The organism is Curtobacterium sp. MCBA15_005 (assembly GCF_001864855.1).
GTDB classification, from domain to species: domain Bacteria; phylum Actinomycetota; class Actinomycetes; order Actinomycetales; family Microbacteriaceae; genus Curtobacterium; species Curtobacterium flaccumfaciens.
In genome coordinates this window covers 396,516-454,186 of the sequence record NZ_MJGL01000003.1, presented here as the reverse complement: position 1 = coordinate 454,186, position 57,671 = coordinate 396,516, and the positions used below count along the sequence as shown (strand labels likewise).

Annotated in this window: 43 protein-coding genes and 1 tRNA gene; 34 read left to right on the top strand and 10 right to left on the bottom strand. The window is 70.1% G+C overall.

Annotation, left to right across the window (positions count from 1 at the left end; genetic code table 11):
• Positions 1 to 3: 3 nt before the first annotated feature.
• The 4 genes from gltB (at position 4) to BIU89_RS03305 (ending at position 8,908) form a co-directional block, all read left to right on the top strand.
• On the top strand, positions 4 to 4,608 hold the full coding sequence (gene gltB, locus BIU89_RS03320) for a glutamate synthase large subunit (RefSeq protein ID WP_375334829.1): 4,605 nt from the start codon (positions 4 to 6) through the stop codon (positions 4,606 to 4,608).
• Positions 4,601 to 6,058 (top strand): glutamate synthase subunit beta, encoded by a 1,458-nt coding sequence (locus BIU89_RS03315; protein WP_071244752.1) that lies wholly within the window; start codon positions 4,601 to 4,603, stop codon positions 6,056 to 6,058. The genes gltB and BIU89_RS03315 overlap by 8 nt, the downstream gene beginning before the upstream one ends.
• Before the next feature lie 179 nt (positions 6,059 to 6,237).
• A complete protein-coding gene (pyk, locus tag BIU89_RS03310) occupies positions 6,238 to 7,683 on the top strand; it encodes a pyruvate kinase (protein ID WP_017887208.1) in 1,446 nt (481 codons plus the stop codon).
• Between the two features lie 130 nt (positions 7,684 to 7,813).
• The gene (locus BIU89_RS03305) at positions 7,814 to 8,908 is read left to right on the top strand and encodes a VIT1/CCC1 transporter family protein (RefSeq protein ID WP_071244751.1); all 1,095 of its coding nucleotides are present in this window, start codon (positions 7,814 to 7,816) and stop codon (positions 8,906 to 8,908) included.
• 23 nt (positions 8,909 to 8,931) lie between these two features.
• Here BIU89_RS03305 and BIU89_RS03300 read toward each other — a convergent pair whose 3' ends face one another.
• Positions 8,932 to 9,471 carry an HdeD family acid-resistance protein gene (locus BIU89_RS03300; RefSeq protein WP_163343589.1) on the bottom strand — a complete coding sequence of 180 codons (540 nt, stop codon included), beginning with the start codon at positions 9,469 to 9,471 and terminating at the stop codon, positions 8,932 to 8,934.
• A gap of 151 nt (positions 9,472 to 9,622) precedes the next feature.
• On the opposite strand from BIU89_RS03300, the gene exaC reads away from it, so the two are divergent.
• The 6 genes from exaC to BIU89_RS03270 all read left to right on the top strand — a co-directional run bounded on the left by exaC (position 9,623) and on the right by BIU89_RS03270 (position 14,181).
• Complete coding sequence (exaC, locus tag BIU89_RS03295; protein ID WP_071244749.1) at positions 9,623 to 11,164, top strand: acetaldehyde dehydrogenase ExaC; 1,542 nt, start codon at positions 9,623 to 9,625, stop codon at positions 11,162 to 11,164.
• Complete coding sequence (locus BIU89_RS03290; protein WP_071244748.1) at positions 11,164 to 11,562, top strand: DUF779 domain-containing protein; 399 nt, start codon at positions 11,164 to 11,166, stop codon at positions 11,560 to 11,562. Before exaC ends, BIU89_RS03290 begins: the two co-directional genes overlap by 1 nt.
• Before the next feature lie 52 nt (positions 11,563 to 11,614).
• Positions 11,615 to 12,784 carry a helix-turn-helix domain-containing protein gene (locus tag BIU89_RS03285; protein ID WP_083404156.1) on the top strand — a complete coding sequence of 390 codons (1,170 nt, stop codon included), beginning with the start codon at positions 11,615 to 11,617 and terminating at the stop codon, positions 12,782 to 12,784.
• A 55-nt stretch (positions 12,785 to 12,839) separates the two neighbouring features.
• A tRNA-Leu gene (locus BIU89_RS03280) sits at positions 12,840 to 12,924 on the top strand.
• Between the two features lie 71 nt (positions 12,925 to 12,995).
• On the top strand, positions 12,996 to 13,601 hold the full coding sequence (locus tag BIU89_RS03275; protein WP_017887240.1) for an ANTAR domain-containing response regulator: 606 nt from the start codon (positions 12,996 to 12,998) through the stop codon (positions 13,599 to 13,601).
• Positions 13,602 to 13,710: 109 nt separating this feature from the next.
• Complete coding sequence (locus tag BIU89_RS03270; RefSeq protein ID WP_071244746.1) at positions 13,711 to 14,181, top strand: GNAT family N-acetyltransferase; 471 nt, start codon at positions 13,711 to 13,713, stop codon at positions 14,179 to 14,181.
• 16 nt (positions 14,182 to 14,197) lie between these two features.
• Here BIU89_RS03270 and BIU89_RS03265 read toward each other — a convergent pair whose 3' ends face one another.
• On the bottom strand, positions 14,198 to 14,566 hold the full coding sequence (locus BIU89_RS03265; RefSeq protein WP_051596794.1) for a PaaI family thioesterase: 369 nt from the start codon (positions 14,564 to 14,566) through the stop codon (positions 14,198 to 14,200).
• Positions 14,567 to 14,667: 101 nt separating this feature from the next.
• On the opposite strand from BIU89_RS03265, the gene polA reads away from it, so the two are divergent.
• From polA to BIU89_RS03230, 7 genes are all read left to right on the top strand, one after another.
• Entirely contained in the window at positions 14,668 to 17,337 is a 2,670-nt protein-coding gene (polA, locus tag BIU89_RS03260) for a DNA polymerase I (RefSeq protein ID WP_071244745.1), read from the top strand.
• 50 nt (positions 17,338 to 17,387) lie between these two features.
• Entirely contained in the window at positions 17,388 to 19,067 is a 1,680-nt protein-coding gene (locus BIU89_RS03255; RefSeq protein WP_071244744.1) for a DUF885 domain-containing protein, read from the top strand.
• 158 nt (positions 19,068 to 19,225) lie between these two features.
• Entirely contained in the window at positions 19,226 to 20,701 is a 1,476-nt protein-coding gene (gene rpsA, locus BIU89_RS03250) for a 30S ribosomal protein S1 (protein ID WP_027465699.1), read from the top strand.
• 92 nt (positions 20,702 to 20,793) lie between these two features.
• A complete protein-coding gene (gene coaE / locus BIU89_RS03245) occupies positions 20,794 to 21,396 on the top strand; it encodes a dephospho-CoA kinase (RefSeq protein WP_071244743.1) in 603 nt (200 codons plus the stop codon).
• Positions 21,393 to 22,436 (top strand): BPSS1187 family protein, encoded by a 1,044-nt coding sequence (locus BIU89_RS03240; RefSeq protein ID WP_071244742.1) that lies wholly within the window; start codon positions 21,393 to 21,395, stop codon positions 22,434 to 22,436. Before coaE ends, BIU89_RS03240 begins: the two co-directional genes overlap by 4 nt.
• 22 nt (positions 22,437 to 22,458) lie before the next feature.
• Entirely contained in the window at positions 22,459 to 23,955 is a 1,497-nt protein-coding gene (locus BIU89_RS03235; RefSeq protein WP_071244741.1) for a class I adenylate-forming enzyme family protein, read from the top strand.
• A 47-nt stretch (positions 23,956 to 24,002) separates the two neighbouring features.
• A complete protein-coding gene (locus BIU89_RS03230) occupies positions 24,003 to 25,247 on the top strand; it encodes an acyltransferase (RefSeq protein ID WP_175474961.1) in 1,245 nt (414 codons plus the stop codon).
• 222 nt (positions 25,248 to 25,469) lie between these two features.
• Here the strand turns inward: BIU89_RS03230 and BIU89_RS03225 are convergent, their stop codons facing one another.
• On the bottom strand, positions 25,470 to 26,798 hold the full coding sequence (locus BIU89_RS03225) for an MFS transporter (RefSeq protein WP_071244739.1): 1,329 nt from the start codon (positions 26,796 to 26,798) through the stop codon (positions 25,470 to 25,472).
• Between the two features lie 170 nt (positions 26,799 to 26,968).
• Here BIU89_RS03225 and uvrB point away from each other — a divergent pair, with 170 nt between their 5' ends.
• The 11 genes from uvrB (at position 26,969) to BIU89_RS03170 (ending at position 41,211) form a co-directional block, all read left to right on the top strand.
• A complete protein-coding gene (uvrB, locus tag BIU89_RS03220; protein ID WP_027465695.1) occupies positions 26,969 to 29,041 on the top strand; it encodes an excinuclease ABC subunit UvrB in 2,073 nt (690 codons plus the stop codon).
• The gene (locus tag BIU89_RS03215) at positions 29,031 to 29,948 is read left to right on the top strand and encodes an SDR family NAD(P)-dependent oxidoreductase (protein WP_071244738.1); all 918 of its coding nucleotides are present in this window, start codon (positions 29,031 to 29,033) and stop codon (positions 29,946 to 29,948) included. The genes uvrB and BIU89_RS03215 overlap by 11 nt, the downstream gene beginning before the upstream one ends.
• A gap of 48 nt (positions 29,949 to 29,996) precedes the next feature.
• Positions 29,997 to 33,068 carry an excinuclease ABC subunit UvrA gene (uvrA, locus tag BIU89_RS03210; protein ID WP_071244737.1) on the top strand — a complete coding sequence of 1,024 codons (3,072 nt, stop codon included), beginning with the start codon at positions 29,997 to 29,999 and terminating at the stop codon, positions 33,066 to 33,068.
• Complete coding sequence (gene uvrC, locus BIU89_RS03205; RefSeq protein WP_071244736.1) at positions 33,069 to 35,099, top strand: excinuclease ABC subunit UvrC; 2,031 nt, start codon at positions 33,069 to 33,071, stop codon at positions 35,097 to 35,099. It begins immediately after the preceding gene.
• Positions 35,100 to 35,202: 103 nt separating this feature from the next.
• Positions 35,203 to 36,102 carry an RNase adapter RapZ gene (gene rapZ / locus BIU89_RS03200; RefSeq protein WP_027465691.1) on the top strand — a complete coding sequence of 300 codons (900 nt, stop codon included), beginning with the start codon at positions 35,203 to 35,205 and terminating at the stop codon, positions 36,100 to 36,102.
• Between the two features lie 75 nt (positions 36,103 to 36,177).
• The gene (gene whiA, locus BIU89_RS03195; RefSeq protein ID WP_071244735.1) at positions 36,178 to 37,158 is read left to right on the top strand and encodes a DNA-binding protein WhiA; all 981 of its coding nucleotides are present in this window, start codon (positions 36,178 to 36,180) and stop codon (positions 37,156 to 37,158) included.
• 269 nt (positions 37,159 to 37,427) lie between these two features.
• Positions 37,428 to 38,432 carry a type I glyceraldehyde-3-phosphate dehydrogenase gene (gene gap, locus BIU89_RS03190; RefSeq protein ID WP_027465689.1) on the top strand — a complete coding sequence of 335 codons (1,005 nt, stop codon included), beginning with the start codon at positions 37,428 to 37,430 and terminating at the stop codon, positions 38,430 to 38,432.
• Between the two features lie 3 nt (positions 38,433 to 38,435).
• Complete coding sequence (locus BIU89_RS03185; protein ID WP_071244734.1) at positions 38,436 to 39,653, top strand: phosphoglycerate kinase; 1,218 nt, start codon at positions 38,436 to 38,438, stop codon at positions 39,651 to 39,653.
• 43 nt (positions 39,654 to 39,696) lie between these two features.
• Positions 39,697 to 40,476 carry a triose-phosphate isomerase gene (gene tpiA / locus BIU89_RS03180; RefSeq protein ID WP_071244733.1) on the top strand — a complete coding sequence of 260 codons (780 nt, stop codon included), beginning with the start codon at positions 39,697 to 39,699 and terminating at the stop codon, positions 40,474 to 40,476.
• Between the two features lie 111 nt (positions 40,477 to 40,587).
• Positions 40,588 to 40,839, top strand: coding sequence for a preprotein translocase subunit SecG (gene secG, locus BIU89_RS03175; RefSeq protein WP_017887256.1), 252 nt, complete (start codon positions 40,588 to 40,590; stop codon positions 40,837 to 40,839).
• Positions 40,840 to 40,842: 3 nt separating this feature from the next.
• Positions 40,843 to 41,211, top strand: a complete 369-nt coding sequence (locus BIU89_RS03170) for an RNA polymerase-binding protein RbpA (protein ID WP_027465686.1) — start codon at positions 40,843 to 40,845, stop codon at positions 41,209 to 41,211.
• Between the two features lie 665 nt (positions 41,212 to 41,876).
• Here BIU89_RS03170 and pgl read toward each other — a convergent pair.
• The 6 genes from pgl to tkt all read right to left on the bottom strand — a co-directional run bounded on the left by pgl (position 41,877) and on the right by tkt (position 50,192).
• Positions 41,877 to 42,647, bottom strand: coding sequence for a 6-phosphogluconolactonase (gene pgl, locus BIU89_RS03165; protein WP_027465685.1), 771 nt, complete (start codon positions 42,645 to 42,647; stop codon positions 41,877 to 41,879).
• A 100-nt stretch (positions 42,648 to 42,747) separates the two neighbouring features.
• Positions 42,748 to 43,692 carry a glucose-6-phosphate dehydrogenase assembly protein OpcA gene (locus BIU89_RS03160; protein ID WP_071244913.1) on the bottom strand — a complete coding sequence of 315 codons (945 nt, stop codon included), beginning with the start codon at positions 43,690 to 43,692 and terminating at the stop codon, positions 42,748 to 42,750.
• Positions 43,689 to 45,227: a glucose-6-phosphate dehydrogenase gene (gene zwf, locus BIU89_RS03155; RefSeq protein ID WP_027465683.1), complete on the bottom strand. Its 1,539-nt coding sequence runs from the start codon at positions 45,225 to 45,227 to the stop codon at positions 43,689 to 43,691. Before zwf ends, BIU89_RS03160 begins: the two co-directional genes overlap by 4 nt.
• A 22-nt stretch (positions 45,228 to 45,249) precedes the next feature.
• Entirely contained in the window at positions 45,250 to 46,848 is a 1,599-nt protein-coding gene (locus BIU89_RS03150; protein WP_071244732.1) for a glucose-6-phosphate isomerase, read from the bottom strand.
• Entirely contained in the window at positions 46,848 to 47,960 is a 1,113-nt protein-coding gene (gene tal, locus BIU89_RS03145) for a transaldolase (protein WP_027465681.1), read from the bottom strand. The genes BIU89_RS03150 and tal overlap by 1 nt, the downstream gene beginning before the upstream one ends.
• Positions 47,961 to 48,098: 138 nt before the next feature.
• Entirely contained in the window at positions 48,099 to 50,192 is a 2,094-nt protein-coding gene (gene tkt / locus BIU89_RS03140) for a transketolase (RefSeq protein ID WP_071244731.1), read from the bottom strand.
• A 424-nt stretch (positions 50,193 to 50,616) separates the two neighbouring features.
• On the opposite strand from tkt, the gene BIU89_RS03135 reads away from it, so the two are divergent.
• Complete coding sequence (locus BIU89_RS03135) at positions 50,617 to 51,543, top strand: heme o synthase (protein WP_027465679.1); 927 nt, start codon at positions 50,617 to 50,619, stop codon at positions 51,541 to 51,543.
• Positions 51,544 to 51,929: 386 nt separating this feature from the next.
• On the opposite strand, the gene BIU89_RS03130 is transcribed toward BIU89_RS03135, so the two are convergent.
• Positions 51,930 to 52,904, bottom strand: coding sequence for a COX15/CtaA family protein (locus tag BIU89_RS03130; RefSeq protein WP_051596734.1), 975 nt, complete (start codon positions 52,902 to 52,904; stop codon positions 51,930 to 51,932).
• Between the two features lie 251 nt (positions 52,905 to 53,155).
• Here BIU89_RS03130 and sufB point away from each other — a divergent pair, with 251 nt between their 5' ends.
• From sufB to BIU89_RS03105, 5 genes are read left to right on the top strand one after another with little or no spacing between them, the layout of a single operon-like run.
• Positions 53,156 to 54,574, top strand: a complete 1,419-nt coding sequence (gene sufB / locus BIU89_RS03125; protein ID WP_027465678.1) for a Fe-S cluster assembly protein SufB — start codon at positions 53,156 to 53,158, stop codon at positions 54,572 to 54,574.
• The gene (gene sufD, locus BIU89_RS03120) at positions 54,575 to 55,870 is read left to right on the top strand and encodes a Fe-S cluster assembly protein SufD (RefSeq protein WP_254791469.1); all 1,296 of its coding nucleotides are present in this window, start codon (positions 54,575 to 54,577) and stop codon (positions 55,868 to 55,870) included. It abuts the gene before it with no gap.
• Positions 55,870 to 56,196, top strand: coding sequence for a non-heme iron oxygenase ferredoxin subunit (locus BIU89_RS03115; protein ID WP_017887268.1), 327 nt, complete (start codon positions 55,870 to 55,872; stop codon positions 56,194 to 56,196). Before sufD ends, BIU89_RS03115 begins: the two co-directional genes overlap by 1 nt.
• 57 nt (positions 56,197 to 56,253) lie before the next feature.
• Positions 56,254 to 57,027, top strand: a complete 774-nt coding sequence (sufC, locus tag BIU89_RS03110; protein WP_071244730.1) for a Fe-S cluster assembly ATPase SufC — start codon at positions 56,254 to 56,256, stop codon at positions 57,025 to 57,027.
• Positions 57,027 to 57,356 carry a metal-sulfur cluster assembly factor gene (locus tag BIU89_RS03105; protein ID WP_017887270.1) on the top strand — a complete coding sequence of 110 codons (330 nt, stop codon included), beginning with the start codon at positions 57,027 to 57,029 and terminating at the stop codon, positions 57,354 to 57,356. The genes sufC and BIU89_RS03105 overlap by 1 nt, the downstream gene beginning before the upstream one ends.
• Positions 57,357 to 57,671: the final 315 nt, after the last annotated feature.

Below are 57,671 nucleotides of genomic sequence, written 5' to 3'. Positions count from 1 at the left end.
CCCATGGCGCTCCAGCCAACCCAGCCCTCGGCACCGACGAGCCTCGTGCCGCCGCACCGCCGCTTCTCCGCGATCCCGGACGCCACGGGCATGTACGACCCGGCGAACGAGAAGGACGCCTGCGGACTCGCGATGGTCGCGACCCTGCGCGGCACACCCGGTCACGACATCGTCGACGCCGCACTCGGTGCGCTCCGGAACCTCGAGCACCGCGGTGCCGTGGGCTCCGACGCGGGCACCGGTGACGGCGCGGGCATCCTGTGCCAGGTGCCCGACGAGTTCCTCCGGGCCGTCGTGCCCTTCGAGCTGCCGGCCGCGGGGGAGTACGCCGTCGGTACCGCCTACCTGCCCCTGGACGACGACGCGCGCCACGCGGTGAAGGGTGCCGTCGAGCGGCTCGCCCGCGAAGAGGGCCTGAAGGTCCTCGGGTGGCGCGAGGTCCCGGTGCGTCCGGAGGTCCTCGGCACGCTCGCCCGTGCCGCGATGCCGGCGTTCGAGCAGCTGTTCGTCGCCTCCATCCGGCACGACGTGCACGGTGCCTCGTGGAGCGGCATCGCGCTGGACCGCCAGGCCTTCCGGCTCCGCAAGCGCGCCGAGCACGACAACGACCTGTACTTCATGTCGCTGTCGAGCCGCACCATGGTCTACAAGGGCATGGTCACGACGCTGCAGCTCGAGCCGTTCTACCCGGACCTCAGCGACGAGCGCTTCGCGTCGAAGCTCGCGATCGTGCACTCGCGCTACTCCACAAACACGTTCCCGTCGTGGCCGCTCGCGCAGCCGTTCCGGACGATCGCCCACAACGGTGAGATCAACACCGTGCGCGGCAACCGCAACTGGATGCGCGCCCGCCAGTCGCAGCTCGAGAGCGAACTGCTCGGCGACATGGCCCCGCTCCTGCCCATCGTGAGCCCGGGGGCGAGCGACTCGGCCTCGTTCGACGAGGTCCTCGAGTTGCTGACCCTGACCGGCCGGACCCTGCCGCACGCCGTGTCGATGATGGTTCCAGAGGCGTGGGAGAACCAGGTCGGGATGGACCCGGACCTCCGCGCGTTCTACGAGTACCACTCGATGCTCATGGAGCCGTGGGACGGCCCCGCCGCGATCACCTTCACCGACGGCTCGCTCGTCGGCGCCACCCTCGACCGCAACGGCCTGCGCCCCGGACGCTTCCTGGTCACGGACGACGGCCTCATCGTGATGGGCTCCGAGACCGGGGTCATCGACGTGCCGGCCGCCAAGGTCGTGCGCAAGGGGCGCCTGCGTCCGGGCCGGATGTTCCTGGTGGACACCGAGGCCGGCCGCATCATCGAGGACGACGAGGTCAAGCGCGAACTCGCCGCCTCGGGTCCCTGGGGTGACTGGCTCGAAGCCGGCCGCATCAACCTCAACGACCTGCCGGAGCGCGAGCACATCGTGCACACCCCGGCCTCGGTCACCCGTCGGCAGCGCGCGTTCGGGTACACCGAGGAAGAGGTCCGAATCCTGCTACGCCCGATGGCGGCAGCGGGGGCCGAACCCCTCGGCGCGATGGGCTCGGACACCCCGATCGCCGTGCTGTCGGAGCGTCCGCGACTGCTCTTCGACTACTTCACGCAGCAGTTCGCGCAGGTGACCAACCCGCCGCTCGACTCGATCCGTGAGCAGGTCATCACCTCGATGGGGATGGGGCTCGGTCCGGAGCGCAACCTGCTCTCCGCCGGTCCCGAGCACGCGAAGCAGATCACGCTCGACTTCCCGGTGATCGACAACGACCAGCTCGCCAAGGTCCAGCACTTCGAGACCGAGTCGGGTCGCCACCTGACCGTCACGATCAAGGGCCTGTACCGCGTCGACGCCGGCAAGAAGGCGATGCAGAAGCGCATCGCCGCCGTGTGCGACGAGGTCGACGCCGCGATCGAGTCCGGCAAGCAGTTCATCGTGCTGTCCGACCGCGACGGCAACTCCGAGCAGGCACCGGTGCCGAGCCTCCTGCTCCTCGCCGCGGTCCACCACCACCTGATCCGCACCGAGCAGCGCATGAAGGTCGGGCTCATCGTCGAGGCCGGCGACGTGCGCGAGGTCCACCACGTGGCGACCCTCATCGGGTACGGCGCCTCGGCGATCAACCCGTACCTGGCGATGGAGACCTGCGAGAACCTGGTCCGCGCCGGCATGATCCCCGGGATCACCCCGGAGCAGGCCGTCAAGAACGTCATCAAGGCGCTCGGCAAGGGCGTGTTGAAGATCATGTCGAAGATGGGCATCTCCACGGTGTCCAGCTACGCCGGTGCGCAGGCGTTCGAGGCCGTCGGGCTCAGCCAGGAGTTCGTCGACAAGTACTTCACGGGCACCTCGTCGATCCTGGGCGGCGTCGACATCGACGTCATCGCCAAGGAGAACGCCGAGCGGCACGCCCAGGCGTACCCGCAGGACGGTGCCGTGCTCTCCCACGAGCGGCTGCAGATCGGTGGCGAGTACCAGTGGCGCCGTCAGGGCCCGCCGCACCTGTTCAACCCGGACACGGTGTTCCGCCTGCAGCACGCCACGCGTGCCCGCCGGTACGACATCTTCCGCGAGTACTCGAGCGCCGTGGACGACCAGTCCGAGCAGCTCATGACGCTCCGCGGGCTGTTCCGGTTCAAGCAGGGCGCTCGGAAGCCCATCGCGCTCGACGAGGTCGAGTCGATCGAGTCGATCGTCAAGCGGTTCAACACCGGTGCGATGTCCTACGGGTCCATCTCGAAGGAGGCCCACGAGACGCTCGCCATCGCGATGAACCGACTCGGTGGCCGGTCGAACACGGGCGAGGGCGGCGAGGACGTCGACCGGCTCCTCGACCCCGAGCGCCGCAGCGCGATCAAGCAGGTCGCCTCCGGCCGGTTCGGCGTGACGAGCATGTACCTCACGCACGCCACCGACATCCAGCTCAAGATGGCGCAGGGCGCGAAGCCCGGCGAGGGCGGTCAGCTGCCCCCGGCGAAGGTCTACCCGTGGGTGGCCCGCACCCGGCACGCCACCGCGGGCGTCGGCCTCATCTCGCCGCCGCCGCACCACGACATCTACTCGATCGAGGACCTCAAGCAGCTGATCTTCGACGTCAAGCGCGCCAACCCGGCCGCCCGCGTCCACGTGAAGCTCGTGAGCCAGTCCGGCATCGGTGCGGTCGCGGCCGGTGTGACGAAGGCCCTGGCCGACGTCGTGCTCGTGTCCGGCCACGACGGCGGTACCGGCGCGAGCCCGCTGAACTCGCTCAAGCACGCCGGCACCCCGTGGGAGATCGGCCTGGCCGAGACCCAGCAGACGCTCATGCTGAACGGCATGCGCGACCGCGTCGTCGTGCAGGTGGACGGGCAGATGAAGACCGGGCGCGACGTCGTCGTGGCCGCGTTGCTCGGTGCCGAGGAGTACGGCTTCGCGACCGCGCCGCTCGTGGTCGAGGGCTGCATCCTGATGCGCGTCTGCCACCTGGACACCTGCCCGGTCGGCGTCGCCACGCAGAACCCCGAGCTCCGCAAGCGGTTCTCCGGCAAGCCCGAGTTCGTCGTGAACTTCTTCGAGTTCATCGCGCAGGAGGTCCGCGAGCTCCTCGCCGAGCTCGGCTTCCGCAGCCTCGACGAGGCCATCGGGCAGACCGACGCGCTCGACGTCGACCGTGCGGTCGAGCACTGGAAGGCCTCAGGGCTCGACCTCGCGCCCGTGCTCAAGGGACCGCACTTCGACGACGCCGAACCGCGCCGCCACCACCGCGAGCAGGACCACGAGCTGGACCAGCACTTCGACGTGCAGCTCATCCAGCAGACCGCGGACGTGCTCGACCACGGCGGTTCGATCGCGCTCGACCTGCCCATCCGCAACACCGAGCGCGCCGTCGGCACCATGCTCGGCCACCAGGTGACCCTGCGACACGGCGAGCACGGTCTGCCGAACGGTTCGATCGACGTGACGCTGCGCGGTTCCGCCGGGCAGTCGCTCGGCGCGTTCCTGCCGGCGGGCATCACGCTGCGACTCATCGGCGACAGCAACGACTACGTCGGCAAGGGGCTCTCCGGCGGCCAGATCGTCGTCCGCCCCGACGCCGGTTCGGGGTTCGACCCCGCCGAGAACGTCATCGCCGGCAACGTCATCGGGTACGGCGCCACCCAGGGCAGCATGTTCATCCGCGGCATCGTGGGCGAGCGGTTCCTGGTGCGGAACTCCGGTGCCACGGCCGTCGTCGAGGGCGTGGGCGACCACGCGCTCGAGTACATGACGGGCGGGCTCGCGCTCATCCTCGGTGAGACCGGCCGGAACCTCGGTGCCGGCATGTCCGGTGGGACGGCGTACGTCCGTGGGCTCCGCGAGGAGCACGTCAACACCGACGCCCTGGCGTCCGGCGAACTCCGGCTCGAGGCGCTCGACAGCGCCGACGTCGAGATCGTCACCGACCTGCTCACCCGGCACGCCGACGAGACGGGGTCGACGCTCGCGTCCGACCTGCTGGCGTCCGGAGACCTGAGCGACTTCGTCAAGGTGCTGCCGCGCGACTACGCGGCGGTGCTCGAGACGCGCAGACAGGCCGTCGACGAGGGGCTCGACCCCGACGGTGACATCGTTTGGAATCGGATCATGGAGGTGACCGGTGGCTGACCCCAAGGGATTCCTGAAGGTCCAGGAACGCGAACTCCCGCCCCGGCGACCCGTGCCCGTGCGGCTCATGGACTGGAAAGAGGTCTACGAGCAGCAGGAGTCCGGTGTCCTGAAGCGCCAGGCCGGCCGCTGCATGGACTGCGGCGTGCCGTTCTGCCACCAGGGCTGCCCGCTCGGCAACCTGATCCCGGAGTGGAACGACCTGAGCTGGCGCGGTGAGGGCCGGCAGGCGATCGAGCGCCTGCACGAGACGAACAACTTCCCGGAATTCACGGGTCGGCTCTGCCCGGCCCCGTGCGAGTCGTCGTGCGTGCTCGGCATCAACCAGCCCCCGGTGACGATCAAGCAGGTCGAGGTCTCGATCATCGACCAGGCGTTCCAGAACGGCTGGGTCACGCCGCACCCGCCGGAGCGCCTGACGGGCAAGACCGTCGCCGTCGTGGGCTCCGGCCCCGCCGGGCTCGCGGCCGCGCAGCAGCTCACGCGTGCCGGCCACACGGTCGCCGTCTACGAGCGGGACGACCGCATCGGCGGCCTGCTCCGCTACGGCATCCCGGACTTCAAGATGGAGAAGCGCCAGATCGACGCGCGCCTCGCCCAGATGCAGGCCGAGGGCACCCGGTTCCGTGCCGGGGTCGAGATCGGCAGGGACATCACCTGGGACGACCTGAAGTCGCGCTACGACGCGGTCGTCGTCGCCACCGGTGCCACGGTGCCGCGCGACCTGCCGATCCCGGGGCGCGACCTCGAGGGCGTGCACTTCGCCATGGACTACCTGGTCCAGCAGAACAAGGCGAACGCGGGCACGACGGTCGACAACCAGATCACGGCCGAGGGCAAGCACGTCGTCGTCATCGGCGGCGGCGACACCGGCGCGGACTGCATCGGTACCGCCCACCGCCAGGGCGCGTTGAGCGTGACGAACCTGGCGATCGGCAAGCAGCCGCCGCTCGAGCGTCCGTCCGACCAGCCGTGGCCGATGTTCCCGACCGTGTTCGAGATCACGAGCGCCCACGAAGAGGGCGGCGAGCGGCACTTCCTCGCCTCCACCGTCGAGTTCCTGTCGAACGACGCCGGCGAGGTCCGCGCACTGCGGGTCGCCGAGACCGAGTACCTCGACGGCCGACGGGTCCCGAAGGCGGGCAGCGAGCGGGAGATCCCGGCCGACCTCGTCCTCATCGCGATGGGCTTCACCGGCCCCGAGTCGGACACGATCGAGCCGCAGCTCGGTCTGCCGACCACGGTCTCCGGGGCGCTCGACCGCCGTGCCGACTACGCGACCAACGAGGCCGGCGTGTTCGTCGCCGGCGACGCGGGTCGCGGGCAGTCGCTCATCGTGTGGGCGATCGCCGAGGGCCGTGCCGCGGCCGCACAGGTCGACGAGTACCTCGAGGGCTCCACGATCCTGCCGGCACCGGTCAAGGCGACCGACCGGGCGATCTCCGTCTGATGTCGGACGCGCACCAGATGTCGGGCCGCCGCCAGCCGGCGGACCGTCTCCACCAGATGCTCACGCTCCCGTGAGCATGAGGCCACCAGCACTCGGTAGGGTGCTGGTGGCCTCGCTTCGTTCCGCGCGGCCCCACAGCGCGGAAACCCAAGCTCCATCCACCACCACGAAGGAATCCATTGAGACGCGCAAAGATCGTTTCGACGCTCGGACCGGCAACGTCGGACTACGAGACCGTCAAGGAGATCATCGAAGCGGGCGTCGACGTCGCCCGCCTCAACCTCAGCCACGGTGACTACAGCGTCCACGAGGCCAACTACGTCAACGTCCGTCGTGCCGCCGAAGAACTCGGCAAGCCCGTCGCGATCCTCGTCGACCTGCAGGGTCCGAAGATCCGTCTGGCTCGGTTCGCCGACGGCCCGCACGACCTGGCGGTCGGTGACATCTTCACCATCACGACCGAGGACGTCCCCGGCTCGAAGGAGATCTGCGGCACGACGTTCAAGGGCCTGCCGCAGGACGTCAAGCCCGGTGACCCGCTGCTCATCGACGACGGCCGTGTCCGCCTCCGTGTCCTCGACACCGACGGCGTGCGGGTCCGCACCGAGGTCGTCGTCCCGGGCACGGTGTCCAACAACAAGGGCATCAACCTGCCCGGTGTCGCCGTCAACGTCCCCGCGCTGAGCGAGAAGGACGAGGCCGACCTGCGCTGGGCCATCCGCCAGGGCGCCGACCTCATCGCGCTGTCGTTCGTGCGCAACGCGAGCGACGTGGTGCGTGCCCACGAGATCATGGACGAAGAGGGCAAGCGCCTTCCGGTCATCGCCAAGGTCGAGAAGCCCCAGGCCGTCGACGCCCTCGAGGAGATCATCGACGCCTTCGACAGCATCATGGTCGCCCGCGGTGACCTCGGCGTCGAGCTCCCGCTCGAGGCCGTCCCGATCGTGCAGAAGCGCGCCGTCGAGCTGTCCCGCCGCATGGCGAAGCCGGTCATCGTGGCGACGCAGATGCTCGAGTCGATGATCTCGTCGCCGATCCCCACCCGCGCCGAGACGTCCGACGTCGCCAACGCCGTCCTCGACGGTGCCGACGCGGTCATGCTGTCCGGTGAGACGAGCGTCGGTGAGTACCCGGTGCAGACCGTGCGCACCATGGCGCGCATCGTCGAGTCCACCGAGGACCACGGGCTCGAGCGCATCGCCCCGCTCGGCACCAAGCCGCGCACCCTCGGCGGAGCGATCACTCTCGCCGCCGTCGAGATCGCCGAGTTCACCGAGGCGTCGTACCTCTGCGTCTTCACCGAGTCCGGCGACTCGGCCCGCCGCATGTCGCGCCTGCGCCACGGTCTGCCGATCATCGCCTTCACCCCGAACGAGGCCACGCGACGCCGGATGGCCCTCACGTGGGGTGTCCGTTCGTTCCTGGTGGAGCGGAAGACCCACACCGACGAGCTCTTCTCGCAGGTGGACGACGTCCTCCTCGAGAACGGCCTGGCCGCCCCCGGCGACCGCGTCATCGTGACGGCCGGGTCCCCTCCCGGCATCGAGGGCTCGACGAACGACCTGCGCGTGCACCGGGTGGGCGACGCCCACGCCGAGGCCGCGCCGGCGTACGTCCGGGACTGATCCCGAGGATCCGTCCCCACCAGGGCGCGGACTGGAGGCCCGGTGCGAGCAGCGCCGACCGCTTCCGGTCCGCGCCCTGCCGCGTCTCCACGGCCCTGGTGGTGACCGGACGTCGGCCGCAGGCGGCAGGATGGTCGCTGTGAGCCTCCGATCCGACACCCCGGCGCCGCGCGCCGACGTCCGCCGCTGGCGTCGCTACCTGGCCGACGAACGTGCCGAGGCGGCCGTGTACCGCAACCTCGCCGCCCGCCGTTCCGGCGAGGAGCGCGAGATCCTCGCCGCGCTGGCCGAGGCCGAGGGACGCCACGCCGACCACTGGCTCGACCTGCTCGGCGACGACGTCGGACGGCCGCAGCGGGGGAGCCTGCGCACCCGGGTGCTCGCGGTGCTGGCCAAGCGGTTCGGGTCGGTCTTCGTCCTCGCGCTCATGCAGCGTGCCGAGGACCGCTCGCCGTACGCCGACGACTCGGACGCGACCGCGCGGATGGCCGCCGACGAGCGGATCCACGGCGAGGTCGTGCGCGGGCTCGCGAACCGCGGCCGGATGCGGCTGTCCGGCACGTTCCGGGCGGCGGTGTTCGGCGCGAACGACGGCCTGGTGTCCAACCTGGCGCTCATCATCGGCATCAGCGCCTCCGGTGCCGACCGGCACTTCGTGCTGCTGAGCGGCATCGCCGGCCTGCTGGCCGGCGCCTTGTCGATGGGGGCGGGGGAGTACGTCTCCGTCCGGTCGCAGCGCGAGCTGCTCGAGGCGTCGGCGCCGCACCCCGAGGCCGGCAGGGCGGTGTCGGACCTCGACGTCGACGCGAACGAGCTCGCCCTGGTCTACCGGGCGCGCGGGATGTCCGAGGCCGAGGCGACCGAGCACGCCGCACAGGTGCTGTCCGGCATCGGAGAGCGGCGGCCGGCGACCGGTTCGACCGCGGTCGCGGACGACCACGAGGCGGTCGGCACCGGGCTGAGCGCCGCGGTGTCGAGCTTCTGCTTCTTCGCGTCGGGCGCGATCATCCCGGTGCTGCCGTTCCTGTTCGGCATGCAGGGGTGGCCGGCGATCGCGGTGGCCGGCGGGCTGGTGGGCATCGCCCTGCTCGGCACCGGTGCCGTCGTCGGCGTGCTGAGCGGAGCGTCTCCCGGCAAGCGCGCCTTCCGGCAGCTCGCCATCGGGTTCGGTGCGGCGATCGTCACCTACGCACTCGGGCTGCTCTTCGGCACCGGGTCGGCCTAGCGGCGGACGGCGGCCCGCGGCGGCTACCGGCGGACGGCGGCCCGCGGCGGCAGGAGCAGCAGGGCCGCGGCCCCGACGACGATGAGCGCGATGCCCGCGAAGACCATGAAGACGGTGAGCGCGAGTCCGGGCGCGACGAGCACGACGACGCCCCCGATGATCGACAGCACGCCGCTGACGACGGTCGGGACGCGAGATGAACCCGGGTGGCCGACGAAGCCGCCGACGATCGCGGCGACCCCCTCGATCAGGAACCCGACCCCGGCGAGCACGGCGTAGACGACGAGCGGGATCGCCGGGTCGAGCAGCGTCACGAGCCCCGCGACCGCGACCAGGCCGCCGACGATGCCGGACGTCCACCGCCACACCGGGCGGGTGCCGTGGCCCCGCACCGCGGCGAAGACGCGCAGTGCCCCGGCCACGACGAGGTACACGCCGAACAGCAGCGCCACGAGCACGAGCGACGGGCGGGGCCAGACGATGGCCACGATGCCCAGTGCGATGGCCACGACGGCGGTGACGACGACGAACACCCGGAACGTCCTGACGGCACGAGAATCCACGAGCGCTCCTCCCTGATCGCCAGCGCTGGTGTCCAGCACGCTACCCGTCGGAGCCCGGGACCGTGCAACGACCTGCAACCCCCGCGGTCGTACCGTGCGGAGCAGGCGCGCGACCCGCGCGCCCCGACAGCGTCGTCGAAAGGGCACCACCATGACCATCGCACCCTCGCCCACCAGCTACGCCGCACCCGGCGAGCCCGGCTCCCTGGTCGAGTACCGATCCCGGTACGACCACTTCATCGGCGGCGAGTACGTGCCGTCCGCCAGCGGACAGTACTTCGAGAACCCGACGCCCGTCACCGGCAAGGTGTTCACCGAGGTCGCCCGCGGCGACTCCACGGACGTCGACCGCGCCGTCGCCGCCGGATGGAAGGCGTTCCCGGCCTGGGGCCGGACGAGCGCGGCCGAGCGCGCCGTCATCCTCAACAAGATCGCGGACCGCATGGAGGAGCACCTCGAGATGCTCGCCGTCGCCGAGACCTGGGAGAACGGCAAGCCGATCCGCGAGACCCTCGGTGCGGACATCCCGCTCGCCATCGACCACTTCCGGTACTTCGCCGGGGCGATCCGTGCGCAGGAGGGCTCCGCCGGCGAGATCGACCACGACACCGTGGCCTACCACTTCCACGAGCCGCTCGGCGTCGTCGGGCAGATCATCCCGTGGAACTTCCCGATCCTGATGGCGGTGTGGAAGCTCGCACCGGCCCTCGCCGCCGGCAACTGCGTCGTGCTGAAGCCCGCCGAGCAGACCCCGGCGTCCATCCACGTGCTCGTCGAGCTCATCCGCGACCTGCTGCCCGCCGGGGTGCTCAACGTCGTCAACGGCTTCGGCATCGAGGTCGGCGCACCGCTCGCGCAGCACCCGGACATCCGGAAGATCGCCTTCACCGGGGAGACCACCACCGGCCGGCTGATCATGCAGTACGCCTCGCAGAGCCTCATCCCGGTGACGCTCGAGCTCGGCGGCAAGAGCCCGAACGTGTTCTTCCCCGACGTGGCGGCCGAGAAGGACTCCTTCTACGACAAGGCACTCGAGGGCTTCACGTTCTTCAACCTGAACCAGGGCGAGGTCTGCACGTGTCCGTCCCGGGCACTCGTGGCGAAGGAGATCTACGACGGGTTCGTCGCCGACGGCCTGGAACGGGTCCGTGCCGTCAAGCAGGGACACCCGCTCGACCTGTCGACGATGATCGGCGCCCAGGCGTCGAACGACCAGCTCGAGAAGATCCTGAGCTACATCGACATCGGCAAGCAGGAGGGTGCGACGCTCCTGACCGGTGGTGAACGCGCGGACCTGGGCGGCGAGCTCTCGGGCGGCTACTACGTCACCCCGACCGTGTTCGAGGGCGACAACTCGATGCGGATCTTCCAGGAGGAGATCTTCGGGCCCGTGCTCGCCCTGACGTCCTTCAACGGCTACGACGACGCGATCGCCACGGCCAACGACACCCTGTACGGGCTCGGTGCCGGGGTGTGGAGCCGTGACGTCACGACCCTGTACCGCGCCGGACGGGACATCCAGGCCGGGCGGGTCTGGTCGAACACCTACCACCAGTACCCGGCGGGTGCGGCCTTCGGCGGCTACAAGCAGTCCGGCATCGGGCGCGAGAACCACAAGATGATGCTCGACCACTACCAGCAGACGAAGAACCTGCTCGTCTCCTACGCCGACGGACCGATGGGCTTCTTCTGATGCCCGACACCGCACGCGTCGCGGTGACGCCGGCGGCGGGGGAGCTCCTCGGCACCCTCACCGCCCGGCACGGCCCGCTGATGTTCCACCAGTCCGGCGGCTGCTGCGACGGCTCGAGCCCGATGTGCTACCCCGTCGGCATGTTCCGGACCGGCCCGGGGGACGTCCTGCTCGGCGCGTTGCGTGTCGACGGGCTGGACCCGGTCGAGGTCTACATGTCGGTGTCGCAGTTCGAGTACTGGAAGTACACGCACCTGACGATCGACGTCGTCGACGGTCGCGGCGGCGGGTTCTCGGTCGAGGTCCCGGAGGGCAAACGGTTCCTCACCCGGTCGCGGATCTTCGACGAGGCCGAGCTCGCCGATCTCGGCCTGGTCCCGCGGGTGGCCCGGACGTAGGCTGACCGCACGCGTCGCGACGGAGCGGCGGGTGGGGTCGATCGGAGGACGCATGCGCGCACCCGGTCGGCTCCGCCCGCTCGTCGCCGAGTCGTGGCAGCGGTCCGCCCGGGTCGACCCCGACGCCACCCCGGTCCTCGCCCTCGACGATGACGAACTCGACGCCGTACGGCAGGACGGCCCCCTCGCCACCCTGCTGCCGGTGGTCCGTCGGCTGCTGCTCGACGACTCCCGCTCGGCCGGGTGCGTCGTCGCCGTCGCGGACGCCGCGGGTCGTCTCGTCTGGGTCGACGGCGCACGCTCCACGCGTCGCGCCGCCGAGGACATGGGCTTCGTCCCCGGAGCCGACTGGTCGGAGGACCGCGTCGGCACGAGCGCGCCCGGCACGGCACTGCGCCTGGACCGTCCGGTGCAGATCCGGTCCGACGAGCACTACGCGAACGCCGTCAAGCCGTTCTCGTGCACGGCCGTCCCGGTGCACGACGCGAGCGGCGCCACGGTCGGGGTGCTCGACCTGACGGGCGACGACCGAGCCGTCGAGCGGCACACGCTGTCGCTGCTCGCCGCCACGGTCGCCGCCGCCGAGGCCCAGCTCGCCCTGGCCGCGGTCCGCCCACGCGCGCGGACGCCGCGCGTGCCGTCCGCCGAGCTGACCGTGCTCGGGACCGACACCGCCGTGCTCCGGATCGCCGACCGCCGGGTCGAGCTGTCCGCCCGGCACTCCGAACTGCTCGTCGTGCTCGCCGCGCACCCCGACGGCCTCGCGGCGACCGACCTCGCCGCCGCGGTCTACGGTGACCCGCGCTCGGTCGTCACCCTGCGCGCCGAGGTCGTCCGGCTCCGACGGGTCCTCGCGCAGCACGCGCCGGACGTGACCGTGACGTCGCGGCCGTACCGGGTGACCGGGGTCCGGACCGACGTCGACGGCGTGCTGTCCGCGCTCGAACGCGGGGCGCGCCTCCAGGCCGTCGACCGGTACGCCGGACCGGTCCTGCCGGGCTCCGCCGCACCCGGCGTCGACGCGGTCCGTGACCTGGTGCGGCTGCGGTTCCGCGAGTCGGTCGTCGCCGACGGTGGCGTCGACGCCCTGCTCGCGTGGGCGCGCACCCCGGACGGTGCGACCGACCCGCTCGTGCTCCGCGCGCTGCTCGCGGTGCTGCCGCGGCGGTCGCCGCGACGGGCCGGTCTCGTGGCGGCGATCGAGGCGCTCGAGGGCTCCTGAGACGGTCGACGACGGGCCGGGAGGCGCGGGTCGGGCTGGTAGTGTTGGCCTCCTCGCGAGTGTGGTGGAATCGGCAGACACGGGGCACTCAAAATGCTCTGCCTCACGGCGTGCGGGTTCAAGTCCCGCCACTCGTACCAAGCACTCATCCGTCTGATCGATCTGCGTGGTCTGGGATACGGCACTTCCGTCGTCTAGTAGGCTTTCGTCCGTGAGTGACACAGAAGCAACAGCACCAGCACCCCGTCGCGTCGTCGTCGCCGAGGACGAGTCGCTCATCCGCCTCGACATCGTGGAGATCCTCCGCGACAACGGGTTCGACGTGGTCGGTGAAGCCGGTGACGGTGAGACCGCCGTCCAGCTCGCGACCGACCTCCGTCCCGACCTCGTCGTGATGGACGTCAAGATGCCCCAGCTCGACGGCATCTCCGCAGCCGAGAAGCTGTCCAAGAACCACATCGCGCCCGTCGTCCTGCTGACCGCGTTCAGCCAGAAGGACCTCGTCGAGCGTGCCACCGAGGCCGGCGCGCTGGCCTACGTGGTCAAGCCCTTCACCCCGAACGACCTGCTCCCCGCGATCGAGATCGCTCTCTCGCGGTACCAGCAGATCATCACGCTCGAAGCCGAGGTCGCCGACCTCGTCGAGCGCTTCGAGACCCGCAAGCTCGTCGACCGCGCCAAGGGCCTGCTGAACGAGAAGATGGGCCTCACCGAGCCCGAGGCGTTCCGCTGGATCCAGAAGGCTTCGATGGACCGCCGCCTGACCATGCACGACGTCGCGAAGGCGATCATCGAGCAGCTCAGCGCCAAGAAGTAGTCCAGCGCTCCACCGTCGCTCACGGAACGCCGCCGGCCCCCCTGGGGTCGGCGGCGTTCCTGCGTCCGGGGGCGGGGCGTGTGCCGCGACCACCTGGCAGGCTGGAGCCATGGACGACGTGGTGATCCGGGCCTCCCGGCCTGACGACATGCCGGCAGTGGCCGACCTGCGGTGGCGGTGGAGCGTCGACGAGGACGGCCGCACGCCGGTGCAGACGCCGGACGAGTACCGCCGTGCGATGACGGGGTTCGCGGTCGACCACCGGGAGTCGCACCGGTGCGTCGTCGCCGAGCGGGACGGTGTGGTGCTCGGCATGGCGTGGTTGGCGGTCAACCCGCGACCGCCGGCGCCGCACGTCGACGGCGACCGGTTCGCGGCTGAGCTGCAGACGGTCTACGTGCACCCGCAGCTGCGCGGTTCCGGCGTCGCCGGACGGCTCGTCACGGCCCTGCTGGAGCTCGCCGACGAACTCGGCGTGGAGCGGACGTCGGTGCACTCGAGCGTGGACGGCGAGCGGCTCTACCGGAGGCTCGGGTTCGGCGACGCCCGCCTGTTGCTGCAGCGTCCGCCCGAGGACTGAGCCGTCGGTCCGTCGGTCAGCGACGCTCGCGGATCATGTTCGTGATCCGGACGGTGGAGCACCGGCGACCCTGGTCGTCGGTCAGGACGATCTCGTGGGTGGTGAGCGTGCCGCCCAGGTGGATGGCGGTGCACGTGCCCGTGACGATGCCGCTCGTGGCGCTCCGGGAGTGCGAGGCGCTGAGCTCGATGCCGACGGCGTAGCGGCCGGGCCCGGCGTGCACGTTCGCGGCCATCGAACCGAGGCTCTCCGCGAGGACGACGTAGGCACCGCCGTGCAGCAGGCCGACCGGCTGGCGGTTGCCCTCGACGGGGATCGAACCGACCGCCCGCTCGGCCGAGAGCTCGGTGATGACCATGCCCATCTTCTCGGCCAGCTCGCCCATGCCGCGTTCGTCGATGCGGGGATCGATCGTGGTCGATGTGGTGTCGTCGGTCACGGTCTGCGTCGACCTTCCGTGTCAGCGGGCGTCGGTAGGCTGTCCGGGTGTCGGACTCCGCAAAGCCTACCCTCATGGTCATCGACGGCCACTCGCTCGCCTTCCGGGCCTTCTACGCGCTGCCGGTCGACAGCTTCGTGAACCGCGAGGGGCAGCACACCAACGCGATCCACGGCTTCATCTCGATGCTGCTGATGCTCCTGCAGCGCGAGAAGCCCACCCACCTGGCGGTGGCGTTCGACATCTCCCGGTTCTCGTTCCGCACGCGTGAGTACGCCGAGTACAAGGGCACCCGCTCCGAGACCCCGGCCGAGTTCAAGGGACAGATCCCGCTCCTGCAGCAGGCGCTCGAGGCGATGGGCATCACCACCGTCACGAAAGAGGACTACGAGGCCGACGACATCCTCGCGACCCTCTCCAAGCAGGGTGCCGACCAGGGCTTCACGGTCTACGTGGTCTCCGGTGACCGCGACTCGATCCAGCTCGTCAACGACGACGTCACGCTGCTCTACCCATCGGTCCGCGGTGTCTCCGAACTCACCCGCTACGACCGCGACAAGGTCTACGAGCGGTACGGCATCGAGCCCCACCAGTACCCGGACATCGCGGCCCTGGTCGGCGAGACCAGCGACAACCTGATCGGCATCGACAAGGTCGGCGAGAAGACCGCGGTCAAGTGGGTGACGCAGTACGGGTCGCTCGACGGCGTCCTCGAGCACGCCGACGAGATCAAGGGCGTCGTCGGCAACAACCTGCGCGAGCAGCGGGACCGGGCTATCCGGAACCGCCGGCTCAACCGCCTGGTCACCGACGTCGAGCTGCCCGTCGGTCCCGCCGACGTCGCGCTCCGCCCGGTCGACGAGACCGCGGTGCGCGAGCTCTTCGCCAAGCTGCAGTTCCGCACGCTGCTCGACCGCGTCTTCAAGGTCGCCGGGTCGGGTAACCCCGCCGAGCCGGCGGCCGAGGGCACCGTCACCGACGGCGCGCCGACCCCGCCGCCCGTCAAGACCCTGATCGACGAAGAACTCGGCTACTGGCTCGAGCGCCGCAACGCGACCGAGGCGGAGAACGGCTACGGCGTCGCGGTCGAGGTCATCGACGGACGCCTCAGCGCCATCGGCATCGCGACCCACGACGACGCCGTGCTGGTGCCGGGCGGCAGCGGCGCGAAGGACTACGAGCAGCTCTCGGCCTGGTTCGCCTCCGACGCCCCGAAGCACTTCCACGACGCCAAGGCCGCCATCAAGGCGCTCGGCACCGCCGGTTTCGTCGTGAACGGCATCGCCGGCGACGCCCGGATCATGGGGTGGCTCGCGCAGCCCGGCAAGCAGGGGCAGCCGCTGTCCGACCTCGTCTACCAGGAGCTCGGCGAAGAGCTGCCGACGGCCGACCCGAACCAGCTGGTCCCCGAGACCGACCCGGTCAACGTCGGGGTGCACGCGTGGTTCGTGCTCCGCGTCACCACGGCCCTGCGCGCCCGGATCGACGCGTCCTCGCTGCAGGTCCTCGACGACATCGAGCTGCCGCTCGTGTCGGTGCTGGCCGGCATGGAGACCATCGGTGTCGGCATCGACCGCCCGGTGCTCACCGGCCTGTCGAAGGAACTCGGGGAGCGCGCCGCCGAACTCGCGCAGCAGGCCTTCGCCGAGATCGGGCACGAGGTCAACCTCGGGTCGCCGAAGCAGCTGCAGGAAGTCCTGTTCACCGAGCTCGCGATGCCGAAGACCCGCAAGACCAAGACCGGGTTCTCGACCGACGCCGCGAGCCTGGCCGACCTGCAGGAACAGCACCCGCACCCGTTCCTCGGGCTCCTGCTGCAGCACCGCGACGCCACGAAGCTCCGGCAGATCGTCGACACGCTCGACGGCGCCGTGGTCGACGGGCGCATCCACACCCGCTACGAGCAGACCGGTACGAGCACCGGCCGGGTCTCGTCGACCGACCCGAACCTGCAGAACATCCCGGTGAAGACGGCCGTGGGTCGCCGGATCCGCTCGGCGTTCGCGGTCGCCGAGCCGTACACGACGCTCGTGACCGCCGACTACTCGCAGATCGAGATGCGGATCATGGCGCACCTCTCCGGCGACCCGGGGCTCATCCAGGCCTTCAACGAGGGCGAGGACCTGCACCGCTTCGTCGGCGCCCGGGTGTTCGGCGTCGACCCGTCCGAGGTCTCCAACGAGATGCGCACCAAGGTCAAGGCGATGTCCTACGGCCTGGCCTACGGGTTGAGTGCCTTCGGTCTGTCGAAGCAGCTGCGCATCGAGCAGTCCGAGGCCCGCACCCTGATGACCGAGTACTTCGCCCGCTTCGGTGCGGTGCGCGACTACCTGCGCAACGTCGTCGAGCAGGCGCGCGAGGACGGCTACACCGAGACGATCTTCGGTCGCCGTCGCCCGTTCCCCGACCTGAAGAGCCCGAACCGGGTCCTGCGTGAGAACGCCGAACGCGCCGCGCTGAACGCCCCGATCCAGGGTTCGGCCGCCGACATCATCAAGATCGCGATGCTCGGGGTCGCCGACGACCTGCGCGAGGGCGAGCTGCAGTCCCACCTGCTGCTCCAGGTGCACGACGAGCTCATCCTCGAGGTCGCGCCCGGTGAGCAGGAGCGTGTGGAGGAGATCCTCCGCACCCGGATGGGCAGCGCTGCCGAGCTGAGCGTCCCGCTCGACGTCTCGGTCGGCGTGGGGCCGAACTGGGAGAGCGCCGCCCACTGACCCGGGCGACCCGGGGGTCCTGTCGACCCACGGGTCGGTAGGGTCGGGGCATGAGCGAAGAGCGTCCTGTCCGCCAGCCGTCCGCCGTCGACCGCGTCGCCGAGGACTGGGTCACCACCCTCGTCGACCTCGACCCGACGACCGCCACGTACATCGGCGTCCCGGGGCGCACGGGGGAGTACGGCGACACCTCGCCCGCCGGTGCCGCCGCGATGGCCGAGGCCGCGCGCGGTGCGAAGCGTGCGCTCGACGCCGCTCCCGCCGTCGACTCCGTGGACCAGGTGACGAAGGCCGACCTCGGCGCCGAGCTGGACCTGGTGCAGGAGTCGTACGAGCGCAAGCTGCACCTCCGCGACCTCAACGTCATCGCGAGCCCGGCGCAGTCGGTCCGCGAGATCATCGACCTGATGCCGACCGCGACCGAGGGCGACTGGCAGGACATCGCGAGCCGGCTGCACGCGCTGCCGGACGCCCTCGAGGGCATCCGCGAGACCCTGCTCGAGGGCACCCGCGAAGACGTCACCCCGGCCAAGCGCCAGGTCGCCCTGGTCGCCGAGCAGGCAGCCCGGAACGGCGCCGAGGACGGCTTCTTCGCGCGCCTCGCCGAAGGCGCCGCGTTCGACGACGGTTCGCCGGTGCCGGACACGCTCCGCGCCGAGCTCACCCGCGGAGCCCAGGTCGCCTCGGCCGCGTACCGCTCGCTCGGGCAGTTCCTGGAGCACGAGCTGCTGCCGCTCGCCACCCCGGTGGACGCCGTCGGTCGCGAAGCCTACGAGCTGCACTCGCGCCGGTTCCTCGGTGCGGTCGTCGACCTCGACGAGACGTACGAGTGGGGCCTCGAGGAACTGGCGCGCATGCGGGACGAGCAGGAGCGCATCGCCGACCGCATCGAGTCCGGCGCGAGCGTCGCCCGGGCGATCGAGGTGCTCGACACCGACCCGTCCCGGATCCTGCACGGAACCGACGCGCTGCAGCGGTGGATGCAGGAGACGAGCGACGCGTCGATCGCCGCGATGGCCGGGACCTACTTCGACATCCCGGACCCGATCCGTCGCCTGGAGTGCCGGATCGCCCCCACGCAGGAGGGCGGCATCTACTACAGCGGCCCCTCCGACGACTTCTCCCGTGCCGGACGCATGTGGTGGTCGGTGCCCGAGGGCGTCACCGAGTTCGGCACCTGGCGCGAGAAGACGACGGTCTACCACGAGGGCGTCCCCGGACACCACCTGCAGATCAGCCAGGGCGTCTACAACCGCGGCGAGCTGAACACCTGGCGCCGGCAGCTGTCCGGGTCCTCCGGGCACGTCGAGGGCTGGGCGCTGTACGCCGAGCGGCTGATGGAGCAGCTCGGGTTCCTCGACGACGACGGCGACCGGCTCGGCATGCTCGACGGGCAGCGGATGCGTGCGGCCCGCGTCGTCCTCGACATCGGCGTGCACCTGCAGAAGACGAACCCCGACGGCGGCGGCTGGACCTGGGAGTACGCGCTCGACTTCATGGGGCAGAACGTCAACATGGACCCGGCGTTCGTCCGGTTCGAGGTCGCCCGGTACTTCGGGTGGCCGGGTCAGGCACCCTCGTACAAGGTCGGCCAGCGCGTCTGGGAGTCCATCCGCGACGAGGTCGCCGCGCGCGAGGGAGCCGACTTCGACCTGAAGGCGTTCCACCACCGGGCGCTCTCGCTCGGCAGCATCGGCCTCGACACCCTCCGGACCGCGCTGGTCGGGTGACGCGCCGTCGACACGCCCGGTTGTGGGGCCTCCGCCGGTGCGGTTAGACTTGTGCGGCGCAATCCGCGCCACTCAATCAATCGCCACGGCGGTGCACCACGGGGGCCGAGTCCCCGCACGCCATGGCCCGACTCATGTCCGTTCGGAGCAATCTCTACATGACAACCACTACGACCAAGGCTCCTAAGCAGGTCGCCATCAACGACATCGGTTCGGCTGATGACTTCCTGGCCGAGGTCGAGAAGACCCTGAAGTTCTTCAACGACGGTGATCTCATCTCCGGCACCGTCGTGAAGATCGACCGCGACGAGGTCCTCCTCGACGTCGGTTACAAGACCGAGGGCGTCATCCCCTCGCGCGAGCTCTCGATCAAGCACGACGTCGACCCCAACGAGGTCGTCGAGGTCGGCGACGAGGTCGAGGCCCTGGTTCTCCAGAAGGAGGACAAGGAAGGCCGCCTCATCCTGTCGAAGAAGCGTGCGCAGTACGAGCGTGCGTGGGGCGACGTCGAGAAGATCAAGGAGTCCGACGGCGTCGTGACCGGGACGGTCATCGAGGTCGTCAAGGGCGGTCTCATCGTCGACATCGGCCTCCGTGGCTTCCTCCCCGCCTCGCTCATCGAGCTCCGTCGTGTCCGCGACCTCACGCCGTACCTCGGCCAGGAGATCGAGGCCAAGATCCTCGAGCTCGACAAGAACCGCAACAACGTGGTCCTGTCGCGCCGTGCGCTCCTCGAGCAGACGCAGTCCGAGTCCCGGACGACGTTCCTCAACAACCTCCACAAGGGCCAGGTCCGCAAGGGCATCGTGTCCTCGATCGTCAACTTCGGTGCGTTCGTGGACCTCGGCGGCGTCGACGGTCTCGTCCACGTCTCCGAGCTCAGCTGGAAGCACATCGAGCACGCCAGCGAGGTCGTCGAGGTCGGTCAGGAAGTCACCGTCGAGATCCTCGAGGTCGACCTGGACCGCGAGCGCGTGTCGCTCTCGCTCAAGGCGACGCAGGAGGACCCGTGGCAGGTCTTCGCCCGCACCCACGCGATCGGTCAGATCGCACCGGGCAAGGTCACGAAGCTCGTCCCGTTCGGTGCCTTCGTCCGCGTTGCCGACGGCATCGAGGGTCTCGTGCACATCTCGGAGCTCTCGAACAAGCACGTCGAGCTCGCCGAGCAGGTCGTGTCGGTCAACGACGAGGTCTTCGTCAAGATCATCGACATCGACCTCGACCGTCGCCGCATCTCGCTCAGCCTCAAGCAGGCGAACGAGGGCGTGGACCCGGAGAGCGACGAGTTCGACCCGGCGCTCTACGGCATGCCGACCGAGTACGACGACAAGGGTGACTACAAGTACCCCGAGGGCTTCGACCCGGAGACCAACGAGTGGCTCGAGGGCTACGACACGCAGCGCACCGAGTGGGAGGGCCAGTACGCGGCCGCCCAGGCGCGTTGGGAAGCCCACAAGGCGCAGGTCGCGAAGACCATCGCCGACGAGGCGCAGGGTGGCTTCGACCTCCCGGCCACGGCTTCCTCGTCGTCGTCGACCTCGTCGTTCGCCGGCGAGACGGGTGGCGCAAGCCCCCTGGCCGACGACGCGTCGCTCGCTGCACTCCGCGAGAAGCTCAGCTCGACCAACAACTGATCGAGCGGTTCGTCCCGACCGGAAGCCCGGCACCCCTGACAGGGTGCCGGGCTTCCGGCGTTTCCGGGCATCGGGGTCGTTACCCTGTTGCCGTGCACATCATCGGACTCACGGGCGGCATCGCCGCGGGCAAGTCGACCGTCTCCCGGCGCTGGACCGAGCAGGGGGCCGTCGTGGTCGACGCCGACCGACTCGCGCGGGACGCCGTGGCACCCGGCAGCCCGGGCCTGGCGCAGGTCGCCGAGCGGTTCGGGCCGTCGGTGATCGCCGCCGACGGTTCCCTCGACCGGCCGGCGCTCGGGTCGATCGTGTTCGCGGACCCCGCGGCGCGGAAGGACCTCGAAGCCATCACGCACCCCGAGGTCTGGCGGCTCGCGCAGCAGGCGTTCGACGCCGCCGAGGCCGCCGACCCCGACGCCGTGGTGGTCTACGACGTGCCGTTGCTCGCCGAGGCCCGAGGCTCGCGCCCGCTCCGGTTCGACGCGGTCGTGGTGGTCGACGCCCCCGCGGCGCAGCGCATCGAACGGCTCGTCGAGCACCGCGGGATGGCCCGTGACGAGGCCGAGCGTCGCGTCGCCGCCCAGGCGAGCGATGCCGACCGTCTCGCCCTCGCCGACCACGTCGTCGACGCCACCGGGACGCTCGAGCAGACGATCCGCTCCGCTGACGAGGTGTGGGCGCGGATCACGGCATGAGTCACCGTCTGCTGCTGGTCCTCGCCGCGATCGTCCTCGTGGCGATCGGGGCCGGTTCGCTCGTCGCCGCGAACGTCCTCGGTGCCCAGCGTGTGGCGGACAACGGCCGGGTCGCTGTGCACGAGCGGCCGTCGGGTGACGAACACGGGCCTGACGGCGAGTTCCACCGGTTCCGGCTCGGCACGGTGAACGGTGAGCGGCTCACCCCGAACCGCGACGACTTCGCCGCGCGCACGTCGGCCGACGGTCCGCTCCTGTTGTTCCTGCCCGCGACCCGGGCCCGTCCGGCCGAGTACCAGCGGTTCCTCGGGGCCGCGTTGGCCGACGGCTACCACGTGCTCGGCCTCGACTACTGGAACCTCGGTCGCACGCTGTCCGGCACGTGCGAGGCGGACGCGCGCTGCTACGGCATGGTCCAGCGGAACCGCTTCGACGGCACCCGGCCGTCGGAGTTCAGCGCGGTCAGTCCGGCTGGGTCCATCGTCTCGCGCTTCCGCGACGCCGTCGCCTACCTCGACGACCACGACCCCGACGGTGGCTGGGGGCGGTTCGTCCAGGGCGACGACCGCATCGTCTGGAACGACGTCGTCGTGGCCGGACACTCGCAGGGCGGCGGAGAGGCGGCGTACATCGCGCACATCCGCAGTGTCCACGGCGCGCTGATGTTCTCCTCGCCCGTCGAGTCCCGTGGGCCGTCGCACGCAGCGTGGATGGACCGCCCCGGCCGGACACCGGTCGACCGGATGTACGCCATCGACGACGTCCGTGACACGTTCGGCCCCCGCATCACCGGCTCGTGGGACGTCCTCGGGCTGAGTGGCGTGTCCGGGCCGTTCGAGACGGACACCACCCCGCCCCTCGCCGGCGCGGACCCGCACGCGATCCTCACCGACCTCGGCGGCGACGGCAAGGCGCACTCCCTGATCATCAAGGACTCGACACCGCTCACCCGGGATGGCGTTCCCCGGATGCTCCCGCTCTGGCAGTGGATGCTGCACCGGTTCTCCACAGATCCCGCTGTTCCCTCCGACCGCTCATAGGGTCGCGCAATAGCCTTCCTGCGTGCAGCCCGTTCGCGATGAACCCGACCTGCGCTCGCTCATCCGGGCCCGTGCGGCCGACGGGGGCGAGCGCCACTTCCTCGAGGACGCTCGCTCCGAGCGCGTCCTGACGTACCGTGCGCTGGACGACGCGGTCACCGCCTGGTCGCGGACCTTCGACGCGATCGGCATCGCCCCGTCGGGTGCCGTCCTGGTCGACGTGGGCGACCCGCTCGCGTTCGCGGTCGTGCACCTGAGCGCCGTCGCCGCAGGTCTTCGGGCGATCCCCGTCGACGCCGGCCAGCCGGCCACCGAGCCCAGCCGTCTCGCCGACCTGATCGGCGGCGCGTCCATCGTCGTGTCCGACCGCGCGGTGGACGCGACCGTCCCCGGGGCACCGGCCAGCGGGATCGACCCCGCCACGTTCCTCCCGACCGCCGTCCGTGACGGCGACCCGCCCGAGGACAGCCCGCACGCGCCGGGTCAGGGGTCCGTCGTGCTGTTCACCTCCGGGTCGACCGGCACACCGAAGGGCGTCGAGCTGCCCGAATCGCAGCTGCTGTTCGTCGCCCGGGCCGTCGCGCGGCACAACCGGCTCGTGCCGGACGACCGCGGCTTCAACTCGCTGCCGCTGTTCCACGTCAACGCCGAGGTGGTCGGGCTGCTCGCGACGCTCGTCGCCGGCGCGACCCTGGTGCTCGACCGGCGCTTCCGTCGCACCGGTTTCTGGGACCTGCTCGCCGAACGACGGATCACCTGGCTGAACGCCGTCCCGGCCGTCCTGGCCGTCCTGGCGAAGACCGGGCCGCTCGAGTTCCCGTCGGGCCTGCGGTTCGTGCGCAGTGCGTCGGCGCCGCTGCCCGATCCCGTGCGCGCCGCCCTCGGCGACGTGCCGCTCGTCGTGAGCTGGGGCATGACCGAGGGCGCCTCGCAGATCACGGCGACCCCGCTGGACGAACCGGCCCGGCCGGGGACCGTCGGGGTGCCGGTCGGGTCCGAGGTGCAGGTCCGCGGCGAGGACGGCTCGCTCCTGGCCACCGACGAGATCGGCGCCCTGTGGGTGCGTGGTCCGGGGATCGTCCGCGGGTACCTCGGGGGCCGTGCGTCCGAGCGGTTCGACGCCGACGGCTGGCTCCACACCGGTGACGTCGGCTCCCGGAGCGCGGACGGCTGGGTGTCCCTGGCCGGGCGTTCCGACGACGTCATCAACCGCGGTGGCGAGAAGGTCTACCCGTCCGAGGTCGAGGACGTCCTGCTCGGCGATCCACGTGTGCTCGAGGCGGTCGTCGTCGGCCGCCCCGACGACGTGCTCGGTGCGGTCCCCATCGCCTACGTGATCCCGCAGCCCGACGAACCCGTCGACCACGCAGCCCTCGTGGCTGATCTCGTGGCCCGGGCGGAGGCGCACCTGACGCGGTTCCGCCGACCGGTCGAGGTCATCGTCGTGCCCGACCTGCCGCGTGCACCCACCGGCAAGGTGCAGCGTGCGAAGGTCCGGACCATGGCCCGACCCTCGTGAACCGACCAGCACGCGTGTCCCCGGCGTCGACCGCCGCTGAGCCGGGGGTGCAGACGCCGACGCGCACGGCGGAGGGCAAGCCCCGGCACCTGTACGAGGTCGACGTGCTCCGCATCCTCACGTTCGCGTGCGTGATCGGGGTGCACACCACGAGCCACACCGCCGCCGCCGACGACGTCGGGCTGAACGCGCTGCTCGCCCTGCTGCACTTCACCCGGCTGGTCTTCTTCTCGCTGACCGCGTTCGTGCTCGTGTACAGCTACACCTTGCGCCCGCGGCCGATGGCGCAGTTCTGGCCGAAGCGGTTCCTGCTCGTGGGCGTGCCGTACCTGGCGTGGTCGTTCGTCTACGTCGCGGCGGCGTGGCTGCTGAGCCCGACCCGCCGTGGCGACGTCCCGGACCTGGTGCGCACCGCGGCCGAGGGCATCGTCACCGGCACCTCGTGGTACCACCTGTACTTCCTGCTCGTGACGATGCAGGTGTACCTGCTCCTGCCGGTGATCGTCTGGCTGGTGCGCCGGACCCGCGGGCACCACGTCACCGTGCTGATCGTGGCGTTCCTGGTCCAGCTGGTGGTGTTCGCCGGGTACAAGTACTTCCCGGCGAGCGACGCGTGGATGCAGGGGTACCAGAAGCAGTTCTTCTTCTCGTACGTCTTCTTCATCGTCTCCGGGGCGATCGCCGCCGACCACGCGGACGCGTTCCTGCGGTTCATCCGGGTCCACCGGCGTTCGGTGCTGTGGGCCTTCGCCGGCGTCGGTGGGCTCACCCTCGGCGTGTGGGCGCTGCAGGTCGGCCTCGGGCAGTCCCTCTACGCCGCGGGGACACCGCTGCAGCCGATCCAGGTGGTCTGGAGCACCGCGGTGTTCGTCGGGTTCCTGGCGATCGGCGCCGCCTGGGCGGACCGCCGGCGACCCGGCAGCCGCACCGCCCGGTTCGTCGACTACGCGTCCGATCGCTCGTTCGGCATCTTCCTGAGCCACCCGTTCGTCATCTGGATCCTGCTCTACGGCGACAGCTGGCTCGAGGCCGTCGTGCCACGGCCGTGGCTCACCCTCGTCGCCTACGTGCTCGTGCTGGTGCTGTCCGTCGCGGTGACCGAGCTGTTCCGGCGGACGCCGCTCAGCGTGCCGCTGACCGGCCGGCCGTCGTTGTCCTCGTGGGCGTCGCGAGCGGCGCGGGCGCGTCGTTCCGCAGGAGCGACGGTGCCCCGGCGGTCGCCGGAACCGGTTGAGCCGGACGACGCCCTCGTCGGCGAGACCGACGACGTCGGGCGGCGCGCCGCGCGCTGAGCGCCCGTGCGCAGAGCGCACCGCGCACCGCGCAGCTCTCGTGCGAGGTTCCGTCCGTGGTGCGATGGTGACGCCGTCCCACGGAATCCGGAACCTCGCACCAGCCGTGCGGGGCGGTGGACGCGGGGCGGGCGGCCTGGAGGCACGTGGCGGGCCCGACCCGCGCCTCCCGGCCGTCGCGTGCGGACCACCAGGGCCGGCGCACGTTCCGCGCGTCGCCCGTCAGGCCGGGCGCTGCTCGGCCTTCGGGGTGCCGATCTCGAGCACACCGTCGGTGGACGTCAGCCGCTGCGGCTTCATGAACCAGGCGACGACGGCCGCGGCTCCGAGCAGGACGCAGGAGAGCGCGAAGGGCACCTGCCAGCCCGAGGCGTCGATGAGCAGGCCGAACACGATGGGCGAGACCACACCGGCGATGCCGAACCCGGTGTTCATGAAGCCCGAGGCCGTGCCGGACCACTGCGGCGCGACGTCCATCGGGATCGCCCAGAGGTTGGCGTTGCAGAGTTCGAGGAAGAAGAACGACAGGGCCAGCGAGATCGTCGCGACGAGCAGGCCCTGCCCGATCACGAGCGGGATGAGGCAGAGGAGCGAGCCGCCGAGCCCGATCACCAGGATGGTCCGGCGGGCGTTCCGGGTGTTCCCGCCGCGGTGGATGATGCGGTCGCTGAGCATCCCACCGACCGTGTCCCCGACGACACCGGCCAGCAGGATGAGGGTGGTGAACAGCGCGAAGTCGCCGATCTCCAGGCCGTAGGTGGAGCTGAGGAACGTCGGGAGCCACGTGAGGAACACCCACAGCGTCCAGCCGTACCCGAAGTCGACGAAGGTGACCGGCAGGATCTGCTTCGCCATCTGCCGCCACGGCACCGGGGGACGGGTCGCGCGGGTCTCGACCGGCGGGAGCTCGGCGAGCTCGACCTGCGTGATGCCCTTCGCGGACTCGGGCTTGTCGCGGAACCAGACGAACCAGACGACGGCCCACGCCAGGGACAGCACCGCGGTGGCGAAGAACGCCCAGCGCCAGCTGCCCGTCGCGCCGATCACCCAGGCGACGATGAGCGGCGCCAGGGCGTTGCCGAGCCGTGCCGCCGAGTGGACCACGCCCTGGGCGAAGCCGTTCCGGTCGCGGGGGATCCACCGGCTCATCGCCTGCGTGGCGGTCGGGAAGGCGGCGGCCTCGCTCAGCCCGAGCAGGGCCCGTGCGGCGAAGAGGGTCCAGAAGCCGACCGCGAACCCGGTCCAGAGCGTCGCGACGCCCCAGATCACCGTGATGACGAAGAGCGCCCTGCGCGGGCCGAACTTCTCGCTGATCGTGCCGCCGAACACCTGCAGCAGGGCGTACGGCAACGAGAACGCGGAGACGATGAGGCCGGCGGTCGCCTCGTTGAACCCGAACTCCTCGGTGATGTGCGGCAGCGCGGTCGAGATGTTCGTCCGGTCGATGTACGAGATCGCGTACATGCAGCAGAGCAGGACGAGCACACGCCCGCGGATGCGTCCGCGGAACGGGGTGCCCTTGATCGGTGCGGCCGGGGTCGCCGTGGTCATGAGGCCTCTTCGGGGGAGCGGGAAGGAGTCGGGTGACTGAACGGATCGGACGGTATGCCCGGCCACCATCAGTCGCCTTGGAGCCTGCTTGCAGCGGACAATACGCCGAGGGCGAGCAGGGGGCCTCGGTGTCAGGGGTGCCGACTACCGTTGTCCCCATGGGTGTTGCGATCGAACCGACCCGAGCGGTGCGTCCGTTCGAGGTCATCAGCGAGTACTCGCCGAGTGGCGACCAGCCCGCGGCCATCGCGGAACTCGCCGGGCGGATCAACGCCGGTGAGACCGACGTCGTGCTGCTGGGTGCGACCGGTACCGGCAAGTCGGCGACGACCGCGTGGCTCATCGAGCAGGTGCAGCGGCCGACGCTGGTGCTCGCGCACAACAAGACCCTCGCGGCGCAGCTCGCCAACGAGTTCCGCAGCCTGATGCCGAACAACGCGGTCGAGTACTTCGTCTCGTACTACGACTACTACCAGCCCGAGGCGTACGTCCCGCAGACGGACACCTTCATCGAGAAGGACTCCTCGGTCAACGCCGAGGTCGAACGGCTCCGGCACTCCACGACGAACTCGCTGCTCAGCCGGCGCGACACCGTGGTGGTGTCCACCGTCTCCTGCATCTACGGTCTCGGCACCCCCGAGCAGTACATGAACGCATCGGTCGCGCTCCACGTCGGCCAGACGATCTCGCGCGACCAGCTCGTCCGCAAGTTCGTCGCCATGCAGTACCAGCGCAACGACGTCGACTTCGCCCGGGGCACGTTCCGCGTGCGCGGCGACACCATCGAGATCATCCCGATGTACGAAGAGCACGCGATCCGCATCGAGATGTTCGGCGACGAGATCGAAGCGCTCTCCTCGCTGCACCCCCTCACCGGCAACGTCATCGACGACCTGCCCGCCGTGTCGATCTTCCCGGCCTCGCACTACGTCGCGGACACCGACGTGATGCACCGGGCGATCGCCTCCATCAAGGAAGAACTCGCGGAACGGCTCGCCGAACTCGAGGGCCAGGGCAAGCTGCTCGAGGCCCAGCGCCTCCGGATGCGCACCACGTTCGACATCGAGATGATGGAGCAGATCGGGTTCTGCTCGGGCATCGAGAACTACTCGCGGCACATGGACGGGCGTGGTCCGGGCGAAGCACCGCACTGCCTGATCGACTACTTCCCCGACGACTTCCTCATCGTCATCGACGAGTCGCACGTCACCGTGCCGCAGATCGGCGCGATGTACGAGGGCGACGCCTCGCGCAAGCGCACCCTCGTCGAGCACGGGTTCCGCCTGCCGAGTGCGATGGACAACCGCCCCCTGAAGTGGGAGGAGTTCCTCGAGCGCGTCGGGCAGAAGGTCTACCTGTCGGCCACCCCCGGTCGCTACGAGCTCGGTGTCACCGACAGCGTGGTCGAGCAGATCATCCGCCCGACCGGTCTGATCGACCCCGAGATCGTGGTCAAGCCGAGCGACGGCCAGATCGACGACCTGCTCGAGGAGATCAAGCAGCGGGTCGAGAAGGACGAGCGCGTCCTCGTCACCACGCTGACCAAGCGCATGGCCGAGGAACTCACCGACTTCCTCGGGAACGCGGGCGTGCGCGTCCGGTACCTCCACTCCGACGTCGACACCCTCAAGCGCGTCGAGCTGCTGACCGAGCTGCGGCAGGGTGTCTACGACGTGCTCGTCGGCATCAACCTGCTGCGCGAGGGCCTCGACCTGCCCGAGGTGTCGCTCGTGGCGATCCTCGACGCCGACAAGGAAGGCTTCCTCCGCTCGTCGACGTCGCTCATCCAGACGATCGGTCGCGCTGCCCGCAACGTGTCGGGCCAGGTGCTCATGTACGCCGACAAGATGACCGACTCGATGAAGACCGCGATCGAGGAGACTGATCGCCGTCGTGAGAAGCAGGTCGCCTACAACCTGGAGCGGGGCATCGACCCCCAGCCGCTCCGCAAGAAGATCGCCGACATCACCGAGGTCCTGCAGCGCGAGAACGACGACACGAAGGCGCTCCTGCAGGGTCGCCCCGGCTCCGACGGTCGTCGGTCGCCCACGCCGAACCTCAAGCGCGGCGGCATCGCGGGCGAGGGCGCGACGCAGCTCGGCGCCACCATCGCCGACCTGAACGACCAGATGCTGCAGGCTGCGGCCGAGCTGAAGTTCGAGCTCGCGGCGCGACTGCGCGACGAGGTGCAGGACCTGAAGAAGGCCCTGCGCCAGATGGAGTCGGCCGGGCATGTCAGCTGACGGCGCCCGCACGGTCGTCGTGACCGGTGCGAGTGCCGGGCTCGGGTACCACGCCGCCGAGCAGCTCGCCGCGGCGGGGCACCGTGTGGTGCTGGCCACGCGCGACCGCCACCGGGCGGAGGCCGCCGAGCGCAGCATCCGGCGGCACGTCGACGGGGCCTCGCTCGCCCACGTCCACCTCGACCTCGCCGACCTCGACTCGGTCGACGCGGCCGCCCACGAACTCGCCGCGCTGGAACCCGACGGCGTCGACGCGGTCGTGAACAACGCCGGGGTCGTCGGGGCGTCCACGCAGGGGAGCACGGCGCAGGGCACCGAACTGCAGATCGGCACGAACCACCTCGGACACTTCGCGTGGACCGCCCTGGTCCTGCCCCTGCTCGAACGACGAGCCGGCCGGGTCGTGCACCTCGGGTCGATCGCCCACCGGTTCGCGCAGCTCGACGCGACCGATCCACTCGGGGTCGGTCGGTACTCGAGCCACCGCCAGTACGCCAGGAGCAAGCTCGCGGTGATGCTGTTCGGCTTCGAGCTCGCCGAACGACTGGCGGACTCGGGGTCGTCCGTGTCGAGCGTCGTCGCGCACCCGGGCCTGTCGCTCGACCGACTGTCCCCGGCCCGCCCGGACGTCAGCCCGACACGACCCGAACCCGAGTGGATCCGTCCGGCGCAGCGCCTCGTCGCCCAGGGCAAGGACGTCGGCGCCCAGCCGCTCGTGCACGCTGCCGTCGGTGCGGACGTGCGCTCGGGGGAGTACTGGGGCCCGGCGGGCTGGATGCAGCTCCGTGGCCCGGCCACGGTGGTCGCGGCCGAACCACGGGCGCACGACCGGACGGTCGCAGCGCAGCTCTGGGCGGCGAGCGAGCGTGCATCCGGTGTCGCGTTCGCTCTCGACGCACTCGTCTGACCCTCCATCCCGGCCGAATGTCGGTGCCGCTTCGTAGAATCGACGACGATGACCATCACCTCTGACCCCGGTACCTCGACGTCGGGCCGGAACGCCTTCGGCGAGCCCGCTGACCTCCACCTCCCCGGCGGGACCGCACCGCACAGCACCTCCACGCTCAGCGTGCGCGGCGCGCGCGTGCACAACCTGCGTGACGTCGACCTCGAGATCCCCCGCGACTCGCTCGTCGTGTTCACCGGCCTGTCCGGCTCGGGCAAGTCCTCGCTGGCGTTCGACACGATCTTCGCCGAGGGGCAGCGCCGGTACGTCGAGTCGCTGTCCGCCTACGCGCGCCAGTTCCTCGGCCAGGTCGACCGTCCCGACGTCGACTTCATCGAGGGGCTCTCGCCGGCGGTGTCGATCGACCAGAAGTCGACGAACCGCAACCCGCGGTCGACGGTCGGCACGATCACCGAGGTCTACGACTACATGCGTCTGCTCTGGGCGCGCATCGGGGTCCCGCACTGCCCGACGTGTGGCGAGGTGATCAGCAAGCAGACCGTGCAGCAGATCGCCGACCAGCTCATGCAGTTCGAGACCGGCACCCGCTTCCAGGTCCTCGCACCCGTGATCTCGAAGAAGAAGGGCGAGTTCGTCGACCTCTTCCAGGAGCTCGCGGCGTCCGGCTACGCCCGCGCGATCGTGGACGGGGAGCGCATCCAGCTCAGCGACCCGCCCAAACTGAAGAAGCAGGTCAAGCACGACATCTCGGTCATCGTCGACCGCCTGGTGGCGAGCGACGACATCCTCGGTCGTCTCACCGACTCGCTCGAGACCGCCCTGCGCCTGACCGACGGCACCGTCGGCATCGACCTGGTGGACCACGAGGGGCCCGGAGCGGTCCGGACCTACTCCGAGAACCTCTCCTGCCCGAACAACCACCCGCTCGCGCTCACCGAGATCGAGCCGCGCACGTTCTCGTTCAACGCGCCGTTCGGTGCCTGCCCCGAGTGCTCCGGCCTCGGCACGCGCATGTCGGTCGACCCCGACCTGGTGCTCGGCGACCCCGAGGCCTCGTTGCGTGACGGCGTCCTGCTGCCCTGGACCGGGACGAGCGGGCTGTACTCCTACTTCGAGAAGCTCCTCGGCGGCCTCGGCAAGGAGCTCGGCTTCTCGCTCGACACCCCCTGGAACCAGCTCGACCCCGCGGTGCAGGCGTCGATCCTGACCGGCAAGGACTTCCAGGTGTCCGTCTCCTGGCGCAACCGCTTCGGCCGCGAGATGCGGTACACGAGCGGCTTCGAGGGCGTCATGCCCTACATCGAGCGCAAGTTCGCCGAGGCCGAGTCGGACTCGCAGCGGCAGCGCTTCCAGGGCTACCTGCGCGAGGTCCCGTGCCCGGTGTGCGAGGGAACCCGTCTCAAGCCCGAGGTGCTCGCGGTGACGGTCAACGACCGCAGCATCGCGGACGTCACCGACATGTCGCTCGACAACGCGTACTCGTTCATGGACGAGCTGACGCTGACCGACCGTGAAGCGCACATCGCCGCCGCGGTCCTCCGCGAGATCCGCGCACGCCTCGAGTTCCTGCTCGAGGTCGGCCTGAACTACCTCACGCTCGCACGTGGTGCCGGTGGTCTGTCCGGCGGCGAGGCGCAGCGCATCCGACTCGCGACGCAGATCGGTTCCGGGCTGACCGGTGTGCTCTACGTGCTCGACGAGCCCAGCATCGGCCTGCACCAGCGCGACAACCGTCGACTCATCGACACCCTGGTCAAGCTCAAGGACCTCGGCAACACGCTCATCGTCGTCGAGCACGACGAGGACACGATCCGCACGGCCGACTGGGTCGTCGACATCGGCCCCGGCGCCGGCGTGAACGGCGGCAACGTCGTGCACTCCGGCTCGTACGAGGGCATCATCGAGAACCGTGAGTCGATCACCGGTGACTACCTCGCCGGTCGACGCGCGATCGAGGTGCCGGCCGAGCGCCGCAAGGTCAACCTGAAGCGCGCCATCACCGTGCAGGGCGCCCGCGCGAACAACCTCAAGTCGATCGACGCGGACTTCCCCCTCGGTGTGTTCACCGCGGTCACGGGCGTGAGCGGTTCCGGCAAGTCGACGCTGGTGAACGACATCCTGTACAAGGTGCTCGCCAACCAGCTCAACGGCGCACGGCACATCGCGGGCAAGCACACCCGGGTGAAGGGCCTCGACCAGCTCGACAAGGTCGTGCACGTCGACCAGGCACCGATCGGCCGTACGCCACGGTCGAACCCCGCGACCTACACGGGCGTGTTCGACCGCATCCGTCAGTTGTTCGCCGAGACGCAAGAGGCCAAGACCCGTGGCTACCAGCCCGGCCGCTTCAGCTTCAACGTCAAGGGCGGCCGCTGCGAGAACTGCGCGGGCGACGGCACGATCAAGATCGAGATGAACTTCCTGCCCGACGTCTACGTCGCGTGCGAGGTCTGCGGTGGTGCGCGCTACAACCGGGAGACGCTCCAGGTGCACTACAAGGGCAAGAACATCTCCGAGGTCCTCGACATGCCGATCAGCGAAGCGGCCGAGTTCTTCGAGCCGATCTCGGCGATCCACCGGTACATGGCGACCCTCGTCGACGTGGGCCTCGGCTACGTGCGCCTGGGCCAGAGCGCGACCACGCTCTCCGGCGGCGAGGCGCAGCGCGTCAAGCTCGCCACCGAGCTGCAGCGTCGCTCGAACGGCCGCACGGTCTACGTGCTCGACGAGCCGACCACCGGTCTGCACTTCGAGGACGTCCGCAAGCTGCTCCTCGTGCTGCAGAGCCTGGTCGACAAGGGCAACACCGTCATCACGATCGAGCACAACCTCGACGTCATCAAGTCCGCCGACTGGCTGATCGACATGGGTCCCGAGGGCGGCTCCGGCGGCGGGACGGTCCTGGCGACGGGCACCCCGGAACACGTGGCGACCGTGCCGGAGAGCCACACCGGTGTCTTCCTGCGCGAGATCTTCGACGCGCAGGACGCCCGGGTCGGCAAGCAGCAGGCGGTCGGCGCACGCCAGGCCACCCAGAAGCAGCAGGGCGGCAGCCAGCAAGGCGACAAGCAGCAGGGCACGACCAAGAAGGCGAGCAAGCAGAAGGCGGGTGCTCGCTAGGTGGCGGACACCGTCCCGTGGCGTCCGAAGGCGGGGGAGATCCCGACCGACCCGGGCGTCTACCGCTGGCGTGACGAAGCCGGTCGGGTGCTCTACGTCGGCAAGGCGAAGAACCTCCGCGCCCGGCTGAGCAACTACTTCGCGCCGCTGCCGACCCTGCACGAGCGCACGCGGCGCATGGTCCTGACGGCGCGCAGTGTCGAGTGGACGACGGTCGGCTCCGAGATCGAAGCGCTCCAGCTGGAGTACACCTGGATCAAGGAGTTCGACCCGCCGTTCAACGTCAAGTTCCGCGACGACAAGTCGTACCCGTACATGGCGGTCACCCTGGGTGACGAGGCGCCGCGGGTGATGGTGACGCGCAACCGCAAGATCAAGGGCGCGAAGTACTTCGGTCCGTACCCGAAGATCTGGGCGGTGCACGACACCATCGACCTGATGATCAAGGTCTTCCCGATCCGGACGTGCTCGGACTCGTCGTACAAGAAGGCGATGCAGACGGGCCGCCCGTGCTTCCCGGGGCAGATCGGCAAGTGCGGGGGCCCCTGCTCGCAGAAGGTCACGATCGAGGAGCACCGTGCCCTCGTCGAGGAGTTCGTGCGCTTCATGAACTCGTACGACCGTCGGGTCATCACCGAGCTCCGGCAGCGCATGGGGGCCTCGGCCGACGCGATGCAGTACGAGCAGGCCGCGAAGTACCGCGACCAGGTCGAGGCGCTCGAAGCCGTGCTCGAGAAGTCCGCCGTGGTGCTCCGCGACTCGGTCGACCTCGACCTGTTCGGCATCGCGGAGGACGAGCTCGCCGCGGCCGTGCAGCTGTTCTCCGTCCGTGGGGGCCGCATCCGCGGTGTCCGCGGCTGGGTGGTCGACAAGGAGCTCGACATCGCCACGGGCGACCTCGTCGAGCAGATCGTGCAGGGCGTCTACGTCACCGACGAGCCCCCGCGCGAGGTCGTCGTCCCCGAACTGCCGGAGGACGCGGACGCGCTCCAGGAGTGGCTCAGCAAGCGTCGGAACGGGCGCGGCACGAAGCTCAGCACCGCACAGCGCGGCGATCGCGCCGGTCTCGCGCGGACGGCCGCGCAGAACGCCGGGCAGGCGCTCATGCTCTACAAGACCAAGCGTTCGGCCGACTACACCACCCGGGCCGCGGCACTGGCCGACATCCAGGATGCCCTCGGCATGACCGAGGCGCCGCTCCGCATGGAGTGCTACGACATCTCGCACCTGCAGGGCACGAACGTCGTCGCGTCGATGGTGGTGTTCGAGGACGGTCTGCCGCGCAAGGACCAGTACCGCCGGTACTCGATCGCCGAGACCACCGACGACACCGACAGCATGTACCAGGTGCTCGCGCGGCGACTGGCGCGGCTGGACGAGGACGCCGAGCTGCCGGACGTCCCGGACGTCACGACCGACGAGGTCGTCGAGGGGTCGAAGCCGACGAAACGGTTCGCGTACCGCCCGCAGCTGCTCATCGTCGACGGCGGCCAGCCCCAGGTGCAGGCCGCGAAGCGCGCGATGGACGAAGCCGGCGTGCACGACATCGCCCTGGTCGGCATCGCCAAGCGGCTCGAGGAGCTCTGGCTGCCCGACGACGACTTCCCGGTCATCCTGCCCCGCAACTCCGAGGCGCTCTTCCTCATCCAGCGCATCCGCGACGAGGCGCACCGGTTCGCGATCACCCACCAGCGCAGCAAGCGGAAGCGGGACGTCCGGTCGCGGTTGTCCGAGATCCCCGGTCTCGGCCCGAGCCGCGTCAACGCCCTGCTGAAGCACTTCGGTTCGGTCGCCCGGCTGCGCGAGGCCACGGCCGAGGACATCGGCGAGGTGAACGGGATCGGCCCGGCGACCGCTGCCGCCGTGGTCTCGAAGCTGGCCCAGACGCCGACGAGCGCACCGGCCACGAGCGCGTCGAGTGCCCCCGAACCGGACGCCGACGCGATCGCCGACACCGGAACCGTCACCGATCCCGGAGGCCCGGTGCGGGTCCCCGAGGTGACCGACGACGGTCCGCAGCGACCGTCGTGACGAACCCCGCGCCTCCCGGCCGTCACCGGGCGGTAGCCTGGTCCGGCAGCCGAGACCTCCCCGGGCGACGCGCCCGGGCCGCCACGACGGAGCCCACTCCCAGATGACCGACAGCGCCACCGCGACCACCCACGCGTCGCAGCACGACATCCTCATCGTCACCGGCATGTCCGGTGCCGGGCGGTCCACCGTCGGCAAGGCCCTCGAAGACCTGGGCTGGTACGTCGTCGACAACCTGCCCACGCAGATGCTGGCCCCGCTGACCGAGCTGGCCGACCGCGCGGGGGAGAAGATCCCGAAGATCGCCACGGTGGTCGACGTCCGAGGCGGGCGGTTCTTCACCGACCCCGAGCACGCGGTCGAGCAGGTCCGCTCGAGCACGTCCGCGCGGGTCCGGGTGCTGTTCCTCGAGGCCACCGACGCCGTGCTGGTCCGGCGCTTCGAGCAGGTCCGTCGACCCCACCCGCTCCAGGGCGAGGACACCCTGCTCGACGGCATCGCCCGCGAACGGGCGCGTCTCGCCGGCCTCCGCGAGGCGTCCGACGTGGTGATCGACACCTCCGACCTCAACATCCACCAGCTCGCGAACACCGTGATCGAGCACTTCGCCGACGAGCACTTCGTGGGTGTCCAGGTCACGCTGATGAGCTTCGGGTTCAAGTACGGACTGCCCGCCGACGCCGACATGGTGGCCGACGTGCGGTTCCTCCCGAACCCCTACTGGGTGCCGGAACTGCGGCCCCACACCGGGCTCGACCAGCCGGTCTCGGACTACGTCCTGGCCCAGGCCGGAGCCCGTCCGTTCGTCGATCGCTACGCCTCCGTCCTCGAGCCGGTGTTCGAGGGGTACCAGCGCGAGAACAAAAGACACGCTACGATCGCCATCGGCTGTACCGGCGGGAAGCACCGCTCGGTCGCCATCGTCGCCGAGTTGGCGAACCTCCTCCGCGGGATGCCAGGCGTCGCCGTGCGTGTGAAGAACCGAGATCTCGGCCGGGAGTGACCGTCCCTCCGGCCGCTCCCACGCCCGTGCCGCCGGATCTGCGGGAACCACTGAACGAACGTTAGGAATGATGCTGTGCCGTTGACTGCCGAGGTCAAGGACGAACTGGCCAGGGTCGCCGTGAACCGCAACACGGTCCGCGCCGCCGAACTGGCCACGATCCTCCGGTTCGCAGGTGGTCTGCACGTCATCTCGGGCCGCATCGCGGTCGAGGTCGAGCTCGACACCCGGATCATCGTGCACCGGGTCCGCAAGGACCTCGCCGAGCTCTACGGCGTGCGCAGCGAGGCGTCGGTGGGGTCGTCCGCGTCCGCCCGCCGTGGCACCCGCTACCTGGTGCGCGTGCTCGAGGCGGGGGAGACCCTCGCCCGCCAGACCGGCCTGATGGACGCCCGTCGCCGCCCCGTGCGCGGGCTGCCGAACCGCCTCACCACGGGCAACCGCGACGACCTCGCCGCCATCTGGCGCGGCGCCTTCCTGGCCTCCGGCACCCTGACCGACCCGGGTCGGGCCGCAGCGCTCGAGGTCACCTGCCCCGGCAACGAGGCCGCGATGGCCCTCGTCGGTGCCGCGTCGCGTCTCGGGGTCGCCGCCAAGGGCCGCGAGGTCCGCGGGGTGCACCGCGTCGTCATCCGCGACGGCGAGGCCATCGGTCAGATGCTGACCGTCATGGGTGCCGCGCGCACCACCGCCGACTGGGAGGAGATGCGCCAGCGTCGCGAGGTCCGCGCGACCGCGAACCGCCTGGTCAACTTCGACGACGCGAACCTCCGCCGTTCCGCGCAGGCCGCCGTGGCCGCCTGCGCCCGGGTCGAGCGTGCGCTCGAGATCCTCGGCGACGAGGTCCCCGACCACCTGCAGTACGCCGGCACCCTGCGCCTGCAGCACCGTGACGCCTCGCTCGACGAGCTCGGCCAGCACGCGGACCCGCCCATGACCAAGGACGCCATCGCAGGTCGCATCCGTCGCCTGCTGGCGATGGCCGACAAGCGGGCCTCCGACCTCGGCATCCCGGGCACCGAAGCGAGCGTTCCCGAGGAGCTCGAAGGGGCCTGAGAGCGGTCTGTCGACCCTGCGGACGGGAGGCGCGGTGCCAGCTGGCACCGCGCCTCCCGTCCGTTTCCCGGCCCGTTCTCGGACCCGTTCCCGGCCTGGTCGGCGACCGTCCGGACGGACCGTCATCCCGCTCGGGCACGCAGTGTCCGACTGCTAGGGTCGTTACGGCGACGTTACGGGGCGTATCGTCCACCACACGCGGGCCCGCCAGGGTGCGCGACTCCCGAAAGCAGCGCCCCCTGGGCGCTCCACACTCACCAGGAGATCCATTGACCGTCAAGATCGGTATCAACGGCTTCGGCCGCATCGGCCGTAACTTCTTCCGGGCCGCCCTCGCGAAGGGCTCCGACCTCGAGATCGTGGCGGTGAACGACCTCACCGACAACGCGTCGCTCGCCAACCTGCTGAAGTTCGACTCCATCACGGGCAAGCTCCCCGCGACCGTCGAGCTCGACGGCGACAACATCGTCGTCGACGGCAAGGCCATCAAGGTCCTCGCCGAGCGCGATCCCGCCAACCTCCCCTGGGGAGAGCTGGGCGTCGACATCGTCATCGAGTCGACCGGTTTCTTCACCAAGGCCGCCGATGCGCAGAAGCACATCGACGCCGGTGCCAAGAAGGTCATCATCTCCGCTCCGGCCTCGGGTGACGACGTCACCATCGTGCTCGGCGTGAACGAGGGTCAGTACGACCCCGCGAACCACCACATCATCTCGAACGCGTCCTGCACCACGAACAGCCTCGCGCCGCTCGCCAAGGTGTTCCACGACAAGTTCGGCATCGAGCGTGGCCTCATGACGACGGTGCACGCCTACACCGCCGACCAGAACCTGCAGGACGGCCCGCACAAGGACCCCCGTCGTGCCCGTGCCGCCGCGCTGAACATCGTGCCGACCTCGACCGGTGCTGCGAAGGCCATCGGCCTCGTGCTCCCCGAGCTCGCCGGCAAGCTGGACGGCTTCGCGCTGCGCGTCCCCGTCCCCACCGGGTCGATCACCGACCTCACCCTCGAGACCAAGTCCGAGGTCACCGTCGACGAGATCAACGCCGCCTATAAGGAGGCCGCAGAGGGCCCCCTCAAGGGCATCCTGCTCTACAGCGAGGACCCGCTGGTGTCGACCGACATCACCACGGACCCGCACTCCTCGATCTACGACTCCGGCCTGACCAAGGTCATCGGCGGCCTCGTGAAGATCACCTCGTGGTACGACAACGAGTGGGGCTACTCGAACCGCCTCGTCGACCTCACCGAGTACGTCGGCGAGCGTCTGTAACACATGGCCCTCCGCACCCTCGAGGACCTCGGCGACCTCGCCGGCAAGCGCGTCGTCGTCCGTTGTGACCTGAACGTCCCGCTCAAGGACGGCACCATCACGGACGACGGCCGCGTCCGCGCGTCGCTGACCACGCTGAACACCCTCGTCAACGCCGGCGCACGCGTCATCGTGATCTCGCACCTGGGCCGCCCCGACGGGGAGCCCAAGCCCGAGTTCTCGCTCGCACCGGTGGCCCAGCGGCTCTCCGAGCTGCTCGGCAAAGAGGTCACGTTCGTCGGCGAGACCGTCGGCGACGAAGCGACCGCCGCGGCCGAGGCCCTCGAGGACGGCGACGTCCTGCTGCTCGAGAACCTCCGCTTCAACCCGGAGGAGACCTCGAAGGACGCCGCCACGCGCGGTGCCTTCGCGGACCGCATCGCCGCCCTCGGTGACGCCTTCGTCTCCGACGGCTTCGGTGTCGTGCACCGCAAGCAGGCCTCGGTCTACGAGCTCGCGTCCGCACTGCCCAGTGCAGCCGGTTCGCTGATCGAGACCGAGCTCCGCGTGCTCGAGCGACTGACCAAGGACCCGGAGCGCCCCTACACGGTGGTGCTCGGCGGCTCGAAGGTCAGTGACAAGCTCGGTGTCATCGACCACATCCTGCCGAAGGTCGACACCCTCTGCATCGGTGGCGGCATGCTCTTCACGTTCCTCGCGGCCCAGGGCCACGGCGTCGCGAAGTCGCTGCTCGAGGCCGACCAGCTCGACGTCGTCCGCGAGTACCTCTCGCGGGCGAAGGAGCTCGGTGTCACCATCGACCTGCCGACCGACGTCGTGGTGGCCTCCGGCTTCGCGGCCGACGCCGACCACGAGACGGTGGCGGCCGACGCCATCGAGTCCTCGTCGTTCGGCACGGACGGCATCGGCCTCGACATCGGCCCGGAGACCGCAGCGCGGTTCGCCTCGGCCGTCTCGGGTTCGAAGACCGTCTTCTGGAACGGCCCGATGGGCGTGTTCGAGTTCCCGGCCTTCGCCGCCGGCACGAAGACCGTCGCGCAGGCGCTGACCGAGGTCGACGGCCTCGGTGTCGTCGGTGGTGGCGACTCCGCTGCCGCCGTGCGGTCGCTCGGCTTCTCGGACGACCAGTTCGGCCACATCTCGACCGGTGGCGGTGCGAGCCTCGAGTTCCTCGAGGGCAAGTCGCTGCCCGGTCTCGAAGCACTGGGGTGGACCGCATGACCCGGACGCCACTGATCGCCCGTCGCGCGTTGGGAGACGCAGCATGAACCGCGTCCCCCTGATCGCGGGCAACTGGAAGATGAACCTCGATCATCTCCAGGCCATCGCCACCGTGCAGAAGCTCGCGTGGACGCTCAAGGACGCCCGGCACGACTTCGACGACGTCGAGGTCGCGGTGTTCCCGCCGTTCACCGACCTGCGGAGCGTGCAGACGCTCATCTCGGCCGACAAGCTGCCGATCCACTTCGGTGCGCAGGACCTGTCGCAGTTCGACTCCGGCGCCTACACCGGTGACGTCTCCGGCGCGTTCCTCGCGGCACTCGACGCCCAGTACGTCATCGTCGGCCACTCCGAGCGGCGCACGCTGCACGGTGAGACCGACGAGGTCGTCGCAGCGAAGACCGCAGCGGCCGTCAAGCACGGTCTCGTCCCCGTCGTGTGCGTCGGCGAGACCGGCGAGCAGCGCGAGGAGCGCGGCGCCGGCGTCGTGCCGGTCGAGCAGCTCCGCGTCGTGCTCGACGCGGTGAAGCCCGCCGACATCGTCGTGGCCTACGAGCCCGTCTGGGCCATCGGCTCCGGCCAGGCGGCCACGGCCGAGCAGGCGCAGGACGAGTGTGCGGCCATCCGTCGTGGCATCGCCGCAGCCTGGGGCGACCAGGCTGCTGCCGACACCCGGGTGCTCTACGGCGGCTCGGTCAAGTCGGGCAACATCGCGGGCTTCCTCCGCGAACCCGACATCGACGGCGCGCTCGTCGGTGGCGCTTCGCTCGACGTGCAGGAGTTCGCGGCCATCGCGCGGTTCCGTCAGCACGTCGGGCTGTAGTCCACAGGCGACCTCGTCGCGGGCAGTCGTCCGCACCACTCCCGTCCAGGTACCGGCCGTGCTCCGCGCGGCCGGTACACTGGTACGGCTGACTGACACGAAAGGTACGTCGTGGCGATACTCTCCGTCGTGCTGCAGGTCCTGCTCGCAATCACGAGCCTCCTGCTCACGCTCCTCATCCTGCTGCACAAGGGCCGCGGTGGTGGCCTCTCCGACATGTTCGGCGGTGGGGTCACGAGCAACCTCGGTGCGTCCGGCGTGGCCGAGCGCAACCTCAACCGCATCACGGTGATCCTCGGTCTGGTCTGGATCGTCTCCATCATCGTGCTCGGTCTCATCAACAAGTTCACGGCGGGGGTCTGATCCATGGCAAGCGGAGGCAGTGCAATCCGAGGGTCTCGCGTCGGTGCGGGCCCGATGGGCGAACAGGACCGCGGGGTCCAGGCCGAGCGCGTGGCGATCTCGTACTGGGACGCCCTGGGCAACGAGGTCGTGCGGTACTTCGCCGCGAACCTGCCCGACGAGGAGATCCCTGAGACGGTGGACTCGCCGTCGAGCGGTTTGCCGGCTGGGCGCGACAAGGAGAACCCTCCCGTGGTCTCCAAGACGGAGCCCTACAAGACCCACCTCGCGTACGTGAAGGAACGCCGCACCGAGGAAGAGGCAGCGCAGCTCCTCGAGGACGCGCTCCAGCAGCTCCGGGAGCGTCGCGGCACCGCGGCGAAGAAGGCCTAGCGCACTCACGCTGACGAAGGCCCCTGCACCCATGGTGCCGGGGCCTTCATGCGTCCGGGGGAATGCCGGCAGCGCTCGGCTCGAGGTTGCCTGATTCGCCGAGTGGTCACGACACGCCGCGTGTGGTGTGCCGTGGTGGCGCGTTCTGTCGCCTGGGGCGTCCGCCGCCGACGGTTCGTGACCACTCGGCGTGGCGCTGGCGGGGTGTCGCGACCGCTCGGCGCAGGAGTGCCGCGACCCTTGAGCGCCGGGGTGCCACGCGGAGTGCCGGTTCGCCGAGTGGTCACGACACGCCGTGCGTGGTGCCCGTGGTGGCACATTCTGTGGCCTGGGGCGCCCGCAGCCGACAGTTCGCGACCACTCGGAGTGGTGCCGTCGGGGTGTCGCGACCGCTCGGCGTCGCGCCGGCGGGGTGTCGCGGCCGTTCGGCGCCGGGGTGCCGCGCGGAGTGCCGGTTCGCCGAGTGGTCACGACACGCTGCGTGCGGTGCGCCGAGTGGTCACCAACTGTCGCCTGGGGCGCCCGCAGCCGACAGTTCGTGACCACTCGGCGTCGCGCCGGCGGGGTGTCGCGACCGATCGGCGCCGGCAGTGGGCGCGACCACAGACGGACGGGAGGCCCGGTGCCAGCTGGCACCGGGCCTCCCGTCCGTCAGGAACTCACGTCTAGTACGTCGACGCGATCAGGTTCTCGGGGACGTCGCGCGCGGCGTCCTGGTCCACGAAGAAGACCGTGCGCTTGCGACCCTGCACGCCACCGACGGGGACGTCTTCGATCGACGCACCCGCGAGGGCCAGCCCGAGGACCGAGGCCTTCTCGGCACCGGAGAGGATCACCCAGACGCGCTGCGAGGCGTTGATCACCGGGAAGGTGACGGTCAGACGCTGCGGCGGCGGCTTGGGGGAGTCGTCGACCGACACGACGGCACGGTCGGTGACGGTGAGCTGCGGGAACTCCGGGAAGAGCGAGGCGGTGTGTCCGTCGGGACCGACGCCGAGCAGCGTGATGTCGAAGCGCGGAGCGACGGCACCCTCGGGCGCGGCGTCCTGCAGCTCGCGCTCGTACTGGGTCGCAGCGGCCTCGATGTCGAGCCCGCCGTCCGACGCCGGCATGGGGTGGATGTTCGACGCGGGGATGTCGACGTGGTCGAAGAAGTCGGTCTGCGTGCCGATCGTGTTGCGGTCGGCGTCGTCCGCCGGAACCCAGCGCTCGTCGACCCACCAGACGTGCACCTTCGACCAGTCGACGCTCTCGCGCGCCGGCGACTGGCCGATCGCGGCGAGGACCAGGGAGGACACCGAGCCACCGCTGATCGCGATGTCGGCACGCTCCTGCTCGTCGAGCACGTCGATGATCTTGGTGATGAAGCGTGCGGCGACCGAAGCGCCGAGGGCCTGCTTGTCCGGGTGCACGAGCACCCGCCGTTCGTTGGTCACGTGACTCCCGTGTTCGTGGCGGCCGACCGGTCGTCCGACCGCCTTCGGTCCGGTCGGGCCGCCTGCACCAGACAGGCGGCCCGACCGTGTGGGGTGTTGATCAGCGGGCGATGGTCTCGCGCAGCTGGGGCACCCCGTGCTTGACGACGTCTCCGAAGAGGACGTCCGGGTCGAGTCTACGGAGTTCCTCGGCCAGGCAGTCGCGCAGGTTGCGGCGTGGCAGCGACAGGTCGTGCGTCGGCTGCCCGGGCATCGAGAGCGTGGCGACGTCCACCAGGGAGCGCTCGAGCTCGATGGTGCCGGACTCGCGCACGAGCTTCACGCCGTGGATGCCGCTCGACCCGGTCGCGCGCGGCGACGTGACGACGGACACGGGCACCCGCAGCTGCAGCTGGAGCCAGGCGGCGAGGAGGATCGTCGACGGGCTGTCGGACGCTCCGGAGACCTCGACCGCGGTGATCGGCTCGTACGGCGGCTGGTCGAGCGCCGCGGCGAGCTGGTTCCGCCACAGGGTCAGACGGGTCCACGCGAAGTCGGTGTCGCCCGGCACGTAGGACGCGCCGAGCGCCTCGATCGCGCCGTTCGGGTCCTTCTGCGCGGCCGCGTCGGTGATCCGTCGCTGCGCGATGCGGCCGAGGGCCGACGCCGCGGGCTGCTCGGGAGCGGTCTGCGGCCACCAGGCGACGACGGGTGCGTCCGGCAGCAGGAGGCCGGTGACCAGGCTCTCCTCGTCGGTCGCGGTCTCGCCGTACGCACGGAGGACGATGACCTCGCTCGCGCCCGCGTCGCTACCGACGCGGATCTGCGCGTCGAGGCGGCCAGGGGACTTCGTGTCACCGCTGTTCTTCGAGACGATGATCACGCGCATCGGGTGCTCGCGGGACGCCTCGTTCGCCGCCTCGATCGCCTCTTCCTCGTGACCGAGGGCCGTCGAGATGATGAGGGTCAGCACGCGGCCGAGTGCGACGGCGCCGCCCTCTTCGCGGATGCGGACGAGCTTCTTCTGGATCTTCGACACCGTGGTGTCGGGCATGTCGATCTTCACGGACGCCTCCAGGTCCGACCGTCGCGGGCGAGCAGGGCGTCGGCGGATGCCGGGCCCCACGTGCCGGGACGGTACTGCTCGGGCTGGCCCTGCGTGGCCCAGAACTCCTCGATGGGGTCGAGGATCTTCCAGGACAGCTCGACCTCCTGGTGCCGCGGGAACAGCGGCGGGTCACCGAGGAGCACGTCGAGGATGAGTCGCTCGTACGCCTCGGGGGATGCTTCGGTGAACGCGTGGCCGTAGCCGAAGTCCATCGTCACGTCGCGCACCTGGGTGCCGACGCCGGGGACCTTCGAGCCGAAGCGGAGCGTGACGCCCTCGTCCGGCTGGACACGGATCACGAGCGCGTTCTGACCGAGCGGGGACTGCGTGTTGCCGTAGACGTCCTCGGGGACGCGCTTGAACACGATCGCGATCTCGGTCACACGACGACCGAGACGCTTGCCGGCGCGCAGGTAGAACGGCACGCCCTGCCAGCGGCGCGTGGCGATGTCCAGCTTGATCGCCGCGTAGGTCTCGGTGCCGGATTCGGGGTTCATCCCGGCCTCTTCGAGGAAGCCGAGTACCTTCTCGCCGCCCTGCCAGCCGCCGTCGTACTGCCCGCGGGCGGTGGCGGTCGACAGGTCCTCGGGCAGGCGCACGGCGGAGAGCACCTTCTCCTTCTCGGCACGCAGGTCGGCGGCCTTGAACGAGACGGGCTCCTCCATCGCGGTGAGCGCGAGGAGCTGCAGCAGGTGGTTCTGGATGACGTCGCGCGCCGCACCGATGCCGTCGTAGTACGCGGCACGTCCGGCGACGCCGATGTCCTCGGCCATCGTGATCTGCACGTGGTCGACGTAGTTCGAGTTCCAGATGGGTTCGTACATCTGGTTCGCGAACCGGAGCGTCAGGAGGTTCTGGACGGTCTCCTTGCCGAGGTAGTGGTCGATGCGGAACACGTCGTCGGGCGCGAAGACGCTCTCGACGATCGCGTTGAGCTCGCGCGCGGTGCGGAGGTCGGAGCCGAACGGCTTCTCGACGACGACGCGGCTCCAGGAGCCCTCGCGCTTCTCGGTCAGCCCGGACAGCTTCAGCTGCTCGGTGACGACCGGGAACATCTTCGGCGGGATGGACAGGTAGAACGCGTGGTTGCCCAGCGTCCCGCGCTCGGCGTCGAGGTCGTCGACGGTGCGCTTGAGCTCGCGGAACGCCTCGGGGTCGTCGAACGAGCCCTGCACGAAGCGGATGCCCTGTTCGAGCTGACGCCAGACGTCCTCGTCGAACGGGGTGCGGGAGTGTTCCTTGACGGCGTCGTGCACGAGCTGGGAGAAGTCTTGGTCCTCCCAGTCGCGACGAGCGAACCCGACGAGCGCGAACCCCGGGGGCAGGAGCCCCCGGTTGGCCAGGTCGTAGACCGCAGGCATCAGCTTCTTGCGTGACAGGTCGCCCGTCACGCCGAAGATGATGAGCGTGCTCGGTCCCGCGATCCGGTTCAGTCGACGATCCGTCGGCAGCCGGAGCGGGTTGTGCTCCGGGGTGATTGCCACCGGTGACATGAGTCGGTGAACTCCTTACGAGTCAGTGGGAGGCGGCGGACGCGATCGCCGCGGTGGCGGCGTGGACGTCCGACGTGGTGAGGGTGAGGACCGGCCGGCCGTGCTCGGCGAGGACACTCGCGTCGCCGGCAGCCTGGGCCCGGAGGAGCTGCCCGAACGTGAACGGCCGGCCCGGGATCGCCAGGTCGTCTGTTTCGTCGGCCACGATCTGCAGGAACACTCCCGTGGCGGGGCCGCCCTTGTGGTACTGGCCGGTCGAGTGCAGGAACCGCGGACCGTACCCGAAGGTCACGGGTCGCTCCGTGCGCGCCGCGATCGCGTCACGCAGCGACTCGAGGCCGCTGTTCGTGGTGCGGTCGACGTACGCCTGCACCGACACGTAGCCGGTCGGGTCGAGTGCGGACAGGAGGCCCGACACGGCTTCCGAGAGCGTCGCACCGACCACGAGTCCGGGCGTCGCGCGGACGGCGATGCCGTCCTCGGAGAACGCCGGCTCGGCCGGAGCGGGGCGGTCGTCGAGCAGCGCGCGGGTCGCGACCTTGGCGGCCTCGACGTCGGGCTGGTCGAACGGGTTGATGCCGAGCAGGCGACCGGCGACCGCGACGGCGTACTCCCAGACGAGGATCTGGCCACCGAGCGTGCCGGTGATCTCGACCTCGCCCTCGGCCACGTGACGCTCGTCCTCGCGCGAACCGACCAGGCGGATGACCTGGACGTCGGGCAGGCCGGCGGTGACCTCGGGGGAGTCAGTGTGCAGCACGACGGGCAGCAGGCCACGGCCGTCCTTGCCGGTCGACTCCGCGATCAGCTGTTCGACCCAGTCGCCGAAACCGACGATGTGCGTGCCGTCGGGCACGATGGCGATCTTGTCGCGCAGCGGCTCGGTGCCGGCGAGGACCGCACCGAGCACGAGCCCGGGGTTCTCGTCCAGGTCGACCGAGAGCAGCGCGGAGATCGCGTCGGCCTCGTCGAGGAGCTCGGCGATGTCCGCTCCCGCGAGCCCGGACGGCACGAGGCCGAAGGCGGTGAGCGCGGAGTAGCGTCCGCCGACCGTGGGGTCGGCGGTGAAGACGCGGTACCCGGCGTCGATCGCAGCGGCCTCGAGCGCGGAGCCCGGGTCGGTGACGACGACGATGCGGCGGGCGGGGTCGATGCCGGCGTCGCGGAAGGCCTGCTCGTACACACGACGCTGCGAATCGGTCTCGAGGGTCGAGCCGGACTTCGACGAGACCACGAGCACCGTGCGCTCGAGGTCGGTCGTCACGGCCGCGCGGACCTGTGCGGGGTCGGTCGAGTCGAGGACCGTGAGGGGCACGCCGGCGGTGCGCGTGATGACCTCGGGTGCGAGGGACGAGCCGCCCATGCCGGCGAGGACGACGTGGTCGACCCCTTCGGCACGGAGCGACTCGCGCAGCGCGGTGACCTCGGCGACGAGCGGGCGGGAGACCGAGACGGCCTCCACCCAGCCGAGGCGCTTCGACGCCTCGGCCTCGGCGGCGGTTCCCCACAGATCGGCGTCCTGGGCGGTGATGCCCGAGGCCACCAGGTCAGCGGCGAGCCGCGGGACCACCTGTTCGATGGCCCGCGCGGCATCGCCGCTGGCTGCGATGGAAACCGTCACTACTTGGCGCCCTCGAGCGCTGCCTTGACGGTGTCGACGAGCTCGCCCCAGGAGACGATGAACTTGTCCACGCCCTCCTTCTCGAGCAGTGCGACGACCTCGTCGTAGTCGACGCCCTGTGCGGCGAGCTGGTCGAGGACCTGCTGCGCCTGGTCGAACGTGCCGGCGATGGCGTCGCCGTGGATCTCACCGTGGTCGAACGTGGCGTCGAGCGTCTTGCCCGGCATCGTGTTGACGGTGTTCGGGGCGGCGAGCTCGGTCACGTAGAGCGTGTCGGGGAGCGACGGGTCCTTGACACCGGTCGAGGCCCAGAGCGGACGCTGCGTGTTGGCACCGGACTCGAGCAGGCCGAGGGCACGCTCGGAGGCGAACGCCTCGGTCCAGACCTGGTACGCGAGCTGCGCGTTGGCGATGCCGGCCTTCGACTTGAGGGCCTTGGCCTCGTCGGTGCCGACGGCGTCCAGGCGCTTGTCGATCTCGGAGTCGACGCGCGACACGAAGAAGGACGCGACCGAGTGGATCTTGGAGAGGTCGTGGCCGGCGGCCTTGGCCTTCTCGAGCCCACCCAGGTAGGCGTCGATGACGGCGCGGTAGCGCTCGAGCGAGAAGATCAGGGTGACGTTGACGGAGATGCCGGCGCCGATGACCTCGGTGATCGCCTCGAGACCCTCGAGCGTCGCCGGGATCTTGATGAGGACGTTCTCCTTGCCGACCTTCTCGAACAGGAACTTGGCCTGCTCGATGGTCTTGGCGGTGTCGTGCGCGAGGCCCGGCTCGACCTCGATCGAGACGCGGCCGTCGAAGCCCTTGGTCTCGTCGTAGATCGGCTTGAAGACGTCGGAGGCGTTCGCGACGTCCTGCGTGGTGATCTCGAAGATCGCGTCGGTGACGTCGGTGCCCGCAGCGGCGAGCTCCTTGACCTGCGAGTCGTAGCGCTCGCCCTTGGCGAGGGCCGACGCGAAGATCGTCGGGTTGGTCGTCACACCGACGACGTTCTTCTGCTCGATGAGCTCGGTGAGCTTGCCGGTCTCGAGGAGCTCGCGGGAGAGGTCGTCGAGCCAGATGCTCACGCCGACCGCGGAGAGGGCGGCGGTGGGGGTGTTCTCAGCCATGTGTTTCTCTTCTTCTTTCATCGACGGGTCCGTGAGGACCGTGAGTCGGGGTTTCGGGGACGGGAGGCCCGTGGCGGAACCGAGCCGGGCCTCCCGGAAGAAGGGCCGGATCCGGAAACCGGACCCGGCCCTTGCAGGTCAGGAAGCTGCGATCGATTCCTTCGCGGCGGCCACGACGTGCTCCGTCGTGAAGCCGAACTCCTTGAAGAGCGTCTGGTAGTCGGCCGAGGCACCGAAGTGCTCGATCGAGACGCTGCGGCCCTTGTCGCCGACGATGTCGCGCCAGCTCATGGCGATGCCGGCCTCGACCGACACGCGAGCGGTGACGTCCTTCGGGAGCACCTGGTCCTGGTAGTTCTCGGACTGGGCGCGGAACCACTCGATCGACGGGGCGCTCACGACGCGGGCGTTGATGCCCTCGGCCTTGAGCTGCTCGCGTGCCTCGACCGCGATCTGGACCTCGGAACCGGTCGCGATGAGGATGACGTCCGGGGTGCCGTTGGGCGCCTCGGCCAGGATGTACGCACCCTTGGCGACGTTCTTCGCCGAGGCGAAGACCTCACCGGAGGCGTCACCCTCGCCACGCTCGAACACGGGGAGGTTCTGACGGCTCAGCGCGATGCCGGCCGGGCGGTCGGTGTGCTTGAGCATCTCGAGCCACGCGTACGCGACCTCGTTGGCGTCGGCCGGGCGGACGACGTCGAGACCGGGGATCGCACGGAGCGAGGAGACCTGCTCGATCGGCTGGTGCGTCGGGCCGTCCTCGCCGAGGGCGATGGAGTCGTGGGTCCAGACGTAGATCGCCGGCGCCTGCATGAGCGCGGCGAGACGGACCGCCGGACGCATGTAGTCGCTGAAGATGAGGAACGTGCCACCGAAGGGGCGGGTGTTCCCGTGCAGGACGATGCCGTTGAGGATCGAGCCCATGGCGTGCTCGCGGATGCCGAAGTGCAGCACGCGGCCGTACGGGTCGGTGCTCCACGTCGACGTCGAGGCCTCGGCCGGACCGAAGGACTTGGCGCCCTCGATCGTGGTGAGGTTCGACTCGGCGAGGTCGGCGGAACCGCCCCAGAACTCGGGCATCAGCGGCGCGATGGCGTTGATGACCTTGCCGGAGGCGGCACGGGTCGAGACGGCCTTGTCGGTCGGGAAGACCGGGAGCGCTGCTTCGAGGCCCTCCGGGAGCTCCTTCGACTGGACGCGGTCGAACAGCGCCTTCTTGTCGGCGTTGGCCGCGGCCCACGCGTCGAAGGACTTCTGCCACTCGGCGTGCTCGGCCTGGCCCTTGGCGACGGCGCCGCGGGTGTACTCGAGGACCTCGGGGGCGACCTCGAAGGTCTTGTCGGTGTCGAAGCCGAGGACCTCCTTGAGGCCCTTGATCTCGTCGGCGCCGAGCGCCGAACCGTGGATCTTGCCCGAGTTCTGCTTGGTCGGCGACGGCCAGCCGATGATCGTCTTGAGGACGATGAGCGACGGCTTGTCGGTGACCTGCTTGGCGGCCTCGATCGCGGCGTGGAGCTCCTCGACGTCCTCGGAGTACTCGCCGGTCTTCTTCCAGTCGACGATCTGGACGTGCCAGCCGAGCGCCTCGTAGCGGTCGGCGACGCTCTCGGAGAACGCGATGTCGGTGTTGTCCTCGATCGAGATCTGGTTCGAGTCGTAGAACGCGATGAGGTTGCCGAGCTGCTGGCGGCCGGCGAGCGAGCCGGACTCGTTCGTCACGCCCTCCTGCATGTCACCGTCGCCGGCGATCACGTAGGTGTAGTGGTCGAACGGCGACTGGCCGGCCGGGGTCTCCGGGTCGAACAGGCCGCGCTCGAAGCGCTGGGCGTAGGCGAAGCCGACCGAGGACGCGAGGCCCTGGCCGAGCGGGCCCGTGGTGATCTCGACACCGTCGGTGTGGCCGTACTCCGGGTGACCCGGGGTCTTCGAGCCCCACTTGCGCAGGTGCTGCAGGTCGTCGATCTCGAGCCCGTAGCCGTGCAGGTAGAACTGCACGTACTGGAGGATCGAGGCGTGACCGGCGGAGAGGATGAAGCGGTCGCGGCCGATCCAGGTGGAGTCGCTCGGGTCGCGACGCATCACCTTCTGGAAGAGCAGGTGGGCGAGCGGAGCGAGGCTCATCGCGGTGCCGGGGTGACCGTTGCCGGCGGCCTCGACCGAGTCGGCGGCGAGAACGCGGGCCGTGTCGACGGCCTTCCGGTCGATGGCGTCCCAGGTGAATTCAGCCACTTGGATGTTGACCCTTCTTGATGCGACATGTGCGAGGGCTCGTGCCATCGCACGGACATGTGGCCATCCCGGGGCCGAGTCGTGTCGCCGTCTAGCGGCGGCCGACCGGCTCATCGCGGCCGACGTCATCGGGGCGCGCACTGCGGGAGGGCGTGTCCAGCATAGTGACCCGGTACTCAGAAGGGGTTCAGGTGACCCCCGATGTTCACACCGGGGTGGCCGCCGACGGTCGATCCGGGCGTGTCGAGCGCGTCCGGATCACGCCGGGATGTCGGAGCGGGGCACCGTCGCGGCGCTTCCATCCCGTAAACTGGTCGGGACCCGTGGACATTCCGGGTCAGCGCATGCCCGGACGCCGTCGCAGTCGTCCACCGAGTGTGCGAGCTGATGCGAACAGACTGAGGTTCTCTTGCCGACTGCCACCGTGACCCGGCCCGACACCGATCGACCCCGATCGCCGCTGTCCCGCAAGGTCCGTGCGTACGTCTCGTTGACGAAGCCGCGCGTGATGGAGCTGCTGCTCGTCACCACGGCGCCGACGATGTTCCTCGCCGAACGCGGCGTCCCCGACCTGTGGCTCGTCTTCTGGACGATGCTCGGCGGAGCGATGTCGGCCGGTTCGGCGTCGGCCTTCAACTGCTACATCGACCGCGACATCGACCGGCTGATGAAGCGGACCAGCACCCGCCCGCTCGTCACCGGTGAACTGTCGGACCGCGAGGCCCTCGTGTTCTCGTGGGTGCTCGGCATCCTGTCGACCGCGGTGCTCGGGTTCCTGGTGAACTGGCTGGCCGCTGCGCTGAGCGTCATCGCGATCCTCATCTACGTGTTCGTCTACACGCTGTGGCTCAAGCGCCGCACCCCGCAGAACATCGTCTGGGGCGGCTCGGCCGGCTGCATGCCCGTGCTCATCGGCTGGGCGGGCGTCACCGGGTCGCTGACCTGGACCCCGGTCATCCTGTTCATGGTGATCTTCCTGTGGACGCCGCCGCACTACTGGCCGCTGTCGATGAAGTACCGCGACGACTACGACGCGGCGGACGTGCCGATGCTCGCCGTGGTCCGCGGCCGCACCGTCGTCGGCCTGCAGGTCGTGCTGTACGCCTGGGCGACGCTCGTCTGCTCGCTCCTGCTCATCCCGGTCGGGCACATGGGGCCGCTCTACACGGTCGTCGCGCTGGCCGGCGGCATCTGGTTCGTCCTCGAGTCCCACCGCCTGTACTCGCGGGCCATCCAGCACGTCGAGCACGTGCAGCCGATGCGGGTCTTCCACAGCTCGATCACGTACCTGACGCTGCTCTTCATCGCCGTGGGCATCGACCCGCTGCTGCCGCAGGTCTTCACCTTCTAGGCGGTCGAGCGGGCGCTCGCGCGCGCTCGGTCGGCACGACGCCGTCGTGTCCTGTTGACGCCGTCGTGTCCTGTTGACGCCGTCGTGTGGGTACGACGCCCCCCACCCGCCGAGACGCCGCCGAATCCGGGGGCGTCTCGCGCGTTCGGCGGCGTATCGGCAGGGCACCGGCGTCCTGCGTCGGGCACGGGGCGGACTGGAGGCACGGTGCGTGCCCGCCGCGGGCCTCCCGTCCGGTCTCTCGCCGGCGTCGGCCGCGGGGCGGACGCGTGGCTGCGGACCGCAGCGCCCTCCCGTCCAGGCCCACCACGAACGCGACACCCCACGAGTCGAACGACTCGTGGGGTGTCGGAGAACGGGTGTCGAGCGCGCGACGCGCCCGGGCGTCAGGCGTCGATGGGTTCCCGGACGGCGTCTCGGCCGGCCGAGGCCCGCGTCGACAGCACCACGGCGGTCACCGCACCGACGAGCAGCCCGGCGAGCACCATGTGCGTGCCGACGAGCCCGACGGGCAGACCCGTGCGTGCCTGCGTGAGGCCGACGGCGATCTGCAGGAACTCGACGACGAGCAGCAGCAGCGGCCACTTGCTCGGTCGGCCCAGGCGGACGGCTCCGATGACGAGCACCAGGGTCAGGGCGAAGAGGGCGTACGCGGGCCAGGCGTGCACGTGCTCCATGACCGCCGGGTCGAACCCGGTGCGGTGCAGGCGGCCACCGTCGACGGCGGCGTCGGCTCCGGCGTGCGGGCCGCTGCCGGTGGTCAGGATGCCCACGAGGACGGTCACGACGACGGCGGCGACGGTGCCGCGGACGACACCCGTGTACCAGCCGGGGACGAGCCGCTGGGCGGTGCGCGGACCGTGCGTGGTGCGGTAGACCAGCGCAGCGGTCACCGAGGTGAGGGCGGCGGAGACGACGAAGTGCAGCCCGACCACGAAGGGGTTCAGGTTCGTCCAGACGCTCATGCCGCCGATGACGGCCTGCACGGGGATCGCGACGCCCTGAGCGAACGCCAGCCAGAAGAGTTCGGGGCGCGTGCGGAGCATCCGGACGACCGCGAGGAACATCGCGACGGCCACGATCACGAGCACGAAGGTGAGCAGACGGTTGCCGAACTCGATGATGCCGTGGATGCCCATCTCCGGCGTGGAGACGAGCGAATCCGCCGTGCACTTGGGCCAGGTGGGGCATCCGAGGCCCGAGGCGGTGAGGCGCACCAGGCCTCCCGTGCCGATCAGCACGACCTCGACCACGAAGGACGCCCAGGCCAGTGCGACCACGCGACGGTCGACCACGCGGGGGAGCGACCACCACCGTCCGGTCCGGAGATCCTGCTCGACGGGGGATCCGACGCGTGTCACGAGGGTGGTGCCTTCCTGTTGTTCCGTGCGGTGAACCTGTAGGATTCGAGGGTTCAGCAGCAGTCAAGTCTAGGCAGGCGCCGGCTCCGAATGGGCCGAGATCGCCGATCACTCCACGGACTGCGTGGAACCATTGTCGTTGCGAGGGAGCAGCACCGGGTCCGCATGTCAGCGGTCCGCGGTGGAATGGCGTCCAGACGCCACGGGTTCACACCTGTAACGCTGTCCCGCGAGAAGGAAACGAGGAGACCATGTCCGACGTGCTCATCGACCGTCCCGAGCTCGAAGGGCTCGGCCAATACGAGTTCGGCTGGTCCGACTCCGACTCGGCAGGGTCCTCCGCCCGTCGTGGGATCTCGGAAGAGGTCGTCACCGACATCTCGAACCTCAAGAACGAGCCCGAGTGGATGCTGAAGAACCGCCTCAAGGGGCTGTCGCTCTTCGGCCGCAAGCCGATGCCGACGTGGGGTGCCGACCTGACGGGCATCGACTTCGACAACATCAAGTACTTCGTGCGCTCCACCGAGAAGCAGGCTCAGTCGTGGGAAGACCTCCCCGAGGACATCCGTGCGACCTACGAGAAGCTCGGCATCCCCGAGGCCGAGCGTCAGCGCCTCGTCGCCGGCGTCGCCGCGCAGTACGAGTCCGAGGTCGTGTACCACCAGATCCGCGAGGACCTGGAGCAGCAGGGCGTCATCTTCATGGACACCGACACGGCGCTCCGTGAGCACCCGGAGCTGTTCGAGGAGTACTTCGGCACCGTGATCCCGGCCGGCGACAACAAGTTCGCCGCGCTGAACACGGCCGTCTGGTCCGGTGGCTCGTTCGTCTACGTCCCCAAGGGCGTCCACGTCGAGATCCCGCTGCAGGCGTACTTCCGGATCAACACCGAGAACATGGGCCAGTTCGAGCGGACGCTGATCATCGCGGACGAGGACTCGTACGTCCACTACATCGAGGGCTGCACCGCCCCGATCTACAAGTCCGACTCGCTGCACTCGGCCGTCGTCGAGATCATCGTGAAGAAGAACGCCCGCGTTCGGTACACGACGATCCAGAACTGGTCGAACAACGTCTACAACCTCGTCACCAAGCGTGCGATCGCACACGAGGGCGCGACGATGGAGTGGATCGACGGCAACATCGGGTCCAAGGTCACGATGAAGTACCCGTCGATCTACCTCGCCGGCGAGCACGCCAAGGGCGAGACGCTCTCCGTCGCCTTCGCGGGCCCCGGTCAGCACCAGGACGCCGGCGCGAAGATGATCCACATGGCGCCGTACACGACGTCGTCGATCGTCTCGAAGTCGATCGCCCGTGGTGGCGGTCGTGCGGGCTACCGCGGTGAGGTCCGGGTCGACCCGGCCGCGCACCACGCCGCCAACACCGTGCGCTGCGACGCCCTGCTGGTCGACACGATCAGCCGGAGCGACACCTACCCGGCGATCGACATCCGTGTCGACGACGTGCAGCTGGGGCACGAGGCCACGGTCTCGCGTGTCAGCGAGGAGCAGCTCTTCTACCTCATGTCCCGCGGCATGGCCGAGGACGAGGCGATGGCGATGATCGTCCGTGGCTTCATCGAGCCGATCGCCCGCGAACTCCCGATGGAGTACGCACTCGAACTCAACAAGCTCATCGAGATGAGCATGGAAGGATCCGTCGGCTAGATGTCCAGCACCACCCCTCCCCACATCGACCAGCCGATCGAGCCCGCTGCCGCAGCGCAGGGCGGCACCCAGCACGGCGCCGGAGCCCACTCCGACGGCGGCTGGGACGCCCCCGACAAGAAGGTGCCGGTCCAGACCCGCTCCGAGCGGTTCCAGTCCGGCGACGTCGGGGCGTTCCCGAAGGTCACCGGCCGAGAGGTCAACTGGAAGTTCGCGCCGCTCGCCAAGCTCCAGCCGCTGCTGGACGGCGGACTCGACGGATCCGCCTACCCGTACCTCGCCCGCCAGTCCGAGGGTGCCGACGTCGAGTGGGGTCGCAGCGACGACCCCCGCGTCGGCTCCGCCGGACTGCCCGAGGACCGCGCCTCGGCCGCGGCCTGGACCGCGCGCGACGCCGTGCTGGCGATCACGATCAAGGCCACCGAGGCACACGAGTTCATCACCGTGACGCGCTCCGACTTCGGGTCGCAGCCCCGCGCCGCGCACACGGTCATCACGGCCGAGCCGAACGCGCAGGGCATCGTCGTGCTCGACAACCGCGGCAGCGCCCTGCTCAGCGAGAACGTCGAGATCGTCGCGCAGCAGAACTCGCGACTGACCGTCGTCAGCCTGCAGGACTGGGACGACGACGCCGTGCACGTCGCGACGCACTTCGCCGAGGTCGGCCGCGACGCGTTCCTCAAGCACGTCGTGGTCTCGCTCGGCGGCGACGTCATCCGGGTCAACCCCTCGACGCACCTCGGTGCGCAGGGCGCCGACACCGAGATGTACGGCGTGTACTTCGCCGACGCCGGCCAGTACATCGAGCAGCAGGTCTACGTGAACCACGACGCGCCCAACACGCGCGGTCGGGTCAACTACAAGGGCGCGCTGCAGGGCCAGGGCGCGCACACCGTCTGGATCGGTGACGTCCTGATCGGCCGCGCCGGCGACGGCACCGACTCGTACGAGCAGAACCGCAACCTCGTGCTGACGGACGGCACCCGTGCCGACAGCATCCCGAACCTCGAGATCGAGACGGGCAACATCGAGGGCGCCGGACACGCGAGTGCGACCGGTCGCTTCGACGACGAGCAGCTGTTCTACCTGCAGTCCCGCGGCGTCCCGGAAGAAGAAGCCCGGCGCCTCGTCGTGCTCGGCTTCCTGGTCGAGGTCATCCAGAAGATCGGTGCCCCCGAGCTCGAGGAGCGCCTCATCGCCGCGGTCGAGCAGGAGCTGGCCGAGGGCCGTTCGGTCATCGCCGCACCGGCCGAAGCGGGCGCCACGCAGTCCGACGGCGCGGAGGCCAGCGCCTGATGGCCGAGAAGGTCTGCGCCGAAGCCGACATCGCGGTGGACAGCCCGATGCGGGTGGTCGTCGGCGGCACGGCGGTCGCGATCGTGAAGGACTCGTCCGGCACGGTCCACGCCATCGGCGACACCTGCACGCACGGCGACATCTCGCTGGCCGAGGGCTTCGTCGAGGGTGACTCGCTGGAGTGCTGGGCCCACGGGTCCCGCTTCTCGCTGACCACCGGCAAGCCGCAGAACTTCCCGGCCTACGAGCCCGTCCCGGTCTTCCGGGTCGAGGTCCGCGACGGCGACGTCTACGTCGACGTGCAGGACGTCGTCCCGGTCGACTGAGCACCCCAACACTTCCCGCGGCTGACGCCGCACCACAGCTGCAACCGAAGGAACGCAATGTCCACTCTGGAAATCCGTGACCTCAAGGTCTCGATCGACACCGATCAGGGCACCAAGGAGATCCTGAAGGGTGTCGACCTCACCATCAACGAGGGCGAGATCCACGCGATCATGGGGCCGAACGGCTCCGGCAAGTCCACCCTGGCGTACACGATCGCCGGGCACCCCCGGTACAACGTCGTCGGTGGCACGATCACCCTCGACGGCGAGGACGTCCTCGCGATGAGCGTCGACGAGCGCGCCCGTGCCGGCATGTTCCTGGCGATGCAGTACCCGGTCGAGATCCCCGGCGTGACGGTGTCGAACTTCCTCCGCACCGCCAAGACGGCGATCGACGGTGAGGCTCCGGCGCTCCGTGGCTGGATCAAGGAACTCCGCCAGTCGATGGCCGACCTGAAGATGGACTCGTCGTTCGCCGAGCGCAACGTCAACGAGGGCTTCTCCGGCGGCGAGAAGAAGCGCCACGAGATCATGCAGCTCGAGCTCCTCAAGCCGAAGTTCGCCGTCCTCGACGAGACCGACTCCGGCCTCGACGTCGACGCGCTGAAGATCGTCTCCGAGGGCGTCAACCGCGCCAAGGCCGCGACCGGCCTCGGTGTGCTGCTCATCACGCACTACACGCGCATCCTCCGCTACATCAAGCCGGACTTCGTGCACGTGTTCGTCGCCGGCAAGGTCGCGGAGCAGGGCGGCCCCGAGCTCGCCGACCGCCTCGAGAACGAGGGCTACGACCGCTACGTGCAGGCCGCTGCCGCCGAGGCGCAGGCCTGATGATCGCCGCACTCGCTCCCGACAAGTTCGACGAGGTCGTCGAGGGCCTGAAGGAGGTCCAGGACCCGGAGCTCGGCGTGAACATCGTCGACCTCGGCCTGATCTACGACCTCGCCTGGGACGACGACGCCAACGCGCTCGTCATCAGCATGACGCTCACCAGCGCGGGCTGCCCCCTGACCGACGTCATCGAGGGTGACACCGCGAACGCCCTCGACGGCATCGTGGACGCCTTCCGGATCAACTGGGTCTGGATGCCGCCGTGGGGTCCGGAACGGATCACCGACGACGGACGCGAGATGATGCGCGCCCTCGGGTTCGCGATCTAGTCGCGACCCACCACGGACGGGAGGCGCGGTGCCAGCTGGCACCGCGCCTCCCGTCCGTCTGTGCGCACGCCACGCGCGGGGCGCGCCGCCGATCGGTCGTGACCGCCCGCTCACGTTCGCCGGGTGGTCACGTGCTGTCGGCTGACGGTGCTCCAGTCGACGGAAAGCGACCACTCGGTGTCCGGCCGGCGGGGAGTCGTGACCGACCGACACCCCGGCCAGGCCCCGCACCGACCGACGCCCCGTCCCGTCCCCGCACCGACCGACGCCCGGCCCGTCCCCGCACCGGACGCAGAACGGCCCCGCACCGATCGG

Excerpts from the sequence above, each read along its gene's own strand:
- gltB (WP_375334829.1), top strand. The coding sequence starts at position 4 with ATGGCGCTCCAGCCAACCCAGCCCTCGGCACCGACGAGCCTCGTGCCG.
- BIU89_RS03305 (WP_071244751.1), top strand. The coding sequence starts at position 7,814 with ATGGTCGCTGTGAGCCTCCGATCCGACACCCCGGCGCCGCGCGCCGAC.
- exaC (WP_071244749.1), top strand. The coding sequence starts at position 9,623 with ATGACCATCGCACCCTCGCCCACCAGCTACGCCGCACCCGGCGAGCCC.
- BIU89_RS03290 (WP_071244748.1), top strand. The coding sequence starts at position 11,164 with ATGCCCGACACCGCACGCGTCGCGGTGACGCCGGCGGCGGGGGAGCTC.
- BIU89_RS03285 (WP_083404156.1), top strand. The coding sequence starts at position 11,615 with ATGCGCGCACCCGGTCGGCTCCGCCCGCTCGTCGCCGAGTCGTGGCAG.
- BIU89_RS03270 (WP_071244746.1), top strand. The coding sequence starts at position 13,711 with ATGGACGACGTGGTGATCCGGGCCTCCCGGCCTGACGACATGCCGGCA.
- BIU89_RS03265 (WP_051596794.1), bottom strand. The coding sequence starts at position 14,566 with ATGGGCGAGCTGGCCGAGAAGATGGGCATGGTCATCACCGAGCTCTCG.
- BIU89_RS03255 (WP_071244744.1), top strand. The coding sequence starts at position 17,388 with ATGAGCGAAGAGCGTCCTGTCCGCCAGCCGTCCGCCGTCGACCGCGTC.
- rpsA (WP_027465699.1), top strand. The coding sequence starts at position 19,226 with ATGACAACCACTACGACCAAGGCTCCTAAGCAGGTCGCCATCAACGAC.
- BIU89_RS03240 (WP_071244742.1), top strand. The coding sequence starts at position 21,393 with ATGAGTCACCGTCTGCTGCTGGTCCTCGCCGCGATCGTCCTCGTGGCG.
- BIU89_RS03225 (WP_071244739.1), bottom strand. The coding sequence starts at position 26,798 with ATGACCACGGCGACCCCGGCCGCACCGATCAAGGGCACCCCGTTCCGC.
- BIU89_RS03215 (WP_071244738.1), top strand. The coding sequence starts at position 29,031 with ATGTCAGCTGACGGCGCCCGCACGGTCGTCGTGACCGGTGCGAGTGCC.
- uvrA (WP_071244737.1), top strand. The coding sequence starts at position 29,997 with ATGACCATCACCTCTGACCCCGGTACCTCGACGTCGGGCCGGAACGCC.
- rapZ (WP_027465691.1), top strand. The coding sequence starts at position 35,203 with ATGACCGACAGCGCCACCGCGACCACCCACGCGTCGCAGCACGACATC.
- BIU89_RS03185 (WP_071244734.1), top strand. The coding sequence starts at position 38,436 with ATGGCCCTCCGCACCCTCGAGGACCTCGGCGACCTCGCCGGCAAGCGC.
- tpiA (WP_071244733.1), top strand. The coding sequence starts at position 39,697 with ATGAACCGCGTCCCCCTGATCGCGGGCAACTGGAAGATGAACCTCGAT.
- BIU89_RS03170 (WP_027465686.1), top strand. The coding sequence starts at position 40,843 with ATGGCAAGCGGAGGCAGTGCAATCCGAGGGTCTCGCGTCGGTGCGGGC.
- zwf (WP_027465683.1), bottom strand. The coding sequence starts at position 45,227 with ATGTCACCGGTGGCAATCACCCCGGAGCACAACCCGCTCCGGCTGCCG.
- tal (WP_027465681.1), bottom strand. The coding sequence starts at position 47,960 with ATGGCTGAGAACACCCCCACCGCCGCCCTCTCCGCGGTCGGCGTGAGC.
- sufB (WP_027465678.1), top strand. The coding sequence starts at position 53,156 with ATGTCCGACGTGCTCATCGACCGTCCCGAGCTCGAAGGGCTCGGCCAA.
- sufD (WP_254791469.1), top strand. The coding sequence starts at position 54,575 with ATGTCCAGCACCACCCCTCCCCACATCGACCAGCCGATCGAGCCCGCT.
- BIU89_RS03115 (WP_017887268.1), top strand. The coding sequence starts at position 55,870 with ATGGCCGAGAAGGTCTGCGCCGAAGCCGACATCGCGGTGGACAGCCCG.
- sufC (WP_071244730.1), top strand. The coding sequence starts at position 56,254 with ATGTCCACTCTGGAAATCCGTGACCTCAAGGTCTCGATCGACACCGAT.
- BIU89_RS03105 (WP_017887270.1), top strand. The coding sequence starts at position 57,027 with ATGATCGCCGCACTCGCTCCCGACAAGTTCGACGAGGTCGTCGAGGGC.